Below are 49787 nucleotides of genomic sequence, written 5' to 3'. Positions count from 1 at the left end.
GGGCTCGGCGCAGGACTCATGGCTGGGCCTTTCCGCGCGTCGCGGCCTCGTGCTCGTAGAGCTTCACCACGGCCGCCGAATCCGACATCTCATGGCCAAGCGCGACATAGTCCTTGTAGCGCTGCACGCCCTGCTCGATGACGCCGAGATCGAGCCCCAGCCCCTGAGCGAAGGCGGAGACGGCCTTCAGATCCTTCAGCAATTGGCGCGCATAGCTGGAAGGCGGCTCGAAGGCGCGCTGCTGCATCTGAGGATAGAGCCGCTGCAGCAGGCTGCTGTCGGCATGGCCGCCGGCGAGACATTGCGGCAGCCTGGCGGCGTCGATCCCCGCGGCTTCCGCCAGCATCAGCGCCTCCGCCATCAACACATAGCCGGTGCCCACGATCGCCTGGTTGATGACCTTGGTCGTCTGTCCGGCGCCGACCGGGCCCATCAGCGTGACGTTGCCCGCCATCTCCGCGAGAAGAGGCTTGGCCGCCTCGAAATCGGCGGCGTCGCCGCCGGCCATCACCGTCATCTGGCCGGTGCGGGCGAGCTGCGGCCCGCCCGAGACCGGCGCATCGACCCAGCCCGCGCCCGTCAGCGCCTTCAGCTTCGCCGCGACACGGCGCGTCCCCTCCGGATCGGCGGTCGAGAAATCGATGACGAGCTTCGCAGCAGAGCTCGCCGCAGCAATCCCGTCCGGCGCCAGGACGCAGCGCTCGACGGCCTCCATATGCAGCACGCAGAGCATGACGATGTCGCTCGCGGCCGCGACCGCCGCCGGCGACTTCGCCGCGACGGCGCCATGCGGCAGGACCGTCTCCAGCCGCTCGGGCTCGAGGTTCCAGACGGTCACGCTGTGGCCGAGATCGAGCAGGCGGCGCACCATCGCCTCGCCCATGATCCCGATGCCGATGAAGCCGATGCGCGGGCGAGCAGCCTTCGCGTCGGCGGGGTGGCCTGCCGCCTCCGGCGCGAGCAGGCCGCGCGCGACCAGTTCCTGCCGGATCTCCCGGCCATGCTGGTCGAGCAGCGGCGGCGGCAGTCGCATCTGCTGCGGCGTGGCGCTGAGCTTCACCGGGAAGCCGAGCGCCTTGAAGGCCCCTTCCACCGGATGCGCCACCATCTGCACCATCTCGCGCGCCACCGCCTGCTCGCTGACGACGGCCTGCGCATAGTCGAGGATTGGCGCGGCCGGCACGCCGGCCTCCAGCAGCCCGTCGATCCAGGCCTGGCGTGGGCGCGAGGCGAAGGTCGGCGCCATCGCGTCGATGAGCTCGAGGCGGTTGGCGATGCGCGCGGCGTTGGTCGCGAAGCGCTCATCCGCCTGCAGATCCTCGCGGCCGAGCACCTTCAGCAGCTTCATCCAGAGGCCCTGATTGGCGGCGCCGATCACGAACCAGCCGTCGGAGGCCGCCACCGCCTGATAGGGCGCCGACATGCGGTTGGCCGAGCCGATCGGCTCCGGCGTCCTGCCGGTGCCCCATAACTCCGTCGTCTCCCAGACGGAGAGGGCGAGCGCGGCCTCGAACAGCGACGCGTCGACGAACTGCCCCTGGCCGGAACTCTGCCGCCCGATCACCGCACTCAGAACGGCATAGGTCGTGAACAGCCCGGCCCCGAGATCGGCAACGGGAATCGAATTCTTTGCCGGCTCCATGCCGGGCAGGCCGTTGGCGCTGAGCACGCCCGAAACAGCCTGGGCGATCAGATCGAAGCCCGGTCGCTGCGACCAGGGGCCCGTTTGGCCGAAGCCGGAAATGCTGGCGAAGATCAGGCGCGGATTGAGCGCCTTCAGCGTCACGTAATCCATGCCGAGGCGCTTGGCGACGCCGGGGCGCGCATTCTCGATCAGAATGTCGGCCGTCTTGACCAGCGCGTAGAGTACCGCGCGGTCGGCCTCGGATTTCAGGTCGAGCGCGATGCTGCGCTTGTTGCGGTTCAGCGCCAGGAAGCCGGGGCTGTCGGCGCCTTTCAGGCGAAAGCCCATCGACTGCCGGGTCGAATCGCCGGTGCCGGGCGGCTCGACCTTGATGACGTCCGCGCCCATGTCGGCCAGCAGCATGCAGCAGAACGGCCCGGCCATGACCTGCGAAATGTCGAGCACCCGAAGGCCCGCGAGCGGCAACGTCATTCCTCTTCTCCTCCTGTCCGGGCCAGTCTGCGGACTGTCTCGTCCGCGCCGGCCTCTTCGGTCTTCCGCCTGCGAAGGCGCGCCGTCTCCATCATTCCGCGTCGGGCAGCGATAGGCCATGGCTCGACGCGCGTATGCAGTATGCACGAATGCGATGGCGACGGGGACGCGCAGGGATTGGCGGAATTCGCGCTGGCGAGGACGGGCGGGCGTGATCGGGCACCCCGAAGCTGCCGCGACACGGCGGCGCGTTTTGTTGCCTGCGATCAGCGAGCGCCGTCACTGCGGTCGGGAAAGAGCCATCATATCACAAGTTAATGTGGCGGATTGAACGACGACTATTCTGCCGACAACCGCAGACTGAACAGATGTGATCGGAGCAACGAGCGATGTCGGATGAAATCAGGCCGATCACCGCCCTCGATTTGGCGGCTGAATGGCAGCGCGCCGAGGTCGGGCCCCGCCCGTCGACCAAGGTGATCAGGGCAGAGGATCTTTGCATCGATCCGGCCTATCAGCGCGATCTGTCGACCAAGTCGATCCGCCTGATCCGCAAGCTCGTCGAGGAGTGGGACTGGCGCCGCTTCAAGGTGCCGGTCGTGACCCGGGTCGACGACCAGTGGCACGTCATCGACGGCCAGCATACGGCCATTGCCGCCGTCACCCATGGCGGGATCGCGGAACTCGAGGTGCTCGTCGTGGAGGCGGGCGATCGCAGCGACCGGGCCGGCGCCTTCATCGGCCACAATAAGGACCGGGTGCAGATCACCAACAGCCAGCTCTTCTTCGCGGCAGCGGCAGCCGGCGACGAGGATGTGTTGACGGCGCTGCAGATCTGCGAGCGGGCCGGAGCCTGCATTTTGCGCAACCCGTCGCCCGGCCGGCCCTTCCGCCCCGGCGAATTGATCGCCATCGCCGCGCTGATGCAGCTCGTGAAGCGCCGGACCACGGTCAAGGCCCGCACCGTCATCGAGACGCTGGTGCGGGTGCGCGCCGCGCCGATCACCGCCGACCTGATCAAGGCGGTCGACATGGTGCTGCACGATCGCAACTACGGCGAGGTCGATCCGGAGGAGATCGTCGCGGCCTTCGAGAGATACGGTGCGGTCCTCACGGCCAAGAGCGTCGAGCTCGCCTTGGCCAAGGCCATCCCGCGCGCCCGGGCCATGGGTGTCGTGCTGTATCAGCACACCCGAAAGCGCAAAGCGGTGCGGCCTGCGGAGTCGCCGGGCGGCCATGAAGCGGCCGGCGCCGTCCTGGGCTGAGTCGATGTCGCCATCCGCTCAAGCCGGACGACCGGCCCGGTTGCATGTTCGCTACGGAGGCAACCCGTGATGGCCGCCGCGGATGACAACGGGCAGCCGCTGGCACCCCTGCTGCGCAAGCTGATCGCGCTCGGCCCAGTCAGCCAGGCCGATGCGGCGGCGGTCGAATCGCTGCCGCTGACCCTCCGCGAGTACCCGCCCGGCCAGGAGATCGTGCGCGAGCGCGATCGGCCGACGCAAGGCTGCATCCTGCTCAGCGGCATGTGCTGCCGCTTCAAGATCGTCGGCGACGGAGCGCGCCAGATCAATTCGTTCCATATCCCGGGAGACATGCCGGATCTCCAGAGCCTGCTGCTCCACCAGATGGACCACGGATTGCTGACGCTGACCCGCGTGCGCCTCGCGCTCGTCCCGCACCCGACGCTGATGCAACTGGTCGAGAACCACCCACGGCTCGGCCTTCTGCTCTGGCGCGACACCCTGATCGACGGCTCGCTCTTTCGCGAGTGGATGTGCAGCATCGGACGCCGCACCGCGCGCGTGCGCGTTGCTCACCTGCTCTGCGAGCTCTTCCTGCGCTATCGCAATGTCGGGCTGGCCGAGGACATGACCATGCCCTTTCACCTGACGCAGACCCATCTGGGCGACGCGCTGGGGCTGTCGGTCGTCCATGTCAACCGCGTGATGAAGAGCCTGCGGCGGGATGGGGTGATCGGCATCGCGAGCCGCCGGCTCACCATCCTCGACTGGCCGGGTCTCGCTCGCATCGGCGACTTCGACGACGCCTATCTGCATCTGACGCCGGGCAGCTGACCTCAGCGAATGGCGCGCATCTTAGCCTAGGTTAATGCGGCGATCGGTCGCCCTGCCATAGTGGAACCGTGCCGGGTGCGGACAGGGAAGGGTTCAGCCATTGCCCATCCGCGAGACGAACGACTCCTTCCCTTCTCGATGCGCCGCCGGCGTCAGGGCGGCTGCAATGCGGCGGGGTTGCGATTCAAGCCTGCAGGCGCGGCAGCCGTGCAGCGTCGCGGCGCAGCCAGCCTGGGGATACCGCCTTCGTCAAATGGTCGTCATCGACCCGTTCCCGATCAACGTGATCGAGGTGGGCGAAACGATTCAGGCGAGAAGACAAGGCGCGGCGTCGAGGCAGCGGCCCCAACTCGCCCGCTGGAGAAGATCGGCGGAGCGTCGCATTTGAAAAAGCGCCTCTTCCTGCTGGCGACCGCGGCCCTGGCGCCGGGCGTTGGGCTCCTGGCGATCAACGAGGTGACCTATCGCGCCGAGCGCGAGCGGGAGGTCCACCGCATGGCGCAACAGGCGAGCCGCCAGGCCGCTTCCGAAATCGAGCGCCTGATCGAGGGCATGGACGGCCTGCTGATCGCGGTGGCGGCCAATGCCGCGGTGTCGGCCGCCGATCCACAGGCCTGCGGCATGGCGCTCGCGGCCGTGGCGGCTTCCGTGCCGTCAATCCGCGTCATCTTCCTGATGTCGGCCGAGGGCCGCGTGGTCTGCGACAGCGCGGGCTCTTCCGCGGGCCAGGACATGTCCGACCGCAGCTACTGGAAGGAGGCCCTGACCGCAGACCGCTCCGTGGTGGGTGAGTACACGCAGAGCCGGATCACCGAAACGGCCGTCCTGCCCATCGCGCGCGCCATCCGGGACAATCAGGGAGCGCCCCGCGGCGTCCTTGCCACGGGAATCCGGCTGGACTGGCTGGGCGAGCGCCTGCGCGAGCGGGGCGTCACGCCCTCGGGCGCATTGACGGTGGCCGACCGGAACGGCGTCATCCTCGCGCGCCATCCGGCTCCCGAGCGCTTCGTGGGCACACGCATTCCGGACGGCTTCCAGCATCTCGTACGGGCAGCCCGGCCCGGAACCCTCGATCTCGTCAGCCAGGATGGCGAGGCTCGCATCGTGGGTTACCAGCCCGTCGGTCTGCCTGTTCCGGGGATCTATGTCAGCGCCGGCCTGGCCCGGTCCGAGGCCTTCGCGGCGATCGACCGGTCGAGTCTGATCGGGGCCATCATCGTCGGGCTCGGCGCGATCCTGACCTTCGCCGCAGCCTGGTTCGTCGGCAACGCCTTCGTTCGCCGGCCGATCATGCGGATCAACGACGTCCTCGCCGCCTGGCGTCGAGGTGAGAGCCAGCGCCGCACGGGTATGCGCACCGCTCACGGCGAGCTCGAGAGCGTCGGCCACGCGGTCGACGAGCTGCTCGACGAATTGGCGCTTCGCGAAGAAGCGGCGGCCCGAGCCGGCGAGCAAAGGGACCTGCTGACGCGCGAACTCGGCCATCGCGTCAAGAACCTGCTGACCGTCCTCCAGGCGATCGCGCGACAGACATTCGGTCCCTATGTCGACGCCGAGCGCTCGCGCATCTTCTCCGAGCGGGTCGTCGCGCTGTCCTCTGCACTCGATGTCCTGCTGTCAGACGAGCAGCGCGAGGGTTCGGTCGCGGAGGTGGTGGCGACGACGCTGCGGCCCCATGTCGACCGCATGAGCCGCATCCAGACATCCGGGCCACTTGTCAGGTTGAGTGGCAAGGTGGCGCTGGCGCTGTCGATGATCGTGCACGAACTCTCGACCAACGCCCTGAAGTACGGCGCACTGCGGGACGGGAACGGCGTGGTAAAGATCGAATGGACGCTGGATGCGAACGGTCGCTTCAGCTTCCTCTGGCGGGAATGCGACGGCCCGCCGGTCATTCCGCCGGATCGTCACGGATTCGGAAGCCGCCTGATCAAGAGGGCGCTGCCCTCGGAATGTAACCCGCAGGTGGATGTCGACTACCTCCCGTCGGGCGTGGTTCTCCGCCTGTCGTTCGATGTCGGCGAGCGGGCGGCTCCGCCACAGTCCGCGTCGGCCGCCGCCGGCTGACCGCGCGACCCTCCATCATCATGAAGTGATCGGCCGCCACATCGACCTGTCGCGCGCTCTCACCGGCCCCGTGAGAAGACGTTGGCGTCTTCTTACCCCTCGTCCTTGCGTAGCGGGCTGACAAACGCCGGTACGCCGCTGATCGGCAGGAACTCCTCGTTCTTCTCGGCCTTGGGCGGCTTGGTCCGCATTTCGTGCTCGGAGCCGGATTGGGAAGGCATGCCCTTGTTGGACGGCTGGACGATGGTGCCGGCTTCGTTGTCGACCTCCATGGGCGCGTCGCGATCGTTGGTGCGCGCAGCGAAGACATCGTCGCGGCCCGCCGCGTCCTGGGCTGCCACATCCCGAGCCTGCAGGAGCGAGGAGACCTGGCCGGCGGCCTCGCGCAGAAAAGGCGGCAGTTCGCCCTCCTCCTGCAGATAGCGCTCGACGTCGCCGCGCGGGCGACGCGCGGCCATGGCGAGCGCCGCCAGCCAGTCCTGGTCCGGATGGCGGCGCTGCAAGGCGAGGGCAAGCGCCGGCCCGGTGGCGGGCAGATCCTGCGCGCTGTCGGTCATGGGGCTCGTCTCCTCTATGATGGCCTTGGGCAAAAAGGCGGCTCAGGCCGCCTTCTGCGCCTTCGCATTGGCGCGGGTTGCGGCCAGCTTGCTCAGCAGCTCGTCGGTCTTCTTCTCCTCCGCCAGCGTCTCGTCGAGGAGCTTGGCGGCGTCCTTCATGCCGAGTTGCATCGCCAGCGCCTTGAGCGTGCCGTAGCGGGCGATCTCGTAATGCTCCACCGCCTGGGCCGAGGCGATCAGCCCGGCGTCGAGCGCCTCGCTGTCCGCATACTCCTCCATGACCTCCTTGCCCTCCTCGAGGATGCCGACCATCGCCTCGCAGGTCTTGTCGCGGGCAGGGACTTCGCAGAGTTCGAAGACCTGCTCGAGGCGCTCGATCTGGCGCTCGGTCTCGTCGCGATGCGTCTCGAAGGCTTTCTTGGATTCAGCATCCTTAGCGGCCTTCGCCATCTTCGGCAGCGCCTTCAGGATCTGCTTCTCGGCGTAGTAGGTGTCCTTGAGCTGGTCGATGAAGAGGTCGTGCAGCGTCTTCGTCTTGGTGGCCATGGGGCAACTCCAGGTGAGGGTGTGCACCGTCAACCGGCCGTCATGGACATCGTTCCGGCGAGCGGCCCAAACGTGGGGCGGGCGGGTCAAAGCTTTGACCCTCGCTTTGCTTCTTCGCAGGTGGGCCGGCCGGCTCCGGCGAGGTGGGCCGCACGCCTCTGCAGCCGTTACTCGGCTGTCGGCGCCAGCGTCTGCGCGACACTGTCCCGTTGCCGGCGCGACATCAGCTTCATGGCGAGGATGAAGCTGGCGAGCACGAGGCAGATCCCGTTGGTCAGGATCAGCGGCCATTCCGACTTGCCGATGCCATAGGCCAGCCAAAGCGCGAAGCCGCAGCAGGTAATCGCATAGGTCGGCGTCGAGAGCGCCGAGACGTCGCGCGTCTTCAGCACCCGCCAGGCTTGCGGGACAAAGCTCACTGTCGAGCAGACCGCCGCGCCGTAGCCGATGAATGACAGCCAGTTCACGCCCGCTCTCCCCCACCGGCCACGATGCGCAGATGCGGGGCAGCTCTCGCCGCCGTGGCTGGTGTCTGTCGGTTATCTCCCGGCAGCGCATCGAGAAAGCGTTCGAACCGGGACAGGAAGGCGGCCGGCGCCTGGAAATGCGGGAAGGCGCCGGTGTCGAAGGCGGAGATCTCCCAGTTGGGCTTTCCCATCGTCCACCCGGCCTCGCTGAAGTCGCTGAACGAGCCGCGCGTGCCATGAGCCAGCCAGACCGGCAGTTCCAGCGCTTCGTAGACGTCGCGGATGTCAGGCGAGAACAGCTTGCCCGACGCGAAGGCGAAGGCTGCGAACGCGGCCCCCGGCTGGTGCGCGCTCTGCCAGGCGTAGTCGACCAGCCCGGGATCGGGCGGGCCGCCGAAGGTCCGCCGCAGGAAGAACCGCATGCTGGGCCGGCTGACGAGCAGGCCGAACAATCCGCTGCGCCAGAGTGGCGCGGTCAGGGCCTTCTCCAGGGCCGTGCGAGGGCGAGCTTCCGGCATGCCCCCGCGGCGGTGCTGGGCGCCGGCTTCGAAGCCGGTCGGCGTGACGAGGGCGAGACCGGCGAACAGATCTGGCTGCTGCAGCGCCGCGCGCGCCAGGAACTCGGATGAGAGCGACAGGGCCAGAGCGGCGACGGGCCGACCATCGGACATCGCCTGAACGGCCCGCACCGCGGTCAGGATCGCCTCAACATAGCGCTCGACCGTATAGATGTCGGGCCCCCGGCTCGACAGGCCGAAGCCTGGCAGGTCGAGCGCGAAGACACGCCGTCGTGCTCGCAGCGCCTCGAAGATCGGCTTGACCTCATAGCTCGAGGCGGCGGCGTTGACGCTGTGGACGAGCAGGAGAGGGGGGCCTGCGCCATCCTCCAGAAGCGCCAGGCTCCCGTCGCCCCGGGGTAGCGCATGGCGCTGGCACGGCATCGGCAGCGGCAGGGAGGGCGAGACCGGGTCCGCAGCGCCGGCGGGTGTGGAAGGATCCGGCATGGGCGAAGCGTCCTCTGGTTCGATGGCACATCAATGAGCCGAACCCGCCATGGTTCCCGATCGGGCCGGAACTGCCCCGGCGCCGGAGGGTTGCCCTTCATCAGTCTCCTTGAGGCCAACGCCAGAGAAAGGCCCTTCCATGACGGACGCCAACCCGCCGCAGACGCAATCCCGCCAGCCCGGCAGCGAGGCGCAGATGTCGCCGCGCCCGCAATCCGAGCCGCGCTTTCCCGGCGTCGGTCGGCTGAAGGAGAAGATTGCACTCATCACCGGCGGCGACAGCGGGATCGGTCGGGCGGTTGCTCTCGGCATGGCGCGGGAAGGCGCTTCCGTCGCCATCGTCTATCTCGATGAGCACGACGACGCACAGGAGACCGTCCGGCTGGTCGAGGCGGAGGGCGGGAAGGCCCTCGCGCTGGCTGGCGACATCGGCGACGAGGCCTTTTGCGGAGAGGCCGTCTCCCGGACCATCGAGACCTTTGGGCGGCTCGACATTCTGGTGAACAACGCCGCCGAGCAGCATGTCGTGGAAGAGCCGCTCGAAATCCCGGCGGAGCAGCTGGAACGGACCTTCCGGACGAATGTCTTCGGCTATTTCCACATGACCAAGCACGCCCTGCGGCACATGCGGAAGGGGGGCGCGATCGTTAACACCAGCTCGATCACCGCCTACAAGGGCAAGGACACGCTGATCGACTACGCCGCGACGCGCGGCGCGATCGTCGCCTTCACCCGATCGCTGGCGCAGGCGCTGGCCGAGAAGGGCATCCGCGTCAACGCTGTCGCACCGGGGCCGATCTGGACACCGCTGATCCCGGCCTCCTTCGACGAGGAGCAGGTGGCGCAGCACGGATCGAGCGTTCCGATGGGCCGGCCCGGCCAGCCCAACGAGGTCGCCTCCTGCCATGTCTTCCTGGCCAGCGAGGAGGCGTCCTACATGTCGGGCCAGGTGCTTCACCCCAATGGCGGGACGATCGTCGGCTCCTGAGCGAGATCACGCGTCTCCGCCAGCATCGCGGCGACGAGGCCGAGTGCGGACAGGAGCGTCGCGCGGATGAGAACGTCCGGCGCCGCCTCCGGCCAGCGCTCGCGCCGGTGCCGCGTGAAACCGTCTCGCGCGCAGGCGATGTCGACGAGCCCGACAGGGTTGCAGTCCTCATCGCAGGACGGGCCGAGGACGCCGGTCACGGCGACGGCGATCGCGGCGCCGGAGCGCTTGCGGGCGCTTTCCGCCATCAGCCGCGCCACGGTTTCCGTGACCGCGCCCTGTCGGGTCTGGAGCGTCTCGGGCGGCAGGCCCAGCATCCGGACCTTCGCGTCCTTGCTGTAGCAGACGAAACCTCCTTGAAGCGCCGAGCCGGCGCCGTCACCGGCGGCGAGCGCACCGGCCAGTCGCCCCGCGGTGCAGGATTCCGCCGTCGCCAGCCGCCATCCCGCTTCAGAGAGCAGGTCGAGTACGCCCTGGGCTGCGGCCGCGACCGCCTCGTCGCTGGTGTCGGTCGGCAGGGTGGAAGTCATGACCTGGCCTCGCCGGTTTCGTGCGGCGCCGCGTACGGAGTGGGCTCGGCCGCCATCAAGGCGCGGCTGAGCCAGGACGAGCCGGCCAGCGCGAACCGCCAGGGACGCTCCCGCTCCCGGCTGATGCCGATGCGTCGCCCCGTCAGGACCAGCGGCTCAACGGCGCGGTCCAGCAGTGCGAAGGGAGCGGCTGTCGCATCGGCCCCGTCATGGGCGATGTCGATGGCGAGCGCCTGGGCGAGCCGCCCCGGCCCGGCGAACATCGAACGGTTGCGCGGTGTCAGACCCCGGAAGCTGTGCGAGGCGGCATCGTCGCGCGCATAGGCTTCGGTCTCCACGATGATGCCGCCGACATCCTCGCAGAGCAGGGCAACACCGACTAGCCGCCGGGCCAATTCCCAGGCGGTGAGATCGAGTTCCTCCCGCCGGAGGCGAGCCGCATGGCCATGCGGCCCGCGACCCGCTCGTGTCAAAGGTTCGTCGTCGGCGTCGTCCATGACGGCCTCTGGTGGGGACGGCCTCAGCGCGCCGACCAGACGCCGAAGACGAAGCCGGCCGCGACGGCCCAGCCCAGCGCCCGCAGGGGGCGGGCCTGGATCTCCTCGAGCAGCATCTGCTGCCATTCGCCGGCACGGTCACCGACGGCCCGGCCGAGTTCCTGCGTGTCGATACCGACCTGCGCTGCGCCCTCGCGCACTGTCTCGTCCGCCCGCCCGCTTCGGCCGGGTTCGCGGCCGACATCGGAGGGGCCCGTCGTGTTGAAGTCGTTCAGCATCTCGCTCTCCTGAAGGGCTGCTCCGGCAGGGGCCGGGTCTCGTGACAGCAACGGCTGGAGCGGGCTCCGGTTCGACGCGCCGTGCCGGCCTGTGAGCGTTCTGGCGCGGGGCCCTGCACCCGGGTCGCTCGGCACCCGATGGAACCCACACGGCGCCGGGCCGTTCATCACCACGATTAAGGATCTGACCCGTGATGCCCTGGCGGTGTCTGAACCAAGAGTTTCTCGTTCCATGGCGGCATCCGCTCAGGACCATCGAAAGATCTGGCGCAATCCACGCCTGTATTATCTCCACCCGAGGCTCGCCGGAGCGCCGGAGAGCTGGGGTGATCACGCCGCGCGCGCAAAAGATCTGGGATTCGACCATGTTCTTCTGGCCTGGCCGTTCTCGGACGGGCGCGATCTGTTTGCGACGACCGATCTCGAACGGATCGCCGGACAGGATGCGGCAGCGGTCCTCGCGACGCTGACGGAGCGTTGCCGCAATGCCGGATTGACGCTCTGGATGGATGTCGCGATCACGCGCGCCGAGGCGCAGGGCCCGCTGGCCGCCGCCTTGCCGGGTTGCTGGCGACAGCCGCACCGAAACGGACTCGATCCCCGCACGGATCTCCAGCGTCCCGTCGTTGAGGCTGCCTTCGACGATCCGGACGCATCGCGGCGCCTCGTTGCGTTCTGGGCAGGCCAGCTCACGCGCTGGGCCGAATGCGGCGTCGAGGGCTTCCGCTGCCATGACGCTTTATCGGTGCCACTCGACGTCTGGTGGGACTGTCTCACGCCGCTTCGGCAGAGCCGGCCTGACGTCGTGGCCTGGGCCTGGATGCCCGAGGCGACGTCCCAGGAGAGGGTGGCGGTGGCAGATGTGTTCGATGCCGTTTCGGCGCCGTTCGCGGAGGGCCGCAGCGTCGCTGACCTTATCGAGCATTGTCAGGCGCTCGCCGAAACGCAGCGCCTGATCGGTTGCCCCGAAAACCCGTTCGCTGCGCGCCGACCGGCCGCCGCGCCCGTCAATCCCGAGCGCGGACGCCAGGCCGCGATGATGGCCTCGGCTGTGCTCGCCGACGGCTGGCTGATGCCCATGGGATTCGAGCACGGGCTTGATACCCCCTTTCTCCACGCCGAGCCGGGGGACATGCCCGAGGCGGATGCAGAGGCGGGCAGCGTCGCCGCCGCCGTGCGGGCCGCCAACGACGCCGCGGCCTCCCTCCCGCAGGGCACCGACCGGTCACAGCGGCTGCTGGCCCGGAGCGGGTCCACGGCGACCGTTCTGCGGGCCGCGGATGCTGCGGCCAGCCTCACCCTTCTGAACACGGACCCCGTCAATGCGGCCACGCTCGATACGAGACTGAGCGCCGCTGGACTCGGCCTCGCCGCCGCCGAGGCGAAGGCCGTCGCGCTTCCACCGGCCTGGGGCGTGGTTCTCGATCTCGGGGATGCAGAGCCCGTGCGAAGCTCCGCCCCGGTCCGGCCGGAAGATCGTACGCAGCTCGCCGCCGCGCGCCTCGCCATTGAGGCCGTTTCTCCGACGGTCGATGGCGGGCGCTTCGCCGTCAAGCGCCGCGCCGGCGAGACGGTGCAGATCACCGCCGACATCTTCAGCGACGGCCATGAGGTGCTGGCCGCGGAACTGCTCTGGCGCGCCGAGGATGAGCCGGAATGGTCGCGCGCGCCGATGATGCATCGCGTCAACGATATCTGGGAGGGTCAGTTCCCGCTCCTGCGGGTCGGTCGCCATCTCTTCGCGATCGAAGCCTGGTGGAGCGAATTCGGCACCTTCCGCCGCGACCTCGCCAAGAAGCGCGAGGCGGGTCTCGATATTGCGCTGGAAATCCGCGAAGGGCGGATCATCCTCGAAAAGTTCGCGCAGAGCGCCGCGCCGGCGGACCGCCCCGTGATCGAGGCGCATCTCGCGCGCCTGGGCGGGAGCCAGGCCGAGGACGCGGCTGTCCTGCTCGCCGACACGCTGAGTTCGGCGATGACGCGCGCCGATCCGCGCCCCCATGCCACGGGACGCGACCGGGTCTACCCCGTCGAGGCCGACCGCGAGGCGGCCTCGTTCTCCAGCTGGTACGAGCTCTTCCCCCGCTCGATCACCGACAGCCCGGCGCGCCACGGCACCTTCCGCGATGTCATCGGCCGCCTGCCGGCGGTGAAGGCCATGGGCTTCGACGTGCTCTATTTCCCGCCGATCCATCCGATCGGCAGGACGAACCGCAAGGGCCGCAACAACACGCTGACGCCCGCCGCGGACGATCCGGGCAGCCCCTATGCCATCGGGTCTGCAGACGGCGGCCATGACGCGATCCATCCCGAACTCGGCAGCCGCGAGGATTTCCGCGAGCTGGTCAGGGCGGCGGCGGAGCACGGCCTCGAAATCGCGCTCGACTTCGCGATCCAGTGCTCGCCCGACCATCCCTGGCTCGAGGAGCATCCGGGGTGGTTCCAGTGGCGGCCGGACGGCTCGATGCGCTACGCCGAGAACCCGCCGAAGAAATACCAGGACATCGTCAACGTCGATTTCTATGCGAAAGACGCCATCCCCGCGCTGTGGCTGGCGCTGCGCGACGTCGTGCAGGGGTGGGTCGACGAGGGCGTGCGGATCTTCCGCGTCGACAACCCCCACACCAAGCCCTTCCCCTTCTGGGAGTGGCTGATCGCAGACATCCGCTCGCGCGATCCGGGCGTGATCTTCTTGGCCGAGGCCTTCACGCGGCCCAAGGTGATGTACCGGCTCGGCAAGGTCGGCTTCTCGCAGTCCTACACCTACTTCACCTGGCGCAACAGCAAGGCGGAGCTGACGGAGTACCTTACCGAGCTGAACGAAGAACCGGCGCGGGACGTGTTCCGCCCGCATTTCTTCGTCAACACGCCGGACATCAACCCGGTCTTCCTGCAGCGCTCGGGCCGGCCCGGCTTCCTGATCCGCGCCGCGCTGGCAGCGACGCTGTCCGGGCTCTGGGGCGTCTATTCCGGCTTCGAGCTCTGCGAGGCCGCCGCAATCCCAGGCAAAGAAGAGTATCTCGACAGCGAGAAATACGAGATCAAGCCGCGTGACTGGCAGGCTCCCGGCAACATCATCGCCGAGATCACCCGGCTCAACCGGATCAGGCGCAGCGAACCGGCCCTGCAGAGCCATCTCGGGCTGACCTTCTACAACGCCTTCAACGACAACATTCTCTACTTCGGCAAGAGGGCGGGCGCCGACGGTGACATCGTCCTCGTTGCCGTCAACCTCGATCCTTTCAACGCGCACGAGGCCGGCATCGAGGTGCCGCTCTGGGAGTTCGGTCTGCCCGACCATGCCTCGGTGGCGGTCGAAGACCTGATGCGCGGCCACCGCTTTCACTGGCACGGCAAGTCGCAGTCGATCCGCCTCGACCCGCGCGAACTGCCCTTCTCGATCTGGCGCCTCAGCGCCCCGACAGGTTCCCAATGACCATGGCCGAAGGCATCGTCCGTCCCGCAGCCGATGCGCGCGATCCGCAGTGGTACCGGGACGCGATCATCTACCAACTCCATGTGAAGTCGTTCCACGACGCCAATGGCGACGGCATCGGGGATTTCCCCGGCCTGATCGCCAAGCTCGACTACATCGTCTCGCTCGGCGTGAACGTGATCTGGCTGCTGCCGTTCTACCCCTCGCCGCGGCTGGACGACGGCTACGACATCTCCGAATACAAGGCAGTCCATCCCGATTACGGCACGATCGCGGATGTGAAGCGCTTCATCCGCGCGGCCCATGACCGCGGTATCCGGGTCGTCACCGAGCTGGTTATCAACCACACCTCCGACCAGCATCCCTGGTTCCAGCGCGCGCGACTGGCGAAGCCCGGCTCGCCGCACCGCAACTATTACGTCTGGTCGGACAACGACCAGCTCTACTCCGGCACGCGCATCATCTTCCTCGACACCGAGCGCTCGAACTGGACCTGGGACGCGACGGCCGGCGCCTATTTCTGGCACCGCTTCTATTCGCATCAGCCTGATCTCAACTTCGACAACCCCGCCGTGATCAAGGCCGTGCTCGGCGTGATGCGCTTCTGGCTGGATCTCGGCGTGGACGGTCTGCGGCTCGACGCGGTGCCCTATCTGATCGAGCGCGACGGCACCTCGAATGAGAACCTGCCCGAGACCCATGCGGTGCTGAAGCGCATCCGCGCCGAGCTCGACGCCTCCTTCCCGGACCGGATGCTGCTGGCCGAGGCCAATATGTGGCCCGAGGACACGCAGGCCTATTTCGGCGATGGCGACGAATGCCACATGGCGTTCCACTTCCCGCTGATGCCGCGCATGTACATGGCGATCGCGCAGGAGGACCGCTTCCCGATCACCGACATCATGCGCCAGACCCCGGACATTCCCGAGGGCTGCCAATGGGCGATCTTCCTGCGCAACCATGACGAGCTGACGCTCGAAATGGTGACCGACAAGGAGCGGGACTATCTCTGGAACTTCTACGCCACCGACAAGCGCGCCCGCATCAATCTCGGCATCCGGCGGCGGCTCGCGCCGCTGCTGGAGCGCGACCGCCGCCGCATCGAATTGATGAACAGCCTGCTGCTCTCCATGCCTGGCACGCCGGTGATCTATTACGGCGATGAACTCGGCATGGGCGACAACATCTTTCTGGGGGATCGCGACGGCGTGCGCACGCCGATGCAGTGGTCGCCGGATCGCAATGGCGGCTTCTCCCGTGCCGACCCGGCGAGCCTCGTCCTGCCGCCGATCATGGACCCGCTCTACGGCTTCGAGGCTGTCAATGTCGAGGCGCAGGCGCGCGATCCGCATTCGCTGCTGAACTGGACGCGGCGCATCCTCGCCGTTCGCAAGGAACATCAGGCCTTCGGCCGCGGCAGCCTGCGCTTCCTCTATCCGAAGAACCGCAAGGCCTTCGCCTATCTGCGCGAGCATGACGGCAAGACCATCCTGTGCGTCGCCAATCTCTCGCGCTCGGCGCAGGCTTTCGAACTCGACCTGTCTGAGTTCGCGGGGCGCCACCCGGTCGAGATGCTCGGCAATTCGGTCTTTCCGGCGATCGGCCAGCTCACCTATCTGATCACGCTGCCGCCCTATGGCTTCTACTGGTTCGTGCTGGCGCAGGACGCGCAGGTGCCCTCCTGGCACGCGCAGACGCCCGAGCCGATGCCGGACTACACCACCTTCGTGCTGCGGGGCGGCCCGGACGAGATGATCACGCCGCAATCGCGGCGCGAATTCGAGACCGCGATCCTGCCGCCTTACCTGCTGAAGCGGCGCTGGTTCGCCGCGAAGGACCGGGCGCTCGACGAGACGAAGGTCGCCTTCACCGCCCGCATCGGCAGCGGCCGCGAGGCCGCGCTGATGGCGGTTGAGGTGCGCCATGACGGCGGCACCGAGCGCTATCAATTGCCGCTCGGCATCGGCTGGGACGACGAGATCGCCGCGGCGCTGCCGCAGCAGATGGCGCTCGCCCGTGTTCGCCGCGGCCGTCGCACCGGCTTCCTGACCGACGCCTTCTCGCTGCCCTCCTTCATCCACGAGCTGCTCGCGCTGCTGAAGGCGGGCGCGACCGTGGACAGCACGGGCGGCCAGGTCGAGTTCCGCCCGACTGCGGCCTTCGACGATGTGCAGATCCAGCCGGAGGATCCCGTGCGCTGGCTCTCGGCCGAGCAGTCGAACTCTTCGGTCATCATCGACCACAAGGTGATGCTGAAGCTGTTCCGACGGCTGGCGCCGGGGCGCCATCCCGAAGCCGAAATGTCGCGCCTGCTCACCGACCGCGGCTTCCGCAACGCACCTGCTCTGCTGGGCGAGATCGTCCATGTCCCCGACGAGGGCGAGGAGGAGGTCATGGCGGTGGTACAGGCGTTCATCCCCGGCGAAGGCGATGCCTGGGAATGGACGGCCGCCTATCTCGGCCGCGTCATCGACGAGATGCTGCGCGAGGATGTCGATCTCGCGAGCCAGCTCGCCATTTACGAGGCGTTTTCACGCAGCCTGGGGCAGCGTCTGGGCGAGATGCATGTCGTGCTGGCGCAGCCCAGCGACGACCCGGCCTTTGCGCCGGAAACCGCCGACGCCGCACAGGTCGAACGCTGGCGCGAGCGCATCCGCGGCCGGGTCGAAGCGGCTTGCACCCATCTTGAGAAGGCGGCCCCGACTCTGCCGCCGGAAGAGCAGGCGATGGCGGAGCGTATTGTCGCCCGCCGCGCCGACATCCTCGGCCTCGTCGATCGTCTCTGCCGGGCGGGACAGGGCAGCCTGCTCCATCGCGTCCATGGTGACTTCCACTTGGGCCAGGTGCTGGTCGCGAGCGGCGACGTCATGATCATCGACTTCGAGGGCGAGCCGGCCCAGCCGCTGTCCGAGCGTCGGGCGAAGGACAGCGGCTGGCGCGATGTCGCCGGCATCCTGCGCTCGCTCGACTATGCCATCGCGGCCGGCGCCCGCACCGTCGCCGCCTCCGGCCCGGCCGGGCGATACGAGATGCTGGCCCAGGCTTTCTCCGCCGTGATGCCGGCGGCGCTGCTCGCGGGCTATCGCGAAGCCACCGCCGACGGATCGATCGCTGAGGTCAAAGAGGAGGGCGCGGAGCTGCTCGACCTCTTCATGATCGAAAAGGCCGCCTATGAGGTCAATTATGAGGTCGGCAACCGTCCCGACTGGCTCGCCGTGCCGCTACGCGGCCTGACCGACCTGCTGGAGCGGCTGCTGCCGGAAGGAGAGCGGCATGAGTGAGGCGTTCGTCGAGCGGGTGCCGCCGCTGCCCATGGAGACGGCCACCGCGCTCGCGCAGGGTCGGTGGGGCACACCTGCCGCCGTCCTCGGCCCGCATCAGGGGCCGGCCGGCCGCTATCTGCGGGTCTTTGTGCCGGGTGCCGAAAGCGTCGCTGTGCGCCAGGAGGACCGCGACGATGTCCATCTGCGCCCGGCCGAGCCGGAGGGGTTGTTCGTGGGCGACCTGGCAGACGGGCCCTATCGGCTTGCGATCCGCTGGCCGGGCGGCGAGCAGATGACGGAGGACCCTTACGCCTTCGGCCCCCTGCTCGGCGATCTCGACCTGCATCTGATCGGCGAGGGGCGCCATCTCGAACTGGCGCGGGCGCTCGGCGCCAATCCCTGCACCGTCGAAGGTGTGGCCGGCGTCCGCTTCGCGGTCTGGGCGCCGAATGCGCGCCGCGTCTCTGTTGTCGGCACCTTCAACAGCTGGGACGGCCGCCGCCATCCGATGATCCGTCGCGGCGACAGCGGCGTCTGGGAGCTGTTCGTGCCGCGGCTCGGAAGCGGAGAACTGTACAAATACGAGATCCTCGACCGTGATGGTCGCCTGCTGCCGCAGAAGGCCGATCCGCTGGCGCGCGCCGCCGAACTGCCACCCGGCACGGCCTCAATCGTGCCGCGCCCGGCGTCGCATGTTTGGGGCGACCAGGCCTGGATGGCCGCGCGGGCCAGACGGCAAGCCGCCGACGCACCGATCTCGATCTACGAGCTGCATCCCGGCTCATGGGTAAGGGGGCCGCACGGCGACATGCTCGATTGGCGCAATCTCGCCGACCGGCTGGTGCCTTACGTCAAGGCGATGGGCTTCACCCATGTCGAGCTGATGCCGGTCGCGGAGCACCCCTTTACCGGTTCCTGGGGCTATCAGCCGCTCGGCCTTTTCGCGCCGACCCGCCGCTTCGGCGAGCCGGAGGATTTCGCGCTCTTTGTCGAGGCCTGCCACCGGGAGGAGATCGGCGTCATCGTCGACTGGGTGCCGGCGCATTTCCCGTCCGACGCGCATGGCCTCGCCCGCTTCGACGGCACGGCGCTCTACGAGCACGAGGACCCGCGTGAGGGCTTCCACAAGGACTGGAACACGCTGATCTACAATTTCGGGCGCCGCGAGGTCTCGAACTTCCTGATTGCCAGCGCCCTGCACTGGCTCGAGCATTTCCACATCGACGGGCTGCGGGTCGATGCGGTGGCCTCGATGCTCTATCGCGACTACAGCCGCCAGCCGGGCGAATGGGTGCCCAATCACCTCGGCGGGCGCGAAAATCTCGAGGCCGTCGCCTTCCTGCGCGAGCTGAACACACTGGTCGCGCAGCGCCATCCCGGCGCGATCATGATCGCGGAGGAATCGACCGCCTGGCCAGGCGTGACGCTGCCCGCCGCCGAAGGCGGTCTCGGCTTCTCCTACAAATGGAACATGGGCTGGATGCACGACACGCTGCACTATCTGCAGCGCGACCCGCTCTATCGCCGGCACCATCATGACGAGATGACCTTCGGCCTGGTCTATGCCTTTTCCGAGCGCTTCGTGCTGCCGCTCTCCCATGACGAGGTCGTCCACGGCAAAGGCTCGCTGCTGGAGAAGATGCCCGGCGACCTCTGGCAGAAGTTTGCCGGCTTACGGGCCTATTTTGCCTTCATGTGGACCCATCCCGGCAAGAAGCTGCTCTTCATGGGCGGTGAAATCGCCCAGCGCCGCGAATGGAACCACGACGGCGAGATCGACTGGGATCTGCTGAAAGACCCGCTTCATCGCGGCATGCAGGCATTGGTCGGTGATCTCAACCGGCTGTATGCCGCTTGGCCGGCCCTGCACGCGAGCGATTCCGACCCCAGCGGCTTTCGCTGGCTGGTCCAGGATGATCGCGAGAACAGCGTCTATGCCTATCTGCGCCAGGCACCGGGCGAGAAGCCGGTGATCACCGTCGTCAACCTGACGCCCGTGCCCCGTTCGAACTACCGCATCGGCGTCCCGCAAGCGGGAGGATGGCGTGAAATCTTCAACAGCGACGCCGCCGCCTATGGCGGCTCCGGCGTCGGCAATGGCGGCTGGGTCGAGGCGAGGGCCGAGGGACTGGGAGGCGAGCCGGCCTCCATCGAGATCGTCATCCCGCCTCTCGGCGCTCTGGTCTTCGTGCCGGACGGCGCCTAGGTCGCGCCGCGCTTGGCAGGTCGCCGCCGCTTGGGCGGCTACCGCTGCCGCAGCGCCGCCACGGGCAGCACCGCGAGCGCATCGGCTACGGTGAGACCCGCATCGCCCGCGGTGATCCGGCGGCCTGTCAGCACATCCTCCCACTCGCCCGTCGTCGGGAGAACGACGCCCTCCCAATGCGGCCCGAGCGGCAAGGCCGCGGCTGCTTCGCCACCTGCGATGCGGGTCGCGATGACGAGAAGCGCCTCCGCGCCGACACGGCGCTTGAAGCCGACGAGATCGACCGAGCGCTCTCCCCGAAGCTCAAGCGGCTCGTAGCTCCCCTCCGCATAGAGGTCCGGCGAGGCGGCACGGTCAGCCAGCAGCGCGGCCATGATGCGCTGCTTGATCCGCCCGTCCGGCCAGGTGGCGAGCAGGGCGGCGGCATGAGCGTCGTCATCCAGAGCGCGGGCCCTGGCCTTGTAGTCCACCGCGCGGCGGTTGTCCGGGTCGACCAGCGAGAGATCCCAGAATTCGGTCCCCTGATAGACATCGGGAACGCCGGGCAGCGTCAACTTCAGCGCCGTCCGGCTCAGGCCGCGCACCATGCCGCGCTGCGCGAGGTCTCGCGCCAGGGGCCGGTAGGTCTCGAGGAAAGAGCTGCCTGCTGCGAGGGCGCCGGCGATCAGATACTTGGCGGCCTGCTCATAGGCCTCTTGGGGATTGATCCAGCTCGTCTTGCGCTTGGCCTCGCGCAGCGCCTTCTCGACCCAGCCCTGCATGCGCTCGCGGAACGCGTCGAGCTGCGGGGCATCATCGGACTCGAGAAGCTCGACCGGCCAGGACGCCAGCATCTGCTGCAGGATCAACTGCCGGTCATTCGCATCCGGCCGGGTGCGGTCGGGCGCCAATTCCAAGCTGAGCGCGTGCCAGCGGCTGCTCGCTTCGGCCCAGCGCTGCGGCATCTCGGTCAGGGACAGGAGCCTGGCGCGGCCGTCCTCGCCGCGCTTGGTGTCGTGCGTCGCGGTCGCGATCATCGCATGCGGCCAATCGCGATGCCGCTGCGCATTGGCCGCGTGGAACGCCTCCGCCGAAACGCCGTGATGGTTCGGCTCGCCGCCGACCTCGTTGAGGGCGAGCAGCGGGCCATAGCGGTAGAACAGCGTGTCCTCCAGACTCTTGGCCGTCACCGGGCCGCTGAGCTGCTGGAAGCGGCGGCGAAAGCGCGCCAGATGCTCGGCCGGCGGCGGTGCGGTCATCATCCGGTCCGCCTCGCCGAGCAGCAGCGCGGCCACGAAGCGATGCAGCGAGGTATCCGGCATAGGGGTGCCGGCGATCGCGGCCGCCACCGTCTCCTCGATCAGCGTCCGGTCCTCCGGCGCGGGCTCGTTCGAGATATAGCTGCGGTAGACCGGCAGCCGCTCGATGATCTCGGTCAGAACCTGACGCATGGCGTGGACGGTGTAGTCGCGGCTGCGTCGGTCGCCATGGGCGAGCCGAGCGAGGTCCGACACCAGCACCTCGAGTTCGCTGGCGAAGCTCGCATGCAGCGTCTCGCGCTTTGCCCGTCGCAACAGTTCCTCGAAGCTGTCGGGCTGGCGCGTGATCTCGCGATAGCTCTCCTCGATCGCGGCCGCGCCCTCGCGGTCCAGAAGGATCCCGTCGATGAGGTTGAGCACCTCGTATCCGGTCGTGCCGGAGATCGGCCAGGGTCGCAGCGTCTCGCCATGGCCGAGGATCTTCTCGACCAGGATGTAGAAGCCGGGCCCGACCTGCGCCTGCAGCGCCCGGACATAGCCTTCAGGATCGGCGAGGCCGTCGATATGGTCGATCCGCAGCCCCTGAATGCGGCCGGCCCTGACCAGATCGAGGATCAGCGCGTGCGTTCGCTCGAAGACCTCGGGCTCCTCGACCCGCACCCCCGCCAGCGTGTTGATGTCGAAGAAGCGGCGGTAATTGATGTCGCTCGCCGCGACACGCCAGTTCGCCAGCCGGTAGCTCTGCATCTCCAGGATGCGATGCAGCGTGTCGAAGCTTTCCCGGATTCCCTCGGCGCCGTTGACGAGATCGAGCGCCCGCTCGGTGGCCTCCGCCAGCTCCGGGGACTCGGCGAAAACCTGCTCCAGCCGCTGCTTGAGCGTCTCGCATTCCGCCACGAGGCCATCGGGGCTCGCACTGCCGGGATTGTCCGACAGCGCGCGCAAACGCGACGAGATCGCCAGCAGCTCCCGGTAATCAGGCCGCTCATGGTCGGCCACCAGAACCAGCACCCGGTCGAGCAGGATCGGATAGCTGAGCGGGCTGATCGGGAAGCGATGCTCGAAATGCCAGAGACTGAAACCGCCTCCGCTCTCGTCGCGCTTCAGCGTCAGCTCGCCCTCTTCCAGCGCGTCGCCATAGCGCTTGCCGAGGAAGGGCAGCACCAGCTTGCCATTGGCGCCGAGCCGCTCCCAGTCGATGTCGAAGGCGACAGCATGGGGTGAAAGCTGCCCCCATTCGATGACCGAGAGCCACCAGGCGTTGTCGGCGCCGCCGATGCCCATATGGTTGGGGACGATGTCGAGGATCAGACCGAGACCGTGCTGTTTCAGCGCGTCCGAGAGGCGCAGGAAGCCCCCCTCGCCACCCAGTTCCGGATTGATCCGGGTGTGGTCGACGATGTCGTAGCCATGGGTCGAGCCCGGCCGCGCTGTCTGCACGGGCGAAGCATAGACATGGCTGATGCCGAGCCTCGCGAGATAGGGCAGGATCGCGACCGCATCGTCGAAGGTGAAGCCGGCATGGAACTGCAGGCGGTAGGTCGCGCGCGGCGGCAGCGCGGCGAGCGCGTTGGCGTTGCGGGCTTCTCCGCTCGGGTCGCGAGACAGGGCGCTCTCCTGATCCGTTTTCATGAGCGGGCCACCAAAAACGCTCCGGTCCAGGGCTGGAGGCGGATATCGGCTCCGATCTCGATGCCGGGGCTGGCCCAGAGAACGCTCGACGAGCCGGGACCATCCACGACCACCTCGCCTTCGCCGAAATGCGCCACGAAACGCAGCCTTCCGCGCTCGAAATCCCAGCTTATGTCGAGCGTGTCAGGCGTTGGGCGTCGGCAGGTCGCACCGAGGAACCGTGTCCGGGTCAGCGGCAGCACCTGCTCGCGACGCAGATCGAGCAGGGCCTTCGTTTCCGCCAGAATTTCGTCATGGGGCGATCGCGCGATCTCCGTCCAGTCCAGCCGCGAGCGTACGGCCGTCTGCGGGTCGGTCGGGTCCGGTACTTCCTCCGCAGCGAAGCCGCCGAAGCCGCCGAATTCCCGACGCCGCCCGTCCCGCACCGCACGCGACAGCTCAGGATCGGCGAAATCGACGAAGTACTGGAAGGGCGTCGAAGCCTGCCACTCCTCGCCCATGAAGAGCAGCGGGATCTGCGGTGCGAGCAGCAGGCCCGCCCGCGCCAGGGCGAGTTTCGTCGGCTCGGTCAGCGCGCCGATGCGCTCGCCCTGAGCCCGGTTCCCGACCTGGTCGTGGTTCTGCAGGAAATTGACGAAGGCCGAGGGCGGCAGATGCGCGGACGGCTCGCCCCGGACCGCGCCCTCATGCGCCGAGAACTCGCCCTGGAAGGCAAACCCCTCGGACAGGCAGCGGCCGAGATGGCCAGCAGCGTCTTCGTAATCGGAATAATAGCCGTCGCTCTCGCCCGTCAGCAGCCGGTGCCAGGAGTGATGCGTGTCGTCGGTCCACTGTGCGTTGTGGAGGATCGGCCGGCCGGTCTCGTCGCGTTCGAGCCAGCGCGACTCGTTCGCGGCGTTTTCGAGAACCAGATGGATTTCGCGGCCCGGCAGCGCCTCGCGGACGCGCTCGGCCAGCTCGCCGATGACGTGCCGGCTGCTGTCGTCGGCGATGGCGTGAACCGCGTCGAAACGCAGGCCGTCGAAATGATATTCCTCCAGCCAATAGAGGGCGTTGTGAACGAAATAGTCCCGCACCACCGCCGCGGCCTCGCCGTCGAAATTGATGCCGGCGCCCCAGGCCGTTTCGTGGCGCTCGGTGAAGAAGGAGGCGGCGTAGTTGGGCAGGTAGTTGCCCGACGGGCCGAAGTGATTGTAGACGACGTCGAGGAACATCATGATCCCGCGGCGATGCGCCTCGTCGACCAGCCGCTTGAGGTCGTCGGGCGTGCCATAGGCGTGATCGGGTGCGTAATGCAGCACACCGTCATAGCCCCAGCCGCGGTTGCCCGGAAAATCCGCCACCGGCAGCAATTCGAGGGCGGTGATCCCGAGGTCGCGCAGATGATCGAGCTTTGCCGTCAGGGCCGCGAAGGTGCCTTCCGGTGTCGCGGTGCCGACATGGGCCTCGTAGAGCACGGCCTCTTCCCAGGGGCGCCCGCGCCAGTCGCCGTCGCTCCAGATGAAGGCTGCGGGGTCGACGACCTGGCTCGGGCCGTCAATGTCGTCCGGCTGGAAGCGTGAGGCCGGGTCGGGGATCGAGAGCCCCCCTTCGATGCGATAGCGATAGAGCGATCCAGGGCGCGCCTGCGGATCGAGCAGGCGGTGCCAGCCCTCGGCGGCCGCTGTCATGGGCCGCTCGGCCCCGTCGATCACGAGCATGACCTCGCGCATGGAGGGCGCCCAGAGCGAGAATTCGACACCCCCCTCGGTGATCCGGGCACCGAAAGGCATGGTGTGGGCGCGGTGCATGGAGAGCGATCCTGTCGGGCTGGTGGAGCCCTTGCGGCTCCGACCAGACCAACACGGGATCGCAGGCCGGGTTCCGCGCTTGCCGCCTCAGGCCTTCGCGTCGCGGGCGCCGGCCCAGCGCTGAAGGGTCGGGCGGTGCCGCAGGAAGCGCACATAGAGCCATTCCAGCGCCACCGCGACATGGCGATTGTGCGCAGCGAGGCCCAGCGGGCGCAGCAGCGGGATCGCGCGCCACATCGCGGCGAAGGCGGCGGCGCCCGAGAGCAGCACGCCGTTCTCCCGCGCGTGGAAACGGGCGAGCAGCGCGCCCCGGTCGAGCGGGCAGTCGGTCTCGGGCGAAGCGACGTCGAGGAAGGTGATACGGCCGGCGCGGTCAAGCCGCTTCATCGCCGCGATCTCGCGGCGGCAGAGCGGACACCCACCATCGAACCAGACGACCAGATCTGTCATGCCCGTCGATATCGGCCTGGCGCGCCGCCGCTGCAAGCGCGCGATGCTTCCCTGGGCGCCGATGCCGCAGGCGGGATGGCAGGGCAGGTCGCCAGACGGCACCCGCCACATGAAAATCCCCGCGCCGTCAGGCGCGGGGACAGGGTGTCGCTGGAGCCGCCGGAAAGGCTCAGTTGAGGTCGAAGCGGCCGGCGTTCATCACCTTGGTCCAGGCGGCGACGAAGTCCTTCACGAACTTCTCCCGGCCGTCATCCTGGGCATAGACCTCGGCATAGGCGCGCAGGATCGAGTTCGAACCGAAGACGAGGTCGACGCGCGTCGCCGTCCATTTCACCGCGCCGCTCTTGCGATCGACGAGGTGGTAGAGGTTCTTGCCGACCGGCTCCCAGCGATAGGCCATGTCGGTCAGGCCGACGAAGAAGTCCGTCGTCAGCGCACCCGTGCGGTCGCTGAAGACGCCGTGCTTCGTGCCGCCATGGTTGACGCCGAGAGCGCGCAGGCCGCCGACCAGCACCGTCATCTCCTGGGCCGTCAGGCCGAGCAGCTGCGCCCGGTCGAGCAGCATCTCCTCGGGGCTGACGGTGTAATCCTTCTTCAGCCAGTTGCGGAAGCCGTCGGCGAGCGGCTCCAGCGCCTTGAAGGAGGCCACGTCGGTCTGCTCCTGCGTCGCGTCGCCGCGACCGGCGGCGAAGGGCACTGCGACATCGAACCCGGCCGCCTTCGCCGCCTGCTCGACCGCATGGCTGCCCGCCAGCACGATCACGTCGGCGACGCTGGCGCCGGTCTCGGAGGCGATGCCTTCCAGCACGCCGAGCACGCGCGCCAGCCGCGCCGGCTCGTTGCCCTCCCAGTCCTTCTGTGGGGCGAGGCGGATGCGCGCGCCGTCCGTGCCGCCGCGCATGTCGGAGCCGCGATAGGTGCGGGCGCTGTCCCAGGCGGTGGCGATCATGTCCGCGGCGGAGAGGCCGCAGGCCGCGATCTTGGCCTTGACCGCAGCCACGTCGTAGTCGCGTCGGCCGGCGGGAACCGGGTCCTGCCAGATCAGATCCTCGGCCGGAACGTCCGGGCCGAAATAGCGGATCTTCGGCCCCATGTCGCGATGGGTCAGCTTGAACCAGGCCCGCGCGAAGGTCTCCGAGAAATAGGCGTGGTCGCGGTGGAAGCGCTCGCAGATGGCGCGATAGGCCGGGTCCATCTTCATCGCCATGTCGGCATCGGTCATGATCGGCATGACGCGGATCGACGGATCCTCGACATCGACCGGCATGTCCTCCTCGCGGATGTTGATCGGCATCCACTGCCAGGCACCGGCGGGCGACTTCTTGAGCTCCCACTCATAGCCGAAGAGCAGGTCGAAATAGCCGTTGTCCCACTTCGTTGGATGGGTCGTCCAGGCGCCCTCGATGCCCGAGGTCACGGTGTTGCGGCCGACCGAGCGCGTCTCGTGGTTCATCCAGCCGAGCCCCTGCTCGGCGATGTCGGCGCCCTCCGGCACGGGGCCGAGCTTGGCGGCGTCGCCATTGCCATGGGTCTTGCCGACAGTGTGGCCGCCGGCCGTCAGCGCGGCGGTCTCTTCGTCGTCCATCGCCATGCGGGCGAAGGTCTCGCGCACATGCGCCGCCGTCCGCAGCGGATCGGGCACGCCGTTGACGCCCTCGGGGTTCACATAGATCAGCCCCATCTGCACCGCGGCGAGCGGGTTCTCCATGGTGGAGGCGTCCATGATGTCTTCGTAGCGGCCATCGGACGGCGCCAGCCACTCCTTCTCAGCGCCCCAGTAGATGTCCTTCTCCGGGTGCCAGATGTCCTCGCGGCCGAAGCCGAAGCCGAAGGTCTTCAGTCCCATCGACTCGTAGGCGATGTTGCCGGCGAGGATCAGCAGGTCGGCCCAGCTGACCTGGTTGCCGTACTTCTTTTTGATCGGCCAGAGCAGGCGGCGGGCCTTGTCGAGATTGGCGTTGTCCGGCCAGGAGTTGAGCGGCGCGAAGCGCTGGTTGCCGGTGCCGCCGCCGCCGCGGCCGTCGGCGAGGCGGTAGGAGCCGGCCGCGTGCCAGGCCATGCGGATGAACAGCCCGCCGTAATGGCCCCAATCGGCCGGCCACCATTCTTGGCTGTCGGTCATCAGCGCATGCAGGTCGCGCTTGAGCGCAGCGACGTCCAGCGTCTTCAGCGCCTCGCGATAGCTGAAGCCCTTCAGCGGGTTGGTCTTGCTGTCGTGCTGGTGGAGGATGTCGAGGTTGAGCGCGTTGGGCCACCAGTTCATGGCCATGCCGTCGGCCCGCGTGTTCGCGCCGTGCATCACCGGGCATTTGCCCTTCGGCGCCGTGTTCAATCCGTCCATTGCAAATCTCCCCACTCGGTACCGTCATCCGCGAGCCGTCGCGGACCGGTCAGCTGGGCTGGGACCTAGCATGCGAATGTGATAAAATTAATTTTGAATTTGTAATTGAGATGATGAGAAAAACCTATGGCGTCGCTCTCCATCCGCCATCTGCGCTATTTCGATGCGCTCGCCCGCCAGGGCCATTTCGGCCGGGCCGCGGAGCATTGCGCCATCTCGCAGCCGGCGCTCTCGCTGCAGATCAAGGATCTCGAGGACAGCCTCGGCGTGACCCTGGTCGAGCGCAGCGCCAAGCAGATCCGGCTGACAGCACTGGGCGAGGAATTTGCCCTGCGCGGACGCGACATCCTGCGCGCGATCGATGAACTGGCCGATCTCGCCCGCGCCTCGCGCGGACCTCTCGCCGGGCCGTTGCGCCTCGGCATCATCCCGACGGTCGCGCCTTACCTGTTGCCGGGGCTGATCAAGGCGCTTGTCGGCCGCTATCCGGACATCGAACTCAATCCCCGAGAGGCGCTGACGCGGCTCTTGCTGGAGGATCTGGTGGGTGGCCGGCTCGATGCCGCGATCGTCGCCCTGCCGGCCTCCGAGCCGTCACTCGTCGAGACGGCGCTGTTCGAGGAGGAGTTCGTGCTGGTGCGCTCGCGCGAGGATGCGGCCCGGCCCGTGCCGAGCACGACGATGCTGCGCGAGATGCGCCTGCTGCTGCTGGAGGAGGGGCACTGCTTTCGCGACCAGGCGCTGGAGGTCTGCAATATCGGCGCGCCGGCCCCGCGCGCGCTGATGGAGGGCAGCTCCCTCTCGACGCTGGTGCAGATGGTTGGCGCCGGCATCGGCGTGACCCTGATCCCGGAGATGGCGGTGGCGGTCGAGATGCGCAGCGCCGCGGTCTCCGTGGCGAGGCTCGAGGCGCCGCGCCCGACGCGCACCATCGGCATGATCTGGCGGAAGACCAGCCCGCTCGCGCGCCAGCTGGCGGAGATCGCCGCGATGGTCGGCGAAGCCGGCCGCGCCGCCATGCGCGATGCCGAGGCCGCGTTCCGCCCGCCGGAGCGCTGAACCCGGCAGCCGCGCGGTCAGCGGTTTTCGAGGCTGTCGAGGATGGCGGGGATCTGCTGCTTGACCTTGAAGAAGCCCGCGCTGGCATGCGGCCAGATCGCCGCATCCCACGCCCGCCGCCATTCGCAGAGCGTGATCCCCCGCGCCTCCAGCAGCGGCACCGCCCGCGCCAGCCAGTCGTGCAGCGGGCTGCGCGTCACATAGCCGGTGGCGATCTGCGTCACGCGCGCGGCGACGGCCCACTCGACGAGGGCTTCGGGCGCGGCAGCCTGCAGGGCTGTCACCTCGAACCCTGTCCTCGACGCGGCATCGGCCAGCGCCTCGGCCTCGAAGCGCGCGACGGCCTCCGCCACCGGGCGCGGCGAGCGTAGCGGGCTGGCGGCGAGCGTCGCCGCGGCACGGATATCGAAGCCGGCGAGGTCATGGTCCTCCAGCCGGCAATCCTCCTCGGTGATCAGCAGGGCCGTCGGCCGGCCGGGCTGCGGGAGCGTGACGCTCCGCAACGGCTGCGGCGTGGGGAGTCCCTCCGGCTCCTCGTCCTCGAGACCGGCGACGACCTCGGCCAGATCACGCTCCGAGGGGGTGAAGCGCCCTTCGGTGAAGCGGGCGATGTTCCAGGCCTGCGCCGGATAGAATTTTCCGCGCGTGTGCAGCCCGCCGACCCAACGCCAGCTCAAGGTGTTGGAGGCGGGGTCGCCATCGAGCAGATGCCGCAGGAAGAGATCGGCTCCCAGACGCCAGGGCAGCCGGAGCGTGAAGATCCAGATCGAGGCGAACCACATCCGCGCATGGTTGTGGAGATAGCCGGTGGCCGTCAGCTCCTGCGCCCAGGCATCGAAGTAGGCGAGGCCGGTTCGGCCCTGTTCGGCTGCCGCGACCCGGCCCGCCAGAGCGGGATCGGCCGCCACCGCCGCGAGATCGCGCTGCAGCCCCGCGACATAAGCCGCCCAGATCTGCGGGCGTCGTTCCAGCCAGCCCTTGAAGTAGCCGCGCCAGAACACCTCGCGGATGAAGGCATCGGCCGCCTCAGCGCCGTGATCGGCCAGCGCCGCTTCCACCGTCTCCCGCTCGGTCACGAGGCGCCGGCGCAGATAGGGCGAGAGGCGCGAAACGAAGACGTGCCGCCCCGGGCCGCGATCGGTGTTGCGATGCTCGGCGTAGCTGCGGCCCATCAAAGGGCGGAAGCATTCCAGCAGGGCAAGGCCCGCATTCCGGGTCGCCCTGGTCTTCGCCATCGTCGCAGTCCCATTCGTCATGACCGCTATACGCCGCAGCGATGCCGGACGGGCCTGGCTGCGACGCGATGCCCCAGAGCCGAGCGGCGTGTCGTCTCAGGGCAGGTTTTCGCGCAGCACGATCTCGGTTCGCGGCCGCTCGACACCCTCGGTCGCCGGAAGGCCGGCGCGCAGATTGGCGAAGATCGAGACGCAGTCCATCAGCGCCGCTTGCGGGTTCTGGGTGATCACCGCATCCATCGCGCCCTCGATCAGCAGGTCGCGCGTCGCCGGGGTCAGGCCATGGCCGACGAAGACGACCTCCTGCTGCCGGCCGGCCTCCTTCAAGGCCCGCGCGATTCCCTCCGGCCCGCCGCCGATATTGTAGATGCCGGCGAGGTCGGGGTGCTGCGCCAGCAGCGTCTTGGTCTGGCGGTAATTGCGCGCCTCCTCATCGTGGCCCTCCCGCAGCCCGACGACCTGGATCTGTGGGAACAGATCCTGGAAGAGATGCAGGAAGCCCATCTCGCGCTCCTCATGGGCGCGGTAGCTCAGGCTGCCGGCGATCATCGCGACCTTCGCCGGCCGGTTGCCGATGAAGCGCCCGATCAGATAACCGGCCGTGCGCCCGGCCGAGCGGTTGTCGAGGCCGACATAGGCGACGCGCTTCGTATTGGCGATGTCCGAGATCAGGGTCACGGTCGGGACGCCGCGCTCCGCCAGCCGGTCGACCGCCTCGCGCACCGTCGGGTGCTCCAGAGCCATGAAGGCGATGCCGTCGACCTCGCGCCCCACCGCCCTGAGATGCTGTGCCAGCAGCTCCGGCCGGAAGCTCTCGATATGGTCGACCCGCGCGCGCATGTTGAACGAGGCGAGTTGCGCCTGAGAGCCACCGATCAGCCGCCCCAGCATCCCGAGGAATCGGTTGTCCCCCGCGGGCAGGAGGAAGGCGAGCCGCAGCGGCCTCAGCGCGCTGGCCGGCCGCGCTTCGTCGATCAGATAGCCGATCTCGCCTGCGGCCCGGAGCACGCGCTGGACCGTCAGCGCCCGCACGCCCGGCCGCCCGTTCAGCACGCGGTCGACGGTGGCGGTGGAGACGCCGGCGCGCGCCGCGACGTCGTCGATCCGGGCCGAGCGGCTGCGCCGGGGCTTGTCGTCCACGTCCAGAGTCATCGAAGCGAATCCATCAAAAACCATCAGAAACTGAGTTTGACGCCCATCATGCCGGCTTCCTATCGTGATGGGAAGAACACCAGAACGAGCGATCGCGCAGCGATCCGAAGGGAGGAAGAGATGGCCATCGTCACCCGCCGCGCGGTCCTGCGCACGCTTGCCGCCGCACCCGCCGCCATGCCGCTGATCGGCTTCCCGCATGTCGCGCGGGCCGCCGAGTTCGAACTGAAATACGGCAATAACCTGCCGCTGAGCCACCCGCTCAACATCCGCGGCCAGGAGGCCGCGGAGCGCGTCGCGCGGGAGAGCAAGGGCCGCGTCGAGATCAAGATCTTCCCGAACAACCAGCTCGGTGGCGACACCGACATGCTGAGCCAGGTCCGCAATGGCGGCATCACCTTCTTCACCCCCTCGGCGCTGGTGATCGCGACGCTGGTGCCGGTGGCGGCGATCAATGCGGTCGGCTTCGCCTTCTCGGACTACGATCAGGTCTGGAAGGCGATGGACGGCAAGCTCGGCGCCCATGTCCGCGAGGCGATCGCGAAGGTGAACCTCTTCGCCTTCGAGAAGATGTGGGACAATGGCTTCCGCCAGATGACGACCTCGGGCCGCCCGATCGAGCAGGCCAAGGACATGGCTGGGCTCAAGATCCGCGTGCCGGTGAGCCCGCTATCGATCTCGATGTTCAAGGCGCTCGACGCCGCGCCGGCGAGCCTGCAGTTCAGCGAGGTCTACACCGCCCTTCAGACCCGCGTCGTCGACGCACAGGAGAACCCGCTGCCGATTATCCAGGTGGCCAAGCTCTTCGAGGTCCAGAAGAGCTGCGCGATCTCGAACCATATCTGGGACGGGTTCTGGTTCATCGCCAACGGGCGCGCCTGGCGCGGCCTGCCGGCCGACCTGCAGAAGATCGTCGCCGATGCCATCAACGACGCCGGCATGAAGCAGCGGGCCGACATCAAAGCGCTCAACGAGACGGTCCAGGCCGATCTCCAGTCGAAGGGGCTCGCCTTCAACAAGACCGATCCCGACAGCTTCCGCGCCAAGCTGCGCACGGCCGGCTTCTACAAGGAGTGGCAGGAGCGCTTCGGCACCGAGGCCTGGAGCCTGCTCGAGGACGCCGTCGGCAAGCTCGCCTGAGGCCTATCGGCCCATCATCGAGAGCCGGCGGGCGCTCCCGCCGGTCTTTTCCAGAACCGGCCGCCTCGGGGCCGCGCCTTCCGCCAGACCCCACAAGGATGCCCGCATGAGCCGCTTCTTCGGCCAGATTCGCCAGGCCGGTTATGTCGTGCCCGATATCGAGGCAGCGATGGATTACTGGAGCCGCGTGCTCGGCATCGGCCCCTTCTTCTACAATCCGAAGGTCCCGATCCGGAACTATCGTTACAGGGGCGAGGCCTACGAGCCGCACAACTCGGTCGCGCTCGCCAATTCCGGGCCGCTCCAGATCGAGCTGATCCAGTGCCGCAACGCCGTGCCGTCCATGTACAAGGACTTCACCGATGCCGGCCATAGCGGTCTCCAGCATGTCGCCTACTGGACCGAGGACTACGACGCCGATCTCGCCCGTCTCACGGCGCAGGGACTCGTGCCGGTGATGTCCGGCGAGGTCGGCGAGCGCGGTCGGTTCGTCTATTTCGACACGCACTATCACCCGGGCACGGTGATCGAACTTTCCGAGGTCGCCGGCCCTAAGGGCGAGATGTTCCGCCTGATCCGCGAGGCCTCCGAGGGCTGGGACGGCCGCGATCCGGTGCGTCCTTTCCCGGACCTCTCGAAGCTCTGATCGGCCCCGGAGCCAGTCCGGGACTTGGCGCCCGGTCGAAACGTCGGCGCAGTATCATCTCGCCTGTGATTGCGAACAAAACCGGAAACTGATCGAGTCCGGTTCATGCTCGCCATCGATTCGCCGGCTCCGGCCGCCACCTATCTCGACCTGCTCAACCCGGCGCAGCGGCGGGCCGTCACCCATGGCGCCGGGCCTGCACCGGCGCCGCCGCTGCTGGTCATCGCCGGGGCGGGCTCGGGCAAGACCAATACGCTCGCCCATCGCGTCGCTCATCTCATTGTCAGCGGTGCCGATCCGCGGCGCATACTCCTGATGACCTTCTCGCGCCGCGCCGCCGCCGAGATGACACGCCGCGTCGGGCGCATCGCCCGCAAGGTGATGGGGGAGGGGGCCGCCGCGGTGACGGACGCGCTGAGCTGGGCCGGCACCTTCCATGGGCTCGGCGCGCGCCTCCTGCGCGATCACGCCGACCAGATCGGGCTCGACCCGGCCTTCACGATCCACGACCGGGAGGATGCTGCCGACCTGATGAACCTGGTCCGGCACGAACTCGGCTTCTCGAAGACGCAGGCCCGCTTTCCGGCCAAGGGCACCTGCCTCTCGATCTATTCGCGTTGCGTCAACGCGCAGACGCCGATCGAGACCGTGCTCACCCGCTCCTTCCCCTGGTGCGCGGCCTGGGGCGCCGAGCTGCGCGAGCTGTTCGCCGCCTATGTCGAGGCGAAGCAACAGCAGAACGTGCTCGATTACGACGATCTGCTGCTCTACTGGGCGCAGACCATGGCCGATCCCGCGCTGGCGGCGGAGATCGGCGAACGCTTCGACCATGTCATGGTCGACGAGTATCAGGACACCAACCGCCTCCAGTCAGCGATCTTGCTGGGCCTCAAACCGGACGGCCGGGGCCTCACCGTCGTGGGCGACGACGCGCAGTCGATCTACGCCTTCCGCGCCGCGACGATCCGCAACATCCTCGACTTTCCGGCCGCCTTCACGCCGCCGGCGGAGATCGTCACGCTCGACTAGAATTACCGCTCGACCCAAGGCATTCTCGCGGCCGCCAATGCGGTGATCGAGTTGGCCGCCGAGCGCTTTACCAAGAATCTCTGGACGGACCGCGCCACGGGCGCGCCGCCGCAGCTCGTCCATGTCCGCGACGAGGCGGATCAGGCGAGCTTCATCGCCACGCGCGTTCTGGAGAACCGCGAGGCCGGCGCCGCCCTGAAGCAGCAGGCAGTGCTGTTCCGCGCCTCCCATCACAGCGGCCCGCTCGAGATCGAATTGACCCGCCGCAACATACCCTTCGTAAAATTCGGCGGGCTGAAATTCCTGGACGCCGCCCATGTGAAGGACATCCTCGCCCTGCTGCGCTTCGTCGAGAACCCGCGCGACAAGGTCGCCGGCTTCCGGTTGATGCAGCTCCTGCCCGGCGTCGGGCCGACGTCCGCGCGGCGCGTGCTGGATCTGGTCGCGGCGGCGCCCGATCCCCTGCGGGCGCTGGCGGATGCGCCGGCCCCTCCGCGCGCCGGCGAGGACTGGCCGGCCTTTCTGGGTGTGCTCGACGCGCTGGCGGGCCGCCGTGCCGGCTGGCCCGCCGAGATCGAACAAGCGCGGCTCTGGTACCAGCCTCATCTCGAACGCATCCACGAGGACGCCGCGACCCGGCAGGCCGATCTGATCCAGCTCGAGCAGATCGCAGGCGGCTATCCCTCGCGCGAACGCTTCCTGACCGAGCTGACGCTCGACCCGCCGGACGCGACCAGCGATCAGGCCGGCGTGCCGCTGCTCGACGAGGATTATCTGATCCTCTCGACGATCCATTCCGCCAAGGGGCAGGAGTGGAAGTCCGTCTTCGTCATGAACGTCGTCGACGGCTGCATCCCTTCCGATCTGGGGACCGGCACCACGGAGGAAATCGAGGAGGAGCGGCGGCTGCTCTATGTCGCGATGACGCGCGCCAAGGACGATCTGCACCTGATGGTGCCACAGCGCTTCTTCACCCATGGCCAGTCCGCCACCGGCGACCGGCATGTCTATGCCGCGCGCACACGCTTCATTCCCGATGCGCTGCTCGACCGCTTCGAGCGGGGCGCCTGGCCGGCGGCACCGGCCGAAGCGGGCCGGCCCCCGCGCGAGGGGCCACGGCTCGATCTGCGCGCGCAGATGCGGGCCATGTGGCGTTGAGCGTGAAGCAGGCCGGGCACGGTGGGACGGCGCCCACACTCCCCTCAGTCGAGCGAGACACTGATGTTGCGCCGGAAGAGCTCTTCGTCATCGGGCGTTCCGCTGATCTTGTCCTGATCCGGCAGCGGCGCCACGAGCGTGAACACCACACCGGAGGCGCGGTACTGCAGCTCGCCCGTGCCGTCCAACTCCGCGGCCAGGACCTTCTCGATCAGCCGCGTCCCGAAGCCGCGCCGGCTCGGACGGGCTTTGACGGGCGGGCCACCCGCTTCCTGCCAGCGGAACTCGATCATCGCCTGCGAGCCGTGGTGGACGACCTGCCAGTCGATGAAGACATGGCCCTCGGGGACGGAGAGCGCCCCGTACTTGACCGCATTGGTCGCGAGCTCGTGCAGCGCCAGCACCATCGCCATTGCTGCCCGCGGCGGCAGGCTGAGATAGGGACCTCCGACCCGGAAGCGCCGCGATCCCGGCATGTCGAACGATTCCGTTGCGCTGGCGACGATCTCGGCGATGGTGGCGCTCTGCCACTCCTCCCGCGTCAGCAGGTCATGGGCCGAGGCGAGCGATTGCATCCGCGCCGTCAGAACCTCCGTGGCCTCCTTCAGCGATTCGGCATGGCGCAGCGTCTGGGTCGCGATCGACTGGATCGTGGCCATCGAGTTCTTGACCCGGTGCTTCAGCTCCGCCGTCAGCAGCAGCCGCTGCTCCTCGTTGCGGCGGCTCTCGGTGACGTCGAGGGTCACGCCCGACATGCTGATCGGCCGGTCATCCGCCCCGTAATGCGGACGGCCGCGCGCCATAATCCAGCGTGTCTGCCCGGCCGGGGTGCTGATGCGGTACTCGAGTTCGTAATCCTCATGCCGCGCAATCGCCTCCTGCACGGCGAGCTCCATCTTCGGGCGGTCCTCGGGGAGGATCGCGGCGATCAGGTCTTCATAGGCGAAGGGCTCCTCCGCCCGGCGGCCGAAATTCGCCTTGCAGATGTCGGAACAGGTGAGACGCAGATCGGTCAGGTCGAGCGTCCAGGAGCCGAGCCGTGCGGCGCGGATGGTGAAGCGCAGCCGTTCCTCCGAGAGCCTGAGATCGCGCGTGCGCCGCTCGACCTCCTTCTCCAGCTTGTCATGGTCCTGCTGCAGCCGCACGAGCCGGTCCCGCTCCAGCGTGACGTCGAACTGCGAGGCGAAGAAATAGGAGAGGTGGCCGTCCTCGTCGAAGACCGGGGAGATCAGCACGCGGTTGTGGAAGCGCGAGCCGTCCTTGCGGTGGTTGATGATCTCCAGCTCGATCTGGGCGCGGCGGCCGATCGCGTCCCTGAGCCGCGCGATGTCGCGCGGGTCCGTCTCGGGGCCCTGCAGGAAGCGGCAATTGCGCCCGATCACCTCCTCGCGCTGATAGCCCGTCAGCCGCAGGAAGGCATTGTTGGCGAAGACGATCGGGTTGTCCGGCTGGTTCGGATCGGTGATCAGCATCGGCATCCGCGTCGCGCGCACAGCGGAGGCGAAGGGATCGGAGGACTTCCCGATCTTCTCGATCTCCGCGTCAATGCGGCTGTGCTCGGTCTGCGCGGTCATCGGGATCGGGAACTCCGGAATCGGACCTCGGGGAGGGGCGTTGCGGTCTTGGTTTCGTCCCCACCGGCCAGCCGGCTGGCCCGGCCCGGGCTGCACGGGATGCAACCGGACAGGAGGGGCTGGTGCGGAACGCGCGGGATCTCCACCCGTTCCCGCCGCGGAGCAAGGCCCGTCGATGCGCTCAGCACGAGGCGATGAAGCGTGCCGCCTCGCGCTCAAGCCCTAGGGGGCTCTGCGACAGCCACGACGCAACGCCTGAGCGCTCCTCGCTTTCGTCGGGATGCAGCGGCATCGGCGTGGCCATCAGGCCCTCCGCCCTATTGGTTAAATCGTCGTCGTGAAAGGCGATCTGCGTGTCCATGGCTTCCTCTTGGCGCGGCGTCCTTATGCTCCCGATCGGCCCGCTGCGAAATGGCAATGTCCTAAGGGCTACCCTGCGCTCCAAAAAACGTGACGGATTGAACGCTGATGCGGGCCGAGCGGAGACGGCGAGCCGATGGTTGGGTCATCCGGCAGGGACGATGATATGGATCGACCGGCGCGTGCCGCCGGAACCGCGTGCAGCAAGCCGCGTTGGCTGGCAGTTCAATGCGAGGAACGATGATGAAGACTCCGCTATTCGTGCTGGCGCTGACCGCGACCTTGGCCCTGGGCGCCTGCAATCCGCTCGAGACCGGCCCCGTCGGCAATGCGAATGTGCCCCAGCCGCGAAAGGCGGTCGATCTCGGTCGCTATGTCGGGACCTGGTACGAGCAGGGCCGCTACGAGGCGAGCTTCCAGAAGGGCTGCGAGGGTGTCACGGCGCAGTACACGGCGAAGCCTGACGGAACGGTTGCAGTGGTGAACTCTTGCCGCCAGGGCAGCCCGACGGGGCCGCTGCGATCGGCCGACGCGACCGCGCGCATCGTCGAAGGCTCGAACGGCGCCAAACTCAAGGTCAGCTTCTTTCGTCCCTTCGAGGGGGATTACTGGGTCCTCGACCGGGCCGACGATTACGGCTGGGCGATCGTCGGCGAGCCGTCGGGACGCTATCTCTGGCTGCTGACGCGCGAGCGCAGGATCAGCCCGCGCCAGTATGAATCCCTCGTCGCCAGGGCGCGGACCCTCGGTTACGACACCACGCTCTTGCGGCGGACGCAGCAGTAAGCGAGGCGCCGTGCCCGGACTGGCCAGGCCAATTCCTAGATCACGCGCGAGCGGATGGTCGCCGTGACGATCTCGGTGACGACGACGACGGCGAAGATCACGAGCAGCACCAGCCCGACCTGGTCCCAGTAGAGATTTTCCATCGAGGCCTGCAAGGCCACGCCGAGACCGCCGGCGCCGACCAGCCCGAGCACGGCGCTTTCGCGGACATTGATGTCCCAGCGGAACAGGCTGACCGCGAGAAAGGCCGGCTTCACCTGGGGCCAGAAGCCCTTGAGCAGGATGGCGCGTCGTGAGGCACCGGCCGCGCGCAGCGCCTCGATCGGCCCGGCCTTGGCCTCCTCGATCGCCTCGGACAGGAACTTGCCCGTGAAACCGATCGAGTGAACCGCGACGGCCATCACGCCCGCCAGCGCGCCGGGACCGAAGACCGCGACGAAGAGCAGGGCCCAGACCAGCGTGTGGACCGAGCGGGTCGAGACCAGGATGAAGCGCCCCAGCGCATTGACGACCGGCGAGGGTGCGACATTGCGGGCGCACATCAGCGCGACCGGCGTGGCCAGCAGGATGGCGAGGATCGTCCCCAGCGTCGCTGTGTGCAGGGTCTCGACGAGGGCGGTGCCGACGGTGGTGCCGAAATAGCCCCAGTCGACCGGCCACATCCGGCCGAACAGATCGGCCGTCTGCTGGGGCGCATCATACAGGAACTCGGGAATGACCTCGATGGTCTGGACCGACCAGCCCAGCGCCAGCGCCGCCAGTCCCCAAAAAGCCAGCCGCATGCCGCGCTCCAGCGGCGTGAATCGGCGCCAGAGACGGCCCGCCGGCGTCTCGACCACGAGACCGGATGGGGCCTCGTCCTGGTAGATCCGTCGCATGAAGGCCGAGAGCACCTCGCCGGCCATCACCGTGACGATGATCGCGATGATGATGGTCAGAACGAAGTCGTAGTCGAAACGCTGGAAGGCGGTGAACAGCGTCGCACCGATGCCGCCGCCGCCGACGAGTCCGACCAGCGCGGAATTGCGCAGGTTGGAATCGAGCTGATAGGCGGCAAAACCGATGAAGCGCGGCAGCACCTGCGGCACCACGCCCATCGTCACCACCGAGAGGAACGGCGCGCCAGCGGCGCGCAGCGCCTCGATCGGCTTCATCGACATCTCTTCGATCGCCTCGGCGATCAGCTTGGCGATGAAGCCGAGCGTCGCGACGACCAGCGCCATGACGCCGGCGAGCGCGCCGAACCCGACCGCCTTGACGAACAGGATCGCGACGATGACGGGGTGGAACGTCCGGCACAGCGCGATGACGCCGCGCGCCGCCACCGTGACCGGCAGGGGCATCAGGTTGCGCGCCGCGAAAAGTCCGAGCGGCAGGGCCAGCAGCACGCCGATCGCCGTCGCGATGATCGCGATCTGCAGCGATTCCAGCATGCCCGACCACAGGAGCTGCATCTTGTCGGCGGCGGTGTTGGGCGGAAACATCCGCCCGATGAAGCGGGCGCCATTGTCCAGCCCCTGGACGAAACGCTCCCAGCGGATGTCCAGGATCTGCGCCGCATAGGCGACATAGGCGAGGAACAGCGCCGCACCGATGCGCAGCGGCCAGTTCGGCGGAAAGGCGCGGGCCCGCAGGTTGCGGGAGGCGAGGGCGGGAGCGCTCATTCCATCCAGCCTTCGCCGCCATAGATTTCGGCGAGATGGCTGTCCTGCAGCCCGGCCGGCGGTCCGTCATAGACGACGACGCCCTTGGACATGCCGACGATCCGCAGCGCGTAGCGCTTCGCCAGCGCGACATTGTGGATGTTGACGAGCACGGGAATATCCCGCTCGCGCCCAACCTGGGCGAGCAGTTCCATGATCTCGACCGAGGTCTTGGGATCGAGCGAGGAGGTCGGCTCGTCGGCGAGAACGAGATCGGGATCCTGCATCACGGCGCGCGCGATGCCGACGCGCTGGCGCTGCCCGCCCGAGAGCTGGTCGGCCCGCCGGGTGGCGAAATCGCCGAGCCCGACCGATTCCAGCAGCGCAAAGGCGCGCGCGATGTCGGCCTCCGGAAAGCGCCGGGTCCAGGCGCGCCAGACCGGCACATAACCGAGCCGGCCGCAGAGCACGTTCTCGATCACGGTCAGGCGCTCGACGAGGTTGTACTCCTGGAAGACCATGCCGAGCCGGCGCCGCGCCTGGCGCAGCGCCTCGCCCTGGAGCTTCGCGAGATCCGTGCCACCGAGCATGATCGAGCCGGAGGTCGGATCGACCAGCCGGTTGATGCAGCGGATCAAGGTCGATTTTCCGGTCCCGGACGGGCCGATGATGGCGACGATGCCGGGCTCGGACACGGTCAGGGAAATGTCGCGCAGCACCGGCTGTCCGGGCCGGTACTCCTTGACGAGGTTGCGGATGACGAGCGCCCGGCCCTGGCCGGACGCCACAGGCAGGGCGCTCATGATGGGAAAACCTCGTTGGGCGACGGCGTGGGCGGGTCAGGGTGCCTTGGGAGGCGCCGCGTTCTTCTTGGCGAGCGCATCGGCCTCGCGCTTGGCCTCGGCGTCATAGGCCGATTTGTTGTAGGGCGTGCCCGACTTCTCGGCCACGTCCCGCACCACGGCCCAGTCCTTCTGGTAGGTGATCGGCAGGAAGCGGTCGTCGCCGTTGAACTCCTTGGTCATTTCCGGTGTGAAGCGGAAGGAGAAGAAGCACTCGGTCAGCTTCTTGGCGAGCTCGGGCTTGAGGTCGTGGGCATAGGCGAAGGACGAGGTCGGGAACACCGCGCTGCGGTAGATCTCGCGCACATCCTCCTTCTTGATCGTTCCGCGCACGATCATGCGCTCATAGACGTCGCCCGCGACCGCGCCCATGTCGTAGTCGCCCGAGACGACGCCGAGGATCGACTTGTCGTGCCCGCCGGACATCAGCGGCTTGTAGTCGACGTCGGCCGTCAGCCCATGCTCCGGAAAGAGCACGCGGGGGGCGAGATTGCCCGAATTGGACGAAGGCGAGGTATGGGCGACCTTCTTGCCCTTGAGGTCGGAGAGCTTCTGATAGGGGCTCGACGCCTTCACCACTGCGACAAGATTATAGCCGCGTACTTCCGTGCCGACGCCCTTCGCGGCGAAGGGCACGGCGCCGGCGAGGTTGACCGCGAAGCCGGTCGGCCCGGTCGAGAAGCCGGCAAAATGCAGGCGGCCCGAACGCATCGCCTCGATCTCGGCCGAGTTGGACTGGACGGGGTAGTAGACGATGCGCTTGCCCGTGCAGGTCGCGAGATGATCGGTAAACGGCTTGAAGATGTTGGCGTAGACGGCGGGGTCCTCGACCGGGGTATAGGCCCAGACCAGCGCCGAAGGGTCGCGCCACTTCTTCGGATCGGTCGGCGCATCGGCGACGAGATCGCCATTCGCGTCGCAATACATCGTGTCGAGCTGGCCGCGGTTCGGGCAGGCATCCTGCGCCGCGGCGTCGCCGCTCCACGTGCTCAGGCTCAGCACCAGCAGCGAGACCGTCGCTGCGAGTTGGGTCGTTTTCCGGCTCATCGAACGTTTCCTCTCACGCTGCCGGTTCGACCGGCTTGTCCCAGGTATGTGACACAAAACCGTCATATTCAACCCGGTCTCAGCCGCCGTCCCGCCCCGGCCTTCCGCCGTCGCCGTCATCTCGCGCCCATGCCGTTGGGAGAGGCGCTGCGGGCGTAGCCGGCAAAGCGGGAGGGGTGACAGGCCGCCGCTGGATGTGACAGTTTGATGACGCGCAGCGGTGGATTTCGCCCTGCGACGCAAGTTCGGCCTCGATGTCGAACGCGGACAACGGCTCTGGGAGGTCATCGTGGTGGTGAAGAAGTGGGTTCTGGCGTTGGGCCTCGTCCTGACGTCCTCGGTCGCCCTGGCTCAGACACCGGCCGGCAAGGTAACGGTTGTGACGTCGTTCTCGAAGGACGTGACCGACCCGATCAAGAAGGCTTTCGAGAAGGCGACGCCCGGCGTCACCCTCGAGGTCCAGAACCGCAACACCAATGCGGGCGTGAAGTATCTTGAGGAGACCAAGACCAACAACCAGGTCGACCTGTTCTGGGCCTCGGCGCCGGACGCCTTCGAGGTGCTCAAGGGCAAGCAGTTGCTGTCGGCCTACAAGCCGAAGGCGAGCGGCATCCCCGAAAAGATCGGCTCCTATCCGATCAACGACCCCGCCGGCTTTTATTCGGGCTTCGCCGCCTCTGGCTACGGGATCATGTGGAATGAGCGCTATGCCCGCGCCAACAAGCTGCCCGAGCCGAAGGAATGGCAGGACCTCGCCAGGCCGGTCTTCTTCGACCATGTCGCCATCGCGGCGCCCTCGCGCTCCGGCACGACGCATCTGACGATCGAAACGATCCTTCAGGGCGAGGGCTGGGACAAGGGCTGGCGCACGATCAAGGAGATGGCGGGCAATTTCCGCGCGATCAACGAGCGCTCCTTCGGCGTGCCCGAGCAGGTCAATTCCGGCCAGGTCGGCGTCGGCATCGTCATCGACTTCTTCGCCTTTTCGGCGCAGGCCTCGGGCTTTCCGGTCAAGTTCGTCTATCCGAGCGTGACCACGGTGGTGCCCGCCAATGTCGGCATCGTCGCCAACGCCCCGAACAAGGCGGCCGCCGAGGCCTTCGTCGAGTTCCTGCTCTCGTCGGCGGGACAGGAGGTCCTGCTCGAGCCCGGCATCCGCCGCCTGCCGGTGAACCCGGCCGTCTACGCCAAGGCCGGCGCCGACTACCCTAACCCCTTCACCGATCCGCGCTTCCAGAAGATGATCGGCTTCGACGTCGACAAGTCGGAAGGCCGCACCGCTGTCGTCGACACGCTGTTCGACCAGTTGATCTCCTTCCAGCTCGATGCGCTCAAGGGCGTCACCAAGACGCTGCACGAGGTCGAGGCGGCCCTGGCCAAGAAGCCGAACGCGCAGGCGAAGGCTCTGCTCGACGAAGCCCGGACCCTCATCGCCGCCATGCCAGTCAGCGAGGCGCAGGCCTCCAGCGCCGAGCTTCGCGGCGCCTTCACCGGCGGCAAGGAGAAGGGCGCGCGCCAGGCCGAGGTCGAGGCGCAATGGGCGAGCTTCGCCCGCGACCACTACGCCAAGGCCAAGGCGAAGGCCGAAGAGGCGCTCAAGGCGGCGCGCTGAGCGTCAACCCATCCTCGCGTCATCCCGGACGCAGCGAAGCGGAGATCCGGGATCCATGCCGGACCAGTTCAGGAATGGATCGCGGATCAGCGCGGCTTCGCCGCTCGTCCGGAATGACGGCGCGCCCTTGGTTCAACGATCAGGACGGGCATGACCGCTATCCCCACAGCCACCCTCCCTCGCGCCCGCCGGCTCTCCGCCACGCCAGGCCAGATCGCGCTGGCGCTGGCGATCGCGGCCTTCCTCCTGCTGTTCCTGGGGCTGCCGGTCGGGACCGTGCTCTACGTCGCCTTCACCGAGAAGGGCACGTCCAACTTCACGCTGGTGAACTTCTACGACTTCGTCCGCACCGAGCTGTTCATGCGCTCGCTGTGGAACTCCTTTTACGTCTCCGCCATGTCGGTGGTCTGGGCCTCCGTCTTCGCCCTGCCGCTCGCCTATCTGACGACGCGTTTCGTCTTCCGCGGCGCGATGCTGGTGCAGACGCTCGGCTTCCTGCCGCTGATCATGCCGCCCTTCGTGGGCGCGGTCGCGATGCAGCTCTTCTTCGGCCGCAACGGCTCGATCAACCTGCTGCTGGATGAGTGGTTTGGCTTCAAGATCGGCTTCATGGAGGGGCTGAACGGCGTCATCTTCGTCCAGTCGGTCCACTATTTCCCCTTCATCCTGATCAATCTCTCGGCGGCCCTGCGCAACATCGACCGGGCGATGGAGGAGGCGGCGCAGAATCTCGGCTCCTCGGGCTTTCGCCTGTTCCGCCGCATCGTCTTCCCGCTCGCGCTGCCGGGCTATCTCGCCGGCGCCTCGCTCGTCTTCGTCAAGGTCTTCGACGATCTCGCGACGCCACTCCTGCTCAACGTCAAGGACATGCTGGCGCCGCAGGCCTATCTGCGGGTGACCTCGATCGGCATCGCCGACCCGATGGGCTATGTCATCTCGGTCGTGCTGATCGTCGCCTCCGTCATCGCGATGTGGCTCTCGGCACTGGCGCTCAAGGGGCGCGACTACGCGACAACCCAGCGCGGCGGCGGCGGTCTGGCCCGGCGCGTCATGACGCCCTGGGAGGCCGTGCTCGGCTATGGCGTCGTCATCCTGATCCTGGCGCTGGTGCTGGCGCCGCATCTCGGACTGCTGCTGCTCTCCTTCGCGACGATCTGGTCGTTCTCCCCGCTGCCCGACGCCTTCACCACCGCGCATTACGCCCGCGTCTTCGGTGAAAGCTCGGTCTACATCAAGAACACGCTGATCTACGCGACGCTCGCCGGTGGCATCGACATCGTGCTCGGCGTCGCCATCGCCTATCTCGTCCTGCGCACCAAGCTGATCGGGCGCGAATGGCTGGACTGGGCGGCGTCAGCCGCGCTCGCCATTCCCGGTGTGGTGCTCGGCATCGGCTATCTTCGGACCTTCTACGGCATCACCCTGCCGGACGGCACGCCGCTGGCGTCGCTCTGGATCACCATCGTGCTCGCGCTCGCGATCCGGCGCCTGCCTTATGCGCTGCGCGCCTGCTACGCCGCGCTCCAGCAGATTTCGGTCTCGCTCGAGGAGGCGGCGGAAAACCTCGGCGCCACTAAAGCCAGGACCGTCAGGCGGGTCGTCGTGCCGCTGATGGCGGGCGGCATCCTCGCCGGCTTCGTCACCAGCTTCTCGACGGCGGCGGTCGAGCTTTCGGCGACGCTGATGCTGGTGCAGTCGAACTCCGATGCGCCGCTCGCCTTCGGCCTCTACGTCTTCATGCAGTCGGCCGCAGGCCGGGGGCCGGGAGCCGCGCTCGGCGTCGTCGCCGTGCTGCTCGTCGCCCTCTGCACGTTCCTCTCGCATCTCGTGATCGAGCGCAGCCAGCGGGCCAAGGGCATGGGCCAGTGATGAAGAACGAGCCAGCCATGACGATGAAAACCGACCTCGCGAGCCCGGCCGTCTCGGTCGATATCGAGGGGGTCAACCTGTCCTACGGCGACAACCATGTCCTGAAGAGCGTCGACCTTTCGATCCGGCCGGGCGAATTCTTCGCCTTCCTCGGCCCCTCGGGCTGCGGCAAGACCACGCTGCTGCGGCTGATCGCCGGCTTCAACCAGGCCGAGACCGGCCGCGTGCTCGTCGGCGGCAAGGACGTCTCGGGGCTGCCGCCCTGGAAGCGTGATGTCGGCATGGTCTTCCAGTCCTATGCGCTCTGGCCCCACATGACGGTCGCGCGCAATGTGGCTTTCGGCCTGGAGGAGCGCGGCGTGCCGCGGGCCGAGACCGCCCGGCGTGTCGCGCAGGCCCTCGATCTCGTCGGGCTCGGCCGTCTCGCGGAACGTCGGCCTTCGCAGCTCTCGGGCGGGCAGCAGCAGCGGGTCGCGGTGGCGCGGACGATCGCGGTCGAGCCGAAGATCCTGCTGCTGGACGAGCCGCTCTCCAATCTCGACGCCAAGATGCGGGTTCAGGTCCGGCGCGAACTGCGCGACCTGCAGCAGCGGCTTGGACTGACCACGATCTTCGTCACCCACGACCAGGAGGAGGCGAATACGATCTGCGACCGGATCGCGGTGATGAATGACGGCGTGGTCCAGCAGGTCGGCACGCCGATGGAGCTCTATGAGCGTCCGGCCAATCTCTTCGTCGCGAATTTCCTCGGCACCGCCAACATCCTCGACGGGCACGTCGTCGGCACCGGCGCGGAGCGCCATTTCGTCATCGAGGGCGGAATCCGGCTCCCACTCCCGGCGGATGCCGTCGTGCCCGCAGGGGCGAAGCTGGTGTTCCGGCCCCAGCATGCCGCGTTGACGGACGCCAGCGGCCAGGCCGGCGACGGGTTGGCATTGCCCTGCGTCGTGGCGCATCGCGAGTTCCTTGGCGCGAGCGTGCGCTATGGTGTGCGCGTCGGTGCCACCGAAGCTGCGGTCGACACGCCCTTCCGCTCCGGGCGGGACCTGCACGAGATCGGCAGCCGCGCCATCGTGACGCTCTCGCCCCATGCCCTGATCTGGCTGACGGGTTGATTCCGGCCCGCGCGATCCCGGCGCCCGCAGGAACTCTGGGGTCGGTCAGAAAGCGTAGGGCGGCAGCCGCAATTCCTCGGTCAGCCATTGCGTGAACATCCGCACCGCGCGCCGCGACTTCGCCACCCGCGGGAAGACGAGGTAATGGCCCGTGTAGCGCACGTCTCGGGCGCGCCCGGCCAGCGGCGCCACGAGGCGGCCGTCCGCGAGTTCCCGCTCGGCCAGACGCGTCGATTCGAGCGCGATGCCGAGCCCGTCCACGGCGGCGGCGATGGCGATGAACGAGCGATCGAAACGCGATCCACGAGGCGTGGGCGGGATGATTCCGTTGGCGCCGAACCAGTTCGCCCAGCGCACGCGCTTGTTGTCGCTCTCGATCAGCCGGGCGGCCGTCAGATCCTCCGGCGAGGTGATCCGGGCGGCGAGTTCGGGCGCGCAAAGCGGCGTCACCGTCTCCTCGCCCAGCGGGACGACGACGAGCCCTTCCTGGCGGGGAGGGCCGTAGCAGATGTCGGCATCGAACGCGTCATGTTCGAAGCGGGGATAGTCGATGCCCGCCGCCAGCCGCACTTCCAGGCCCGGCTGGGCGAGCAAGAGGTGGCGCAGGCGTGGCAGCAGCCACTGCGCCGCCATCGACGGGGCGCAGTGCAGCCGCAGCAGGTTCCCGGAGCGGGCGCCGACGGTCTCGACACCCTGCCGCATCTGGTCGAATCCGGCCGCGACATGGGCGAGCAGCGCCTCTCCGGCCGGGTTCAGCCGCACCCGGCGGCTCTGCCGGTCGAACAGCGTCGCGCCCATCAGATCTTCGAGCTTGCGGATCGCATGGCTGATCGCGCTCGGTGAAATGCCGAGCTCCTCGCCCGCCGCACGGAACGAGCCCGTTCGGGCCGCAGCCTCGAAAGCCTGGAGCGAAGACAGCGGGAGGCGTCGCATCGATGATCTCCCACGCTTCTCCGGAGGACAGAAGAAGAACTGAATTCATGTCATCGCGCAAACTTTGCGTTTTCAAACCGGCATGAAACGATTCAAGCTCACGACTATACAAAACACGCTTCAGGGACGGACATGCTGCTGCAGGGTCAGACCGCCGCCATCTCGGGTGCCGCGAGCGCACGCGGGATCGGCCTCGCCACCGCCAAACTCTTCGCGGCGCAGGGTGCGCGCGTCGCCATCCTCGACATCGACGAAGCGGCTGCGAAGCAGCAGGCGGCGGCGCTGGGCCCTCAGCATCTCGGCCTGCGCTGCGACGTTGCCGACAAGGCCTCCTGCCAGGCGGCTGCCGACCGCGTCCTAGCCGCGTTCGGCCAGATCGACATCCTCGTCAACAATGCCGGCGTGACACAGCCGGTTAAGACCCTCGACATCGACGAGGCGAGCTGGGACCGCATTCAGGACATCAACTGCAAGGGCGTGCTGTTTCTCAGCCAGGTCTTCATCCCCCACATGCAGGCGCGGCATCGGGGCTCGATCGTCTGCATGTCGTCCGTCTCGGCGCAGCGTGGCGGCGGCATCTTCGGCGGGCCGCACTACTCCTCGGCGAAGGCCGGCGTACTCGGGCTCGCTAAGGCAATGGCGCGGGAATTCGGCCCGGACGGTATCCGCGTCAACTGCGTGACGCCGGGCCTGATCGAGACCGACATCACGGGCGGCAAGCTGACCCCCGAGATGCGGGCGGACATCATCAGGGGCATTCCGCTCGGACGACTCGGCCAGGCCGCAGACGTTGCCGGCATCTACCTGTTCCTCGCCTCCGACCTCTCGGCCTACGTCACCGGCGCCGTGATCGACGTCAACGGCGGCATGCTGATCCACGGCTGAGGAGACCATGACCATGGGCAATGCCCCGATCGGCCACAATGTCTCGCTCGAACGCCGGGCCTGGAACATCCGCCGCCACGCCATCCTGATGGGTGAGGTGCAGGGCCAGGGCTATATCGCCCAGGCGCTCGACATCGCCGATGTTCTTGCCGTCGCCTATTTCCACGCCATGCGCTACCGGCCCGACGATCCGGAGTGGGAAGGGCGCGACCGCTTCCTCCTTTCGAACGGCCATTACGCCATTGCCCTTTACGCGGCGCTGATCGAAGCCGGCGTGATTCCCGAACAGGAACTCGAAACCTACGGTGCTGACGAGAGCCGGCTGCCGATGTCGGGGATGGCCGCCTATACGCCCGGCATGGAGATGTCGGGCGGCTCGCTCGGGCTGGGCCTGTCGATCGCGGTCGGACGGGCGCTGGGTCTCAAGCGCAAGCATTCGGAGACGACGGTCTACACCCTCTTCTCGGACGGCGAACTGGACGAGGGCTCGGTCTGGGAGGCGATCCTCTCCGCCGCCCATTACAAGCTCGACAACCTGATCGCCGTCGTCGACGTCAACAACCAGCAAGCCGACGGCCCCTCGACGAGCGTGATGGCGTTCGAGCCCCTTCTCGACAAGCTCGTGGCGTTCGGATGGTTCGCGCAGCGGGTCGACGGCAATGACCTCGACGCCGTCCGGCGCGCCTTCGACGCCGCCAAGGCCGAGCGCGGCCGCCCGAGCCTGATCATCGCGGATACGTTGATGGGCAAGGGCGTGCCCTTCCTCGAGGCGCGCGAGAAGAACCACTTCATCCGTGTCGAGGCCCATGAGTGGCAGTTGGCTCTCGCCGCCCTCGACGAGAGGAAGCCGTCATGAAGCCACCCGTTTCGCCCATGGCCGCCGGCAAGCCGAAGCTGACCACCTCGGCGATGATCGCCTCGATCGCGAGCGAGGGGCAGCGCACCAGGCCCGCGCCCTTCGGCCATGCCCTGGTCGCGCTGGCGGAGCAGGATCCGCGCGTGCTCGGCATGACCGCCGATCTTGGCAAGTACACCGACCTGCACATCTTCGCGAAGGCATTTCCCGAGCGGCATTACCAGATGGGCATGGCCGAGCAGCTGCTCTTCGGGGCCGCCTCGGGCCTGGCCGCCGAGGGCTTCACGCCGTTTGCGACGACCTATGCCGTCTTCGCCTCGCGGCGCGCCTACGACGTCATCCACCAGACGATCGCGGAGGAAGACCGCAATGTGAAGATCGTCTGCGCGCTGCCGGGCCTGACCTCGGGCTACGGCCCTTCGCATCAGGCCGCCGAAGATCTGGCGCTGATGCGCGCCATGCCGGGCATGGTCGTGGTCGATCCCTGCGACGCGCATGAGATCGAGCAGGCCGTGCCGGCGATCGCGAGCCACCAGGGGCCGGTCTATATGCGGCTGCTGCGCGGGCAGGTGCCGCTGGTGCTGGACGAGTACGGCTACCGGTTCGAACTCGGCAAGGCCAAGCTCCTGCGCGATGGCCGCGAGGTGCTGTTCGTCTCCTCCGGCCTCATGACGATGCGAGCTCTCGAGGCGGCGAAGGCGCTCGAGAAGGACCGGGTCGACGCCGCCGTGCTGCATGTGCCGACGATCAAGCCGCTCGATACGGCCGCGATCCTGGAAGCCTGCGCCAAGCCCGGCCGGCTCGTGGTCGTGGCCGAAAACCACACGGTCATCGGCGGCTTGGGTGAGGCGGTGGCCGGTCTGCTGATGCGCGAGGGCGTCCATTGCGCCTTCCGCATGATCGGGCTGCCGGACGAGTTCCTGGCTGCCGGCGCCCTGCCGACCCTGCATGACCGCTACGGTATCTCGACCGAGGCGCTCTGCGGCCGGGTGAAGACGTGGCTTGGCTGAGGGCGAGGCCACGAAGCCGGCCTCTGAGCGCCCGAAGCGGTTCACAACACCATGAATGCATGGGCGATTCAGCCCATGTGGCCGCGTGAGCACATCGCGGAATCAAAGTTAACCGTTTGCAAAAATGGTCGCTCTGAGTTGCTGGAATGTTTCCAGGGAGTCTGATTACCTATAGGAAGCCGAGAAGAAATCTGACGCATGTCGGTGTCGGCCGTAGATGCCTAAGCACGACGATGCGGATATGCGCGCAGGCGCACAATTTCCCATCGATTTGACCGACGAGGTGCCGTCGCTATCGGTCGTGTCCCATAGCGTGGTGTAGCTGCGGGTGGTCATCGGCGATTGCCGGTTA

General features: G+C 67.9%; 37 protein-coding genes and 1 pseudogene. 18 read left to right on the top strand and 20 right to left on the bottom strand.

Annotated elements, in window-relative coordinates; translation table 11 throughout:
• Positions 1-16: 16 nt before the first annotated feature.
• Complete coding sequence (locus AX750_RS27175) at positions 17-2116, bottom strand: CoA transferase (RefSeq protein WP_348626301.1); 2100 nt, start codon at positions 2114-2116, stop codon at positions 17-19.
• Between the two features lie 389 nt (positions 2117-2505).
• On the opposite strand from AX750_RS27175, the gene AX750_RS25010 reads away from it, so the two are divergent.
• From AX750_RS25010 to AX750_RS25000, 3 genes are all read left to right on the top strand, one after another.
• A complete protein-coding gene (locus tag AX750_RS25010) occupies positions 2506-3381 on the top strand; it encodes a DUF6551 family protein (protein ID WP_066735583.1) in 876 nt (291 codons plus the stop codon).
• Between the two features lie 69 nt (positions 3382-3450).
• A complete protein-coding gene (locus AX750_RS25005; protein WP_066735580.1) occupies positions 3451-4194 on the top strand; it encodes a Crp/Fnr family transcriptional regulator in 744 nt (247 codons plus the stop codon).
• Between the two features lie 384 nt (positions 4195-4578).
• A complete protein-coding gene (locus tag AX750_RS25000; protein WP_066735577.1) occupies positions 4579-6261 on the top strand; it encodes a sensor histidine kinase in 1683 nt (560 codons plus the stop codon).
• Positions 6262-6353: 92 nt separating this feature from the next.
• Here the strand turns inward: AX750_RS25000 and AX750_RS24995 are convergent, their stop codons facing one another.
• The 4 genes from AX750_RS24995 to AX750_RS24980 form a co-directional block, all read right to left on the bottom strand.
• The gene (locus tag AX750_RS24995) at positions 6354-6818 is read right to left on the bottom strand and encodes a hypothetical protein (protein WP_066735574.1); all 465 of its coding nucleotides are present in this window, start codon (positions 6816-6818) and stop codon (positions 6354-6356) included.
• A 42-nt stretch (positions 6819-6860) separates the two neighbouring features.
• Entirely contained in the window at positions 6861-7364 is a 504-nt protein-coding gene (locus AX750_RS24990; protein ID WP_066735571.1) for a ferritin-like domain-containing protein, read from the bottom strand.
• Positions 7365-7531: 167 nt separating this feature from the next.
• Positions 7532-7831: a SemiSWEET transporter gene (locus AX750_RS24985; RefSeq protein WP_066735568.1), complete on the bottom strand. Its 300-nt coding sequence runs from the start codon at positions 7829-7831 to the stop codon at positions 7532-7534.
• Complete coding sequence (locus tag AX750_RS24980; protein WP_066735551.1) at positions 7828-8835, bottom strand: alpha/beta hydrolase; 1008 nt, start codon at positions 8833-8835, stop codon at positions 7828-7830. The genes AX750_RS24985 and AX750_RS24980 overlap by 4 nt, the downstream gene beginning before the upstream one ends.
• A gap of 139 nt (positions 8836-8974) precedes the next feature.
• Between AX750_RS24980 and AX750_RS24975 the strand changes: the two genes are divergently transcribed.
• Positions 8975-9823, top strand: coding sequence for an SDR family oxidoreductase (locus tag AX750_RS24975; RefSeq protein WP_066735549.1), 849 nt, complete (start codon positions 8975-8977; stop codon positions 9821-9823).
• Here the strand turns inward: AX750_RS24975 and AX750_RS24970 are convergent.
• Genes AX750_RS24970 through AX750_RS24960 form a run of 3 tightly spaced genes read right to left on the bottom strand, consistent with a single transcriptional unit; the run spans position 9790 to position 11128 of the window.
• The gene (locus AX750_RS24970; protein WP_082734966.1) at positions 9790-10353 is read right to left on the bottom strand and encodes a nicotinamide-nucleotide amidohydrolase family protein; all 564 of its coding nucleotides are present in this window, start codon (positions 10351-10353) and stop codon (positions 9790-9792) included. The two genes, AX750_RS24975 and AX750_RS24970, sit on opposite strands and share 34 nt — an antisense overlap.
• Positions 10350-10850, bottom strand: a complete 501-nt coding sequence (locus AX750_RS24965; protein ID WP_066735546.1) for a DNA-3-methyladenine glycosylase — start codon at positions 10848-10850, stop codon at positions 10350-10352. The genes AX750_RS24970 and AX750_RS24965 overlap by 4 nt, the downstream gene beginning before the upstream one ends.
• 23 nt (positions 10851-10873) lie before the next feature.
• Positions 10874-11128, bottom strand: a complete 255-nt coding sequence (locus tag AX750_RS24960) for a hypothetical protein (protein WP_066735543.1) — start codon at positions 11126-11128, stop codon at positions 10874-10876.
• Positions 11129-11360: 232 nt separating this feature from the next.
• Between AX750_RS24960 and AX750_RS25770 the strand changes: the two genes are divergently transcribed.
• The 3 genes from AX750_RS25770 to glgB are packed head-to-tail and all read left to right on the top strand — an operon-like array spanning position 11361 to position 20033.
• Positions 11361-14564 carry an alpha-1,4-glucan--maltose-1-phosphate maltosyltransferase gene (locus tag AX750_RS25770; RefSeq protein WP_082734965.1) on the top strand — a complete coding sequence of 1068 codons (3204 nt, stop codon included), beginning with the start codon at positions 11361-11363 and terminating at the stop codon, positions 14562-14564.
• On the top strand, positions 14561-17845 hold the full coding sequence (gene treS, locus AX750_RS24950) for a maltose alpha-D-glucosyltransferase (RefSeq protein WP_156449777.1): 3285 nt from the start codon (positions 14561-14563) through the stop codon (positions 17843-17845). The genes AX750_RS25770 and treS overlap by 4 nt, the downstream gene beginning before the upstream one ends.
• On the top strand, positions 17838-20033 hold the full coding sequence (gene glgB, locus AX750_RS24945; protein ID WP_156449776.1) for a 1,4-alpha-glucan branching protein GlgB: 2196 nt from the start codon (positions 17838-17840) through the stop codon (positions 20031-20033). The genes treS and glgB overlap by 8 nt, the downstream gene beginning before the upstream one ends.
• Before the next feature lie 38 nt (positions 20034-20071).
• Here the strand turns inward: glgB and treY are convergent, their stop codons facing one another.
• The 4 genes from treY to katG form a co-directional block, all read right to left on the bottom strand.
• Entirely contained in the window at positions 20072-22903 is a 2832-nt protein-coding gene (gene treY / locus AX750_RS24940; RefSeq protein ID WP_066735541.1) for a malto-oligosyltrehalose synthase, read from the bottom strand.
• Positions 22900-24693: a malto-oligosyltrehalose trehalohydrolase gene (treZ, locus tag AX750_RS24935; protein ID WP_066735539.1), complete on the bottom strand. Its 1794-nt coding sequence runs from the start codon at positions 24691-24693 to the stop codon at positions 22900-22902. Before treZ ends, treY begins: the two co-directional genes overlap by 4 nt.
• An 87-nt stretch (positions 24694-24780) precedes the next feature.
• A complete protein-coding gene (locus tag AX750_RS24930; protein WP_066735536.1) occupies positions 24781-25143 on the bottom strand; it encodes a DUF393 domain-containing protein in 363 nt (120 codons plus the stop codon).
• A gap of 169 nt (positions 25144-25312) precedes the next feature.
• Complete coding sequence (gene katG / locus AX750_RS24925) at positions 25313-27484, bottom strand: catalase/peroxidase HPI (RefSeq protein ID WP_066735535.1); 2172 nt, start codon at positions 27482-27484, stop codon at positions 25313-25315.
• Between the two features lie 126 nt (positions 27485-27610).
• Between katG and AX750_RS24920 the strand changes: the two genes are divergently transcribed.
• On the top strand, positions 27611-28543 hold the full coding sequence (locus AX750_RS24920) for a hydrogen peroxide-inducible genes activator (protein WP_066735534.1): 933 nt from the start codon (positions 27611-27613) through the stop codon (positions 28541-28543).
• A 17-nt stretch (positions 28544-28560) separates the two neighbouring features.
• Here the strand turns inward: AX750_RS24920 and AX750_RS24915 are convergent, their stop codons facing one another.
• Together AX750_RS24915 and AX750_RS24910 are read right to left on the bottom strand one after the other, a co-directional pair.
• On the bottom strand, positions 28561-29778 hold the full coding sequence (locus AX750_RS24915) for an FAD-binding domain-containing protein (protein WP_066735532.1): 1218 nt from the start codon (positions 29776-29778) through the stop codon (positions 28561-28563).
• Positions 29779-29874: 96 nt separating this feature from the next.
• The gene (locus AX750_RS24910; RefSeq protein ID WP_066735595.1) at positions 29875-30930 is read right to left on the bottom strand and encodes a LacI family DNA-binding transcriptional regulator; all 1056 of its coding nucleotides are present in this window, start codon (positions 30928-30930) and stop codon (positions 29875-29877) included.
• A 120-nt stretch (positions 30931-31050) separates the two neighbouring features.
• Here AX750_RS24910 and AX750_RS24905 point away from each other — a divergent pair, with 120 nt between their 5' ends.
• The 3 genes and pseudogenes from AX750_RS24905 to AX750_RS24895 all read left to right on the top strand — a co-directional run bounded on the left by AX750_RS24905 (position 31051) and on the right by AX750_RS24895 (position 34903).
• A complete protein-coding gene (locus AX750_RS24905; protein ID WP_066735529.1) occupies positions 31051-32070 on the top strand; it encodes a TRAP transporter substrate-binding protein in 1020 nt (339 codons plus the stop codon).
• 106 nt (positions 32071-32176) lie between these two features.
• Positions 32177-32716 (top strand): VOC family protein, encoded by a 540-nt coding sequence (locus AX750_RS24900; protein WP_066735526.1) that lies wholly within the window; start codon positions 32177-32179, stop codon positions 32714-32716.
• Positions 32717-32821: 105 nt separating this feature from the next.
• Positions 32822-34903: pseudogene (locus tag AX750_RS24895) on the top strand (ATP-dependent helicase).
• A gap of 44 nt (positions 34904-34947) precedes the next feature.
• Here the strand turns inward: AX750_RS24895 and AX750_RS24890 are convergent.
• Together AX750_RS24890 and AX750_RS24885 are read right to left on the bottom strand one after the other, a co-directional pair.
• The gene (locus AX750_RS24890; RefSeq protein ID WP_082735129.1) at positions 34948-36477 is read right to left on the bottom strand and encodes a PAS domain-containing protein; all 1530 of its coding nucleotides are present in this window, start codon (positions 36475-36477) and stop codon (positions 34948-34950) included.
• Positions 36478-36658: 181 nt separating this feature from the next.
• Positions 36659-36838 carry a hypothetical protein gene (locus tag AX750_RS24885; RefSeq protein WP_066735683.1) on the bottom strand — a complete coding sequence of 60 codons (180 nt, stop codon included), beginning with the start codon at positions 36836-36838 and terminating at the stop codon, positions 36659-36661.
• A 242-nt stretch (positions 36839-37080) separates the two neighbouring features.
• Between AX750_RS24885 and AX750_RS24880 the strand changes: the two genes are divergently transcribed.
• Positions 37081-37623: a lipocalin family protein gene (locus AX750_RS24880; RefSeq protein ID WP_197431998.1), complete on the top strand. Its 543-nt coding sequence runs from the start codon at positions 37081-37083 to the stop codon at positions 37621-37623.
• A gap of 35 nt (positions 37624-37658) precedes the next feature.
• Here AX750_RS24880 and phnE read toward each other — a convergent pair whose 3' ends face one another.
• The 3 genes from phnE to phnD are packed head-to-tail and all read right to left on the bottom strand — an operon-like array spanning position 37659 to position 41155.
• Positions 37659-39287, bottom strand: a complete 1629-nt coding sequence (gene phnE, locus AX750_RS27170; protein WP_348626300.1) for a phosphonate ABC transporter, permease protein PhnE — start codon at positions 39285-39287, stop codon at positions 37659-37661.
• Complete coding sequence (phnC, locus tag AX750_RS24865; RefSeq protein WP_066735677.1) at positions 39284-40069, bottom strand: phosphonate ABC transporter ATP-binding protein; 786 nt, start codon at positions 40067-40069, stop codon at positions 39284-39286. Before phnC ends, phnE begins: the two co-directional genes overlap by 4 nt.
• 36 nt (positions 40070-40105) lie before the next feature.
• Positions 40106-41155, bottom strand: coding sequence for a phosphate/phosphite/phosphonate ABC transporter substrate-binding protein (phnD, locus tag AX750_RS24860; protein WP_067255168.1), 1050 nt, complete (start codon positions 41153-41155; stop codon positions 40106-40108).
• A 310-nt stretch (positions 41156-41465) separates the two neighbouring features.
• Here phnD and AX750_RS24855 point away from each other — a divergent pair, with 310 nt between their 5' ends.
• From AX750_RS24855 to AX750_RS24845, 3 genes are all read left to right on the top strand, one after another.
• On the top strand, positions 41466-42767 hold the full coding sequence (locus AX750_RS24855; RefSeq protein WP_245282515.1) for an extracellular solute-binding protein: 1302 nt from the start codon (positions 41466-41468) through the stop codon (positions 42765-42767).
• Positions 42768-42917: 150 nt separating this feature from the next.
• Complete coding sequence (locus AX750_RS24850; protein WP_066735670.1) at positions 42918-44636, top strand: iron ABC transporter permease; 1719 nt, start codon at positions 42918-42920, stop codon at positions 44634-44636.
• A gap of 17 nt (positions 44637-44653) precedes the next feature.
• Complete coding sequence (locus AX750_RS24845) at positions 44654-45751, top strand: ABC transporter ATP-binding protein (protein WP_156449900.1); 1098 nt, start codon at positions 44654-44656, stop codon at positions 45749-45751.
• 45 nt (positions 45752-45796) lie between these two features.
• On the opposite strand, the gene AX750_RS24840 is transcribed toward AX750_RS24845, so the two are convergent.
• The gene (locus AX750_RS24840) at positions 45797-46684 is read right to left on the bottom strand and encodes a LysR substrate-binding domain-containing protein (RefSeq protein ID WP_066735658.1); all 888 of its coding nucleotides are present in this window, start codon (positions 46682-46684) and stop codon (positions 45797-45799) included.
• A 132-nt stretch (positions 46685-46816) separates the two neighbouring features.
• Between AX750_RS24840 and AX750_RS24835 the strand changes: the two genes are divergently transcribed.
• The 3 genes from AX750_RS24835 to AX750_RS24825 are packed head-to-tail and all read left to right on the top strand — an operon-like array spanning position 46817 to position 49435.
• A complete protein-coding gene (locus AX750_RS24835; RefSeq protein ID WP_066735655.1) occupies positions 46817-47569 on the top strand; it encodes an SDR family NAD(P)-dependent oxidoreductase in 753 nt (250 codons plus the stop codon).
• A 13-nt stretch (positions 47570-47582) separates the two neighbouring features.
• Positions 47583-48425, top strand: coding sequence for a transketolase (locus tag AX750_RS24830; protein ID WP_082735128.1), 843 nt, complete (start codon positions 47583-47585; stop codon positions 48423-48425).
• Complete coding sequence (locus AX750_RS24825; RefSeq protein ID WP_066735649.1) at positions 48422-49435, top strand: transketolase family protein; 1014 nt, start codon at positions 48422-48424, stop codon at positions 49433-49435. The genes AX750_RS24830 and AX750_RS24825 overlap by 4 nt, the downstream gene beginning before the upstream one ends.
• Positions 49436-49787 lie beyond the last annotated feature (352 nt).

Origin of the sequence: Methylobacterium sp. CCH7-A2 (genome assembly GCF_001557075.1) — a bacterium.
GTDB classification, from domain to species: domain Bacteria; phylum Pseudomonadota; class Alphaproteobacteria; order Rhizobiales; family Beijerinckiaceae; genus Allobosea; species Allobosea massiliensis.
The sequence above is the reverse complement of the archived record's forward strand: the minus strand, read 5'-3'. Positions and strand labels throughout refer to the sequence as shown.

Excerpts from the sequence above, each read along its gene's own strand:
- AX750_RS27175 (WP_348626301.1), bottom strand. The coding sequence starts at position 2,116 with ATGACGTTGCCGCTCGCGGGCCTTCGGGTGCTCGACATTTCGCAGGTC.
- AX750_RS25010 (WP_066735583.1), top strand. The coding sequence starts at position 2,506 with ATGTCGGATGAAATCAGGCCGATCACCGCCCTCGATTTGGCGGCTGAA.
- AX750_RS25005 (WP_066735580.1), top strand. The coding sequence starts at position 3,451 with ATGGCCGCCGCGGATGACAACGGGCAGCCGCTGGCACCCCTGCTGCGC.
- AX750_RS24995 (WP_066735574.1), bottom strand. The coding sequence starts at position 6,818 with ATGACCGACAGCGCGCAGGATCTGCCCGCCACCGGGCCGGCGCTTGCC.
- AX750_RS24990 (WP_066735571.1), bottom strand. The coding sequence starts at position 7,364 with ATGGCCACCAAGACGAAGACGCTGCACGACCTCTTCATCGACCAGCTC.
- AX750_RS24980 (WP_066735551.1), bottom strand. The coding sequence starts at position 8,835 with ATGCCGGATCCTTCCACACCCGCCGGCGCTGCGGACCCGGTCTCGCCC.
- AX750_RS24975 (WP_066735549.1), top strand. The coding sequence starts at position 8,975 with ATGACGGACGCCAACCCGCCGCAGACGCAATCCCGCCAGCCCGGCAGC.
- AX750_RS24970 (WP_082734966.1), bottom strand. The coding sequence starts at position 10,353 with ATGACTTCCACCCTGCCGACCGACACCAGCGACGAGGCGGTCGCGGCC.
- AX750_RS24965 (WP_066735546.1), bottom strand. The coding sequence starts at position 10,850 with ATGGACGACGCCGACGACGAACCTTTGACACGAGCGGGTCGCGGGCCG.
- AX750_RS24960 (WP_066735543.1), bottom strand. The coding sequence starts at position 11,128 with ATGCTGAACGACTTCAACACGACGGGCCCCTCCGATGTCGGCCGCGAA.
- AX750_RS25770 (WP_082734965.1), top strand. The coding sequence starts at position 11,361 with ATGGCGGCATCCGCTCAGGACCATCGAAAGATCTGGCGCAATCCACGC.
- treS (WP_156449777.1), top strand. The coding sequence starts at position 14,561 with ATGACCATGGCCGAAGGCATCGTCCGTCCCGCAGCCGATGCGCGCGAT.
- glgB (WP_156449776.1), top strand. The coding sequence starts at position 17,838 with ATGAGTGAGGCGTTCGTCGAGCGGGTGCCGCCGCTGCCCATGGAGACG.
- treY (WP_066735541.1), bottom strand. The coding sequence starts at position 22,903 with ATGAAAACGGATCAGGAGAGCGCCCTGTCTCGCGACCCGAGCGGAGAA.
- treZ (WP_066735539.1), bottom strand. The coding sequence starts at position 24,693 with ATGCACCGCGCCCACACCATGCCTTTCGGTGCCCGGATCACCGAGGGG.
- AX750_RS24930 (WP_066735536.1), bottom strand. The coding sequence starts at position 25,143 with ATGACAGATCTGGTCGTCTGGTTCGATGGTGGGTGTCCGCTCTGCCGC.
- katG (WP_066735535.1), bottom strand. The coding sequence starts at position 27,484 with ATGGACGGATTGAACACGGCGCCGAAGGGCAAATGCCCGGTGATGCAC.
- AX750_RS24920 (WP_066735534.1), top strand. The coding sequence starts at position 27,611 with ATGGCGTCGCTCTCCATCCGCCATCTGCGCTATTTCGATGCGCTCGCC.
- AX750_RS24915 (WP_066735532.1), bottom strand. The coding sequence starts at position 29,778 with ATGGCGAAGACCAGGGCGACCCGGAATGCGGGCCTTGCCCTGCTGGAA.
- AX750_RS24910 (WP_066735595.1), bottom strand. The coding sequence starts at position 30,930 with ATGACTCTGGACGTGGACGACAAGCCCCGGCGCAGCCGCTCGGCCCGG.
- AX750_RS24905 (WP_066735529.1), top strand. The coding sequence starts at position 31,051 with ATGGCCATCGTCACCCGCCGCGCGGTCCTGCGCACGCTTGCCGCCGCA.
- AX750_RS24900 (WP_066735526.1), top strand. The coding sequence starts at position 32,177 with ATGAGCCGCTTCTTCGGCCAGATTCGCCAGGCCGGTTATGTCGTGCCC.
- AX750_RS24890 (WP_082735129.1), bottom strand. The coding sequence starts at position 36,477 with ATGACCGCGCAGACCGAGCACAGCCGCATTGACGCGGAGATCGAGAAG.
- AX750_RS24885 (WP_066735683.1), bottom strand. The coding sequence starts at position 36,838 with ATGGACACGCAGATCGCCTTTCACGACGACGATTTAACCAATAGGGCG.
- AX750_RS24880 (WP_197431998.1), top strand. The coding sequence starts at position 37,081 with ATGAAGACTCCGCTATTCGTGCTGGCGCTGACCGCGACCTTGGCCCTG.
- phnE (WP_348626300.1), bottom strand. The coding sequence starts at position 39,287 with ATGAGCGCTCCCGCCCTCGCCTCCCGCAACCTGCGGGCCCGCGCCTTT.
- phnC (WP_066735677.1), bottom strand. The coding sequence starts at position 40,069 with ATGAGCGCCCTGCCTGTGGCGTCCGGCCAGGGCCGGGCGCTCGTCATC.
- phnD (WP_067255168.1), bottom strand. The coding sequence starts at position 41,155 with ATGAGCCGGAAAACGACCCAACTCGCAGCGACGGTCTCGCTGCTGGTG.
- AX750_RS24850 (WP_066735670.1), top strand. The coding sequence starts at position 42,918 with ATGACCGCTATCCCCACAGCCACCCTCCCTCGCGCCCGCCGGCTCTCC.
- AX750_RS24845 (WP_156449900.1), top strand. The coding sequence starts at position 44,654 with ATGACGATGAAAACCGACCTCGCGAGCCCGGCCGTCTCGGTCGATATC.
- AX750_RS24840 (WP_066735658.1), bottom strand. The coding sequence starts at position 46,684 with ATGCGACGCCTCCCGCTGTCTTCGCTCCAGGCTTTCGAGGCTGCGGCC.
- AX750_RS24835 (WP_066735655.1), top strand. The coding sequence starts at position 46,817 with ATGCTGCTGCAGGGTCAGACCGCCGCCATCTCGGGTGCCGCGAGCGCA.
- AX750_RS24830 (WP_082735128.1), top strand. The coding sequence starts at position 47,583 with ATGGGCAATGCCCCGATCGGCCACAATGTCTCGCTCGAACGCCGGGCC.
- AX750_RS24825 (WP_066735649.1), top strand. The coding sequence starts at position 48,422 with ATGAAGCCACCCGTTTCGCCCATGGCCGCCGGCAAGCCGAAGCTGACC.